A 57,671-nucleotide genomic window follows, 5' to 3' on the forward strand; every position below is an offset into this window, starting at 1 on the left:
TGGTACTCCAACGTGCCGGGCCTGAAGGTGATCGCCCCCTACACGGCGTCGGACGCCAAGGGCCTGCTCAAGGCCGCGATCCGCGACCCGAACCCGGTGATCTTCCTCGAGAACGAGATCCTGTACGGCCAGACCTTCCCGGTGCCGAAGCTCGACGACTTCGTGCTGCCGATCGGCAAGGCGCGGATCCACCGCACCGGCAAGGACGTGACCATCGTCTCCTTCGCCATCGGCATGACCTACGCCCTGAAGGCGGCGCAGATCCTGGCCGACCAGGGCATCGAGGCCGAGGTGATCGACCTGCGCACGATCCGGCCGATGGACACCGAGACCGTGCTCGCGTCGGTCAAGAAGACCGGCCGCTGCGTCACGGTGGAGGAGGGCTTCCCGCAATCGGGCATCGGCGCCGAGATCTCGGCCCGCCTGATGGTCGACGCGTTCGACTACCTCGACGCGCCGGTGCTGCGCGTCACCGGCAAGGACGTGCCGATGCCCTACGCCGCCAACCTCGAGAAGCTCGCCCTGCCCAACGTCGCCGAGGTCGTCGAGGCGGCCAAGGCCGTCTGCTACCGGTGAATGCGATCCGCCTTCGTGCCTGACCGGCGGGAACGGGGCCGATCGATGGGTCATGACGTCGTATGAGTGAATCCTTCCAAGCCCTCGAGATTCCCCCCGACGCCCTGGAGCAGGGCGGCATCGAGGTGCTGCGCGCGGCCGTGGTCGACGGGGCGGTGAGCGTGGCGTTGCGCCGGTCCTTCGACGACCCCGCCACGTGGGGCCGCCTGATGGTCGACCTCGCCCGGCAGGCCGCCCGCGCCTACGCCCTGGAGACCGACCTGTCGGAGGAGGAGGCGTTCGAGCGCATTCGCGCGGGGTGGGAGGCCGAGGGCCTCGATCCCGGCGGCCTGAACTGACGGGATTCTGGCCATGGCCGAACCCGCGCTCCGGCACGCCACCTACGCCGACCTTGAAGCGGTCCCCGACCACCTCGTCGCCGAGATTATCGACGGGGCGCTGGAGACGCATCCGCGACCGCGGCCGCGGCATGCGATGGCGGCGGCGGGATTGGCCGCGGAGCTGAACGCGCCCTTCGGACGCGGGCGCGGCGGACCGGGCGGCTGGATCTTCATGATTGAACCCGAGCTCCATCTCGGAGCGCAGGTCGTGGTGCCCGATCTCGCCGGCTGGCGCCGCGAGCGGCTGCCGGCCGAGCCGGAGACCGCCTTCGTCGAGACGCCGCCGGACTGGGTCTGCGAGATCCTGTCGCCGTCCACGGTGCGTCTCGACCGCGGCCCGAAGCGGCGCATCTACGCGGAGGCCGGCGTCGGGCACCTCTGGCTGCTCGATCCCGCCGACGGCGTGCTGGAGGCCTTCGCGCTGACCGCGTCCCGATGGCTGCTGCTCGGGACGGTGACGCGCCGCGAGACCGTGGCCCTGCCGCCTTTCGACGCCGTCCCGTTTCCGCTGGACGACCTGTTTCCCTTCGCCGATCCCCGCGCCGAACCCGACGCCCCCTCCCTGCCCTCGGACGAGACCTGAACCATGCCCGTCAACGTCCTGATGCCCGCCCTCTCGCCGACCATGGAGAAGGGCAACCTCGCCAAGTGGCTCAAGAAGGAGGGCGACGCGATCAAGTCCGGCGACGTGCTCGCCGAGATCGAGACCGACAAGGCGACCATGGAGGTCGAGGCGATCGACGAGGGCGTGCTCGCCCGGATCGTCGTGCCCGAGGGCACCGCCGACGTGCCGGTCAACGACCTGATCGCGGTGATCGCCGTGGACGGCGAGGATCCGGCCGGGGTCCAGGCGGGCGGCGCGGCGCCGGCGCCGGCCCAGGCGCCGAAGGCCGACGCGTCGTCGGCGAACGAGAACACCACGCCCGGCGGCGGCCACATGTCCTACGAGCGGGTCAACGAGGCCCCCGACGGGGCGCGGCCCGCTTCCGAGCCCAGTAGCGCCAAGTCCGAGGGCGCCGCCCATCCGCCGAGCGGGGCGGGCGAGCGCGTCTTCGCCTCGCCGCTGGCCCGCCGCATCGCGAAGCAGGAGGGCATCGACCTCTCGGCCGTGCAGGGGTCGGGCCCGCGCGGCCGGGTGATCGAGCGCGACGTCCGCGCCGCCAAGGGGGCCGGCACCGGCAAGGCCGCGCCCGCCCCCAAGGCGGCCCCGAAGGCGCCCGAGGCGGCACCGCCGGCGCAAGCCGCCGCGCCCGCCCCCGCGGCCAGGGCCGCCGGCCTCACCACCGATCAGGTCCGCGGCTTCTACGCCAAGGACAGCTACGAGGAGGTGCCGCTCGACGGCATGCGCAAGACCATCGCCAAGCGCCTCACCGAGGCGATGCAGGTTGCGCCGCACTTCTACCTGACCGTGGATTGCGAGATCGACGCGCTGATGGCGCTTCGCGAGCAGCTCAACCGGAGCGCCGGCAAGGACAAGGACGGCAAGCCGCTGTTCAAGCTCTCGGTCAACGACTTCGTCATCAAGGCGATGGGCCTCGCCCTGACCCGGGTGCCGATGGCCAACGCCGTCTGGGCCGAGGACCGGGTGCTGCGCTTCAGGAACGCCGAGGTCGGCGTCGCCGTGGCGATCGACGGCGGCCTGTTCACCCCGGTCATCCGCCGGGCCGACGAGAAGACGCTGTCCACCATCTCCAACGAGATGAAGGACTTCGCGGCCCGTGCGCGCGCCAAGAAGCTGAAGCCGGAGGAGTACCAGGGCGGCGTCACCTCGGTGTCGAACCTCGGCATGTTCGGGATCAAGCACTTCACCGCGGTGATCAACCCGCCGCAATCCTCGATCCTGGCGGTCGGCGCCGGCGAGAAGCGGGTCGTGGTCAAGGACGGCGCGCCCGCCGTCGCCCAGGTGATGACCGCGACCCTCTCCTGCGACCACCGCGTGCTCGACGGCGCGCTCGGCGCCGAGCTGATCGCGGCCTTCAAGGGCCTGATCGAGAGCCCGATGGCGATGCTGGTCTGACGACGGGCCGGTCGCGCGGCGCGGCGAGACCGCGTCGTGCCGAGCCGAGCCGAGCCGCCGGCCGCTTTCGCGATAAGTGCCGGAGCGGTCGGCGCGCAACACCTTCTGAATACATTATCTCTCGGCGTTGAGCCGGATTCGCCGCTCTGCTAGCACCGCCTCCAACGGCCCGCGGATCAACCCGGGCCATCGGAGGAATGCGCCCGTGGAACCCGTCCAAACCTGGAACCAGGTCTACGATCCGTTCGGCAACCCGTGGCTGTCGACGCTGGCCGCCTCCGTGCCGGTGATCGCGCTGCTCGCCATGATCGCCAGCGGCCGGGTCAAGGCCCACATCGCGGCCGTGCTCGCCCTGGTGCTGGCCTTCGCCCTCGCCGTCGGCGCCTTCGGCATGCCGCTCGGCCTCGCGACCCGCGCCTCGCTGCTCGGGATGGTGACCGGGTTCTTCCCGATCGGCTGGATCATCCTCAACGTCATCTTCCTCTACCGGCTGACGGTGGAGAAGGGGTGGTTCGCCATCCTCCAGCAATCGGTGGCCGGCATCACCACCGACCGGCGGCTGCAGCTGCTGCTCGTCGCCTTCGCCTTCGGCGCGTTCTTCGAGGGCGCGGGCGGGTTCGGCACGCCGGTGGCGGTCACCGGCGCGATCCTGATCGGGCTCGGCTTCTCGCCGCTGGCGGCCTCCGGCCTGTCGCTCATCGCCAACACCGCGCCGGTGGCCTTCGGCGCGCTCGGCGCGCCGATCCAGGGCCTCGCCTCGGTGACGGGCTACGACCCCTACGTGCTCGGCGCGATGATCGGCCGGCAGCTGCCGGTGTTCTCGCTGATCGTGCCGTTCTGGCTGATCTGGGTGTTCGCGGGCTTCCGCGGCATGGTCCAGGTCTGGCCGGCGATCCTGATCTGCGGCGGCGCCTTCGCCGCGGCCCAGTTCGGCATCTCGAACTACGTCAACCCGTGGATCGTCGACATCGGCGCCTCGATCGCGGCGATGGGCGCCCTGGTGCTGTTCCTGAAGGTCTGGAAGCCGGCCACGATCTGGACCTCGCCGGCGCTGCGCGGCAACGACCCGTCGATCGGCTACGGCGCGCCGCGGCCGGTGGCGCTCGGCGCGGGGGTTCCCTCCGACCTGCCCCGCGCCCCGGCCGCCACCGGCCGCACCGCCACCTCCTCCGAGATCGCGCTGGCCTGGCTGCCGTGGATCATCCTGTCGGTGATCGTGGCGATCTGGGGCACCGGCTGGTTCAAGGCCATCGTCAACCCGATCTTCACCTGGAAATACGAGGTGCCGGGCCTGCACAACGTGATCATGAAGGTGCCGCCGGTGGTGGCCAAGGCCCATCCCGAGGGCGCCGTCTTCCTGTTCACCTACATGTCCTACACCGGCACCGGCGTGCTGATCGCGGCACTGATCTCGGGCCTGATCATGCGGTTCTCGCCCGTCCGCCTCGTCACCGCCTACGTCGAGACGATCTGGGTGCTGCGCTACTCGCTGATCACCATCGCGGCGATGCTCGCGCTCGGCGTGCTCACCCGCTACGCCGGCGTCGACGCGACGCTGGGCCTGGCGTTCGCCGGAACCGGCATCCTCTACCCGTTCTTCGGCACGCTGCTCGGCTGGCTCGGCGTCGCGCTGACCGGCTCCGACACGGCCTCCAACGTGCTCTTCGGCGGCCTGCAGAAGATCACCTCGGAGCAGCTCGGCCTGTCGGGCGTGCTGATGGCCTCGGCCAACTCGTCGGGCGGCGTGATGGGCAAGATGATCGACGCCCAGTCGATCGTCGTCGCCTCCACCGCCACCGGCTATTTCGGCCAGGAGGGCAAGATCCTGCGCTTCGTGTTCTGGCACTCGATCGCGCTCGCCTGCCTGGTGGGCGGGCTGGTGATGCTCCAGGCCTACGTGCATCCCTTCACCGCGATGGTGATCCACGTTCCGTAGCCTCGCGCCCGAGATCGCCGGCGACACCAAAAAAGCCCGCCCCCTGCGGAGGGGGCGGGCTTTTCCTTTGGCGCAGTCTGGCGACGGGGGAGGGCGGCCTCAGGCCGCCCGCACGCCGGCCAGGAAGTGGTCGACCGCGCCGCGCAGGTCGCCGGCCTGGCTCGACAGCGCGCTCGCCGCGGCGAGCACCTGGGCCGAGCCGGAGCTCGCCGTCCCGGCCGCCTCGCTGACGCCCCCGATATGCTCCGACACCGCGCGGGTGCCCTGCGAGGTCTGGGCCGTGGTGCGGGCGATCTCGCCGGTCGCGGCCCCCTGCTCCTCGACCGCGGCGGCGATGTCGCCGCCGATCTGGGCCAAGCGCCGGATCACGTCGGTGATCCCGCTGATCGCCTGGACAGAGGCGTCGGTGGAGGCGCTGATCTCGACGACCTTGGCCGTGATCTCCTCGGTCGCCCGCGCGGTCTGGCCGGCCAGCGACTTCACCTCCTGCGCCACCACCGCGAAGCCGCGTCCCGCCTCGCCCGCGCGGGCTGCCTCGATGGTGGCGTTGAGGGCGAGCAGGTTGGTCTGGTCGGCGATCTGCGAGATCAGCCCGACGATCTGGGCGATGCTGCCGGCCGCCGTGGCGAGCCGCCGGACCTCGCCGGCCATGCCCTCGGCGTCTCGCTCGGCCGCCGCCGCGAGGTCGGCCGAGGCCGTGACCTGGGTGCCGATCTCGGCGACCGAGGCCGAGAGCTCCTCGGTCGCCGCCGCCACCGTGTCGGCCGAGAGCGCCGCCTCGTGCGACGCGCGGGCGACCTGAAGGCTCAGCGACGAGGCGTCCCCGGCCGCCCGCGTCATGCCGTGGGCCGCCGCCTCGAGCTGGATCGCCGCCGCCGAGACCGCCTCGACGATGCCGCCGACCCGATCCTCGAACCCGTCGGCGAGCTCGAGCGCCGCCGCGCGCCGGGCCAGCTCGGCGTCGGCCGACATCCGCTCCTGCGCCGCGCGGCTGCGGCGGCGCTCGGCGACGTTGTCGCGGAACTCGATCGCCGCGGCGGCGATGGCGCGGACCTCGATCGGGCCACCCTGGGGAATCGCCACGTCGTCGTCGCCGCGGCCGATGGCGGTGAGCGCCCGCGACATCCGGATCAGCGGCCGGGCCACCGCGGTGCCGAGGCCGAAGGCGAGGGCGCCCGACAGCAGGAAGATCGCGAGCGCCGCCCCCGACCAGATCGCGAGCGCCCGTTCGGCCGTCGCGCGAACGCCGCCGGCCTCCGCGGCGAGGTCGGCGGTGAGGTGGTCCTCGACCGCCTTGAGGCCGTCGATGCGCTGGGTCGCGAGGCGGAACCAGAGCGGGGCGTCGCGGAAGGCCAGGGCCTCGCCGGGCATGGTCTCGAGGGCGACCTTGCGCAGGCGCGCCACCTCCCGCGCCGGGGCGGTGGCCTCCGCGGCATCGAGCAGGGCTCCTTGCGCCGGCTCCGCCCGGGACCGGAACAGGCCCTCGTAGGTGGCCTGGTCGGCCTGGAGGGTGGCGAGGCGGCGGATCCCGGCGAGGTCGAGGCTGCCGGCGGCGAAGGCGGCGGAGGCGGCGGCACGCTCCTGGCCGGCATATTCCTTCATCGTCAGGAAGGCGGCGTAGGAGGCGGCGTGGTTGGCGATCCCGACGGGGCCGATCACGCCCGACAGGGCGCGGACCAGCCCGAGGCCTTCGCCGATCAGACCGGTATAGGCGGCGGCCGCCTGGGGCGCCGTCGGCTTCAGCGCGTCGACGGCGTTGCGCTGCGCGTCCAGGCCGTCGAGCGCCTGCGCGAAGGCGTCGGCCTTGCGGGTGAAGGCGGGGCCGTAGGCCGCCGCGCCGGCCGTGACGGCGGCGGCGAGGCCCTGGCGCGCGGCGTCGGTGCGGGCGCGCTGCGCGACCAGCTCCGCCTTGAACTGCGACCCCTTCGAGGCGAGGAACAGGCTGGAGGCGCCGCGCTCGCGCTGGCCCTCGTGCGCGAAGGCGCTGATCCGCGAGGCGAGGCCGACAAGGTCCTCGACCTGGATCATCTCGGCGCGCTGCGCCATCCGGTCGGAGATCGCGACACCGGCCACCGCAGCGAAGGCGAGGCAGGGCGCCAGCGCCACCGCCACGATGCGTCCCCGCAAGGACATCGGAACACCGGTCTTCATTCGCCCACGCATCCCAAGTCTTCGCACCGCGTCGATACGGACGACTGCGCTACAACCGGTAAAGACGCCGTTGCCATCACAGGTCGATGCGCTGTTCGATCGTCGCGGGCGCGATCTTCAACGGCGGGAGCACGTCGGCAGCGTATTCGCGGGCCCGGACACCAGGGCATCGGCGGGCGATGCGGACGCGTCGTCCGGGCGAGCCCCGGGCACGACTTCCGGACCTGCGCGAAAATCCGCGATCCCGCCGACGAATCGGGACGCGGCGGCATGCATTCCGGACGCCCGATCAAGACGCCGCGCCCGGCGCCGCCCTATCACGAGGCGCCGAGAGCGCGCGCGGCGGGTCGGCCGCGACGACGCCGGGCGTACCCTTGGGAGGCCATCATGATCCGTACCATCCTCGCCGCGAGCCTGCTGATCGCCGGCCTCGCCGCCGCCCGGGCCCAGACCGGCGACATGTCCTGCGCCGACTATCTCAAGGCCGACGCGCAGGCGCAGGCCTCGATGAGCGCCGCCGACAAGGCGATGATCGCCGCCGACCCGCAGGCGGCCGCGATGGACGCGAAGATGCGCGCCTACTGCAAGGCCAACCCGAAGGCCTCCTCGTCCGAGGCGGCGATGAAGGCGATGCAGTAATCCCGCCGGAGCCGCGCGCCCGGCACGGGCGCGCGATGATCCTGGTCGTCGGCCGCCCCCCGAACGGGGCCGGCGCAGCGAAAAGATGCGGGCGGCCGCAGGGCCGGACGCGTCGCGGAACAAGGGCCGAGTTGCCCACGTACGCGTTTCGTTCTAGCAGACACGCGAGCATGCCGGGCCTGCGTCCCGCCCGCGGCACCTTGCCGAAGGCTTCGGACGGACGACATGACCCGGCGCGGCGTTCGCTTTCGCGATCGCCGGATCCCGCCCGTGTCGACGCCTCGAAAGACCGCCCCCGCCATGGCCAAAGCCGTCGCCGCCAAGACGCCTGCTGGCAACAAGACGCCTGCTGCCGATAAGACGCCCGCCGCGAAAGCGCCGCCCGCCAGGAAGCCCGCGAAGGCGAGCCCGGTCGCGCGGGCGGTCGAGGCCGAGGCCGGTGTCGACGCGAAGCTCGAGCGCCTGTTCGACCGGGAGACGCCGGCGGAGCGCGACCGACGGGTGATCTCGGTGCGCGGCGCCCGCGAGCACAACCTGAAGAACGTCGACCTGACGATCCCGCGCGACAAGCTCGTGGTGTTCACCGGGCTCTCGGGCTCCGGCAAGTCGTCGCTCGCCTTCGACACGATCTACGCCGAGGGCCAGCGCCGCTACGTCGAGTCGCTCTCGGCCTATGCGCGCCAGTTCCTGGAGATGATGTCCAAGCCCGACGTCGACCAGATCGACGGGCTCTCGCCGGCGATCTCGATCGAGCAGAAGACCACCTCGAAGAACCCGCGCTCCACGGTGGGGACCGTCACTGAGATCTACGACTACATGCGCCTGCTCTGGGCCCGCGTCGGCATCCCGTACTCGCCGGCCACCGGCCTGCCGATCGAGAGCCAGACCGTGCAGCAGATGGTCGACCGCGTCCTGGCGCTACCCGAGAAGAGCCGGCTCTACCTGCTCGCGCCCGTGGTCCGCGGCCGCAAGGGCGAGTACCGCAAGGAGATCGCCGAGTTCCAGAAGAAAGGCTTCCAGCGCCTGCGGATCGACGGCGAGTACTACCCGATCGACGACGTGCCGAAGCTCGACAAGAAGCTCAAGCACGACATCGACGTGGTGGTGGACCGGATCGTGGTGCGGGCCGACATCGCGAGCCGGCTCGCCGATTCCTTCGAGACGGCGCTCGAGCTCGCCGACGGCATCGCCGACATCGAGTTCGCCGACGTGCCGGAGGGCGAGACCCGGGAGAAGATCACCCTCTCGTCGCGCTTCGCCTGCCCGGTCTCGGGGTTCACCATCGCGGAGATCGAGCCCAGGCTGTTCTCGTTCAACAACCCGTTCGGCGCCTGCCCGACCTGCGGCGGCATCGGCCACGAGATGCGGATCGACGCCGAGCTGGTGATCTCCGACGAGGCCCTGAGCCTCAAGCGCGGCGCCATCGGCCCGTGGGCGAAGTCGACCTCGCCCTATTACGGGCAGACGCTCGACGCGCTCGCCCGGCATTACGGCTTCAAGACCGACCTGGCCTGGTCGCGGCTTCCCGAGGCGGCGCGCGCGATCATCCTCTACGGCTCCGGCAAGCAGTCGATCCGCTTCGACTACGACGACGGCATGCGCAAGTACGCCGTCAACAAGCCGTTCGAGGGCGTGATCCCCAACCTCGAGCGCCGCTACAAGGAGACCGAGAGCGACGCCGCGCGCGACGAGATCTCGCGCTTCATGAGCGAGACCCCGTGCGCCGCCTGCGGCGGCAAGCGGCTGAAGATCGAGGCGCTCGCCGTCAAGGTCGCGATGGAGGATATCGGCGCGGTCACCGCGCTCTCGGTCAGCGAGGCGCACCGCTGGTTCTCGGCGCTGCCGAAGAAGCTGACGCAGAAGCAGAACGAGATCGCGGTGCGGATCCTGAAGGAGATCCGCGACCGGCTGTCGTTCCTGGTCGACGTCGGCCTCGAATACCTGACGCTGGCCCGCGGCTCGGGGACCTTGTCCGGCGGCGAGAGCCAGCGCATCCGCCTCGCCTCGCAGATCGGCTCGGGGCTCACCGGCGTGCTCTACGTGCTGGACGAGCCGTCGATCGGCCTGCACCAGCGCGACAACGAGCGCCTGCTCGGCACGCTGAAGCGCCTGCGCGACCTCGGAAACTCGGTGATCGTGGTCGAGCACGACGAGGACGCGATCCTCCAGGCCGACTACGTGGTCGACGTCGGGCCAGGCGCCGGCATCCACGGCGGCCGGATCATCGCGCAGGGCACGCCCGAGGAGGTGCTGGCCCATCCCGACTCGCTGACCGCCAAGTACCTGACCGGCGAGAAGTCGGTGCGGACCCCGGCCGCGCGGCGGAAGGGGCGCAAGGGCAAGCTCGGGGTGTTCGGCGCCCGCGGCAACAACCTCAAGAACGTCGACATCGAGATCCCGCTCGGCACCTTCACCTGCGTCACCGGCGTCTCGGGCGGCGGCAAGTCCACGCTGATCATCGACACGCTCTACAAGGCGGTGGCCAAGCGCCTGAACGGCGCGCTGGAGCATCCGGCGCCCTTCGACCGGCTCGAAGGGCTGGAGCACCTCGACAAGGTCATCGACATCGACCAGTCGCCGATCGGGCGGACCCCGCGCTCGAACCCGGCGACCTATACCGGCGCCTTCACCCCGATCCGCGACTGGTTCGCCGGCCTGCCCGAGGCCAAGGCCCGCGGCTACCAGCCGGGCCGGTTCTCGTTCAACGTCCGGGGCGGCCGCTGCGAGGCGTGCTCGGGCGACGGCGTCATCAAGATCGAGATGCACTTCCTGCCCGACGTCTACGTCACCTGCGACGTGTGCAAGGGCAAGCGCTACGACCGCGAGACGCTGGAGGTGAAGTACCGCGCCAAGTCCATCGCCGACGTGCTCGACATGACCGTCGAGGAGGCCGCCGACCTGTTCAAGGCGGTGCCGACGATCCGCGAGAAGATGGAGACGCTCAAGCGCGTCGGGCTCGACTACGTCAGCGTCGGGCAGCAGGCGACGACGCTGTCGGGCGGCGAGGCGCAGCGGGTCAAGCTCTCGAAGGAGCTGTCGAAGCGCTCGACCGGCCGCACCCTCTACATCCTCGACGAGCCGACCACCGGCCTGCACTTCCACGACGTCGCCAAGCTGATGGAGGTGCTCCACGAGCTCGTCGACCAGGGCAACACGGTGGTGGTGATCGAGCACAACCTCGAGGTCATCAAGACCGCCGACTGGGTGATCGACATGGGCCCGGAGGGCGGCGACGGCGGCGGCGTGGTCGTCGCCCAGGGGACGCCCGAGCAGATCGCCGCGTCGACGGCGAGCCATACCGGGCGCTTCCTGCGCGACGTGCTCGCCCGCCGCCCCGCGGCGAAGCCGGCCGCTTCGCGGGCGGCGGTGGCGCGGCCGGCCGCGGAGTAGGCGCGCCGCGCCCTTCCGCCTCCCGGCGATGGGGACATCCGCTCGGCAAGATCTGCCGAGCGGTCGCGCCGCATCGGCGTCCGATTCGGCCTGTCTTGCGGCCGATCCGCCCGTCCGGGCACGGCCCGACCGTCCGATCGCGACTTACGGAGCCCGCCGGCGCGGGCCGGGACGTCCCCCCGGGATGGCGATCGGTCCCGCCGGGCTTGCCGAATCCTCCCGCTACGCTTCCCCCGACAAGAGCCTGAAACGGATGCGCTATTCTGCCGAATCCGGCTTCTCCGAATGCAATTTCTGCGACCGTCGCTCGGCCGCCGCACCGCAGCAAGGTTGAGGCATTTGGGCAACGGTTCGGCTCTCGCTGTCCAGATCCGAGGCATTCCACTGTCTTTCCCAAGCGCTCTGTAGAATAGTTATCAGCGTTGAGACACGGGCCGGCTTCGTAGGGGGCGCTTGGCACATCTCGCACGGGAGCCGCGCAGACGGCAGACCGGCAAGGTAGTGCAGAGGCGGCGGGACGAAGTTCGGAAATCCTTGGGAAGGAACGAGAAAATGATGAAGACCTGGCTTGCCGCAGGTGCGGTCGCCCTCACCGTCGGCATGAACACCAGCGTTCAGGCGACGCCGTCCACGCAGCCCGGCGAGCAGGTCGGTCTCGCCTACGGCCCGCTGCCGGAAGGCGTCTACGCGATCAACACCTTCAGCACCGGCCGCGGCGACGCGCGCAACAGCCCGGACGTCGGCGTCAACGTGCCGATCCTGGTCTGGTCGACCGGCTTCAAGGTCCTCGGCGCGAGCATCATGCCGGTGATCGCGGTCCCGTCGGTGTTCGTGGGCACGAACAACGCGGCCGGCGTCCCGAACCAGGACCAGAGCTACTTCTACAACCCCTTCATCGGCAACATCTTCGCCTGGGATCTCGGCAACAAGATCAGCACAGCCTACCTCGTCGGCGCCTACATCGGCGTCGGCGACCGCGGCTCGCTCTGCAACGGCACGCTGACCGCCGGCTGCACCCCGGTGCTGCCGCAGAACGCCTCCACCTCGATCCGCAACACCGGCGCGATCTCGTACACCGGCGACGGCTACAACCTGACCGCGGCCCTGACGCACATCTTCTACGTCGACGACGCGGCCCGCTTCGGCGGTCAGTTTGCGGCGCTGGGCCCGATCGTGAACGCCGACGGCCTCTACCTCGACCTGACGGCGACCAAGACCTTCGGCAAGTTCGAGATCGGCGCCGTGGCCTACGGCTTCACCGACCTTCCGATCAACCGGAACCGCGGCGCAGCCTTTGCGGCCTATCAGCGTCAGGGCACGTTCGCGGCCGGTGGCCTCGTCGGTTACGACTTCGGCGCGTTCAAGGCTCAGGTGTTCGTGACGCGTACGGTCGCCGATCGCGGCGTCGGCGCCTTCGCCGACGAGACCCGCGGCTGGTTCCGCATCATCGCGCCGCTCTACACGGCGCAGGCCGCCGCCGCCGCGCCAGTGCCCCTGATGCGCAAGTACTGAGGCCGGGAGACGCGGCGGGTCCGGCAGGATCCGCCGCCGACCGAGGTCGAAGCAGAAACCGCCCGGTCCGCGAGGACCGGGCGGTTTTTCTACGTTTCGGACGGCGCCGCGCCCGATGCGCGACCGGAATCGATCCCGCCCGAAACCTTTCCGTGCGAGGCTCCGTAAGGCCGCCCGTAGCCCCGCGCACCGGGGCCCTACGAACGGTCAGGATACCCCATGACGCAGCATCACGCCTCCCGCTTCGCCACCTTCGCCCTCGCGCTCGCCCTCGGCGCCGCGCCGGTCGCGGCCTTCGCCAAGAACCCGATGGTCGGCGGCGCGCCGATGTATGCCAACAAGACGATCGTCGAGAACGCGGTCAACTCCAAGGATCACACCACGCTCGTGGCCGCGGTGAAGGCCGCCGGCCTCGTCGACACCCTGTCGGGCCCGGGCCCGTTCACCGTGTTCGCCCCGACCAACGCCGCCTTCGCCCGCCTCCCGGCCGGCACGGTCGAGACGCTGGTGAAGCCCGAGAACAAGGCCACGCTCACCAAGATCCTGACCTACCACGTCGTCCCGGGCGTCTACACCGCCAAGGAGCTGATGGCCGAGGTCAAGAAGGGCGGCGGCGAGGCCCAGCTCAAGACCGTCGAGGGCGATCCCCTGGTGGTCACGTCCAAGGGCAAGAAGGTCTACGTGACCGATGCCAAGGGCAACACCGCCACCGTCACCATCGCCAACGTGATGCAGTCGAACGGCGTCATCCACGTCATCAACGGCGTGCTGCAGCCCTGATCGCGGCCGCCGCGCTCCGGCCGAGGCGCCGGCGCGCGGCACGACGAGGAACACCCCGGGCCGCGAGGTCCGGGGTGTTCCTCGTTCCGACCTCGGTCATCGGGGTCGGGTCACGCGGATGCCCGCCTCACTCGCGGATCAGCGTGCCGGAATAGACCACCGGCCCCGTCGGGGCGCCGTTCGGCGATCCGCCCGGCGGCTCCACCGTCACGGCGATGAGCCCGCTCGCCGCGGTCTCCGCCGGCAGGGCGATCCGGGTCGCCGAGGCGCCGACGAGGCCGATCGCCTTGGGGGACGCCCCGGAGCCGATGTACCAGAGCTCGAGGCTCTTGCCGGACGGGGTCTCGGCGCCCACCGGGCGCACCTCGGCGGTGCCCGTCGCCGTGTCGATCCGCAGCACGAGGGCGGGCAGCGCGCCGCCGCTCTGCACCACGGCGAGGTAGCGCGTGCCCGGCGCCGGCTCGTCCCGCCGGCCGCCGACCGCGACGAACAGCGCGAGCCCCGCCGCGAGCAGCCCCGTCCCCGCCGCCACGAGGCGCCAGCGCCGCACCTGCCTGACGAGGCGGATCGCGCGGTCGTCGTTGGCGGCCGTCGGCGCGGGGGCAGGGGGCGCGGAAGCCAGGGGCGCGGGGGCCGGGATCGCGTCCGCCCCCGTCAGCGCGCCGGCGATCCTGGGCCAGACATGGTCGGGCGGCATCTCGGCCGGAACGGCGAGGGCCAGCGGCCCGAGCCGCCGCTCCCACGCCGCCACCGCGCGCGCGGTGGCGGGATCGACGACGCGCTCCAGCTCGAACGCCGCGCGCTCGTCGGGCGAGAGCGAGCCGAGGACGTACTCGGCGGCGCGCAGGTCGCGCTCGGTCTCGGGCCCGGCGCTCACGCCTGCTCCTCCAGGCAGCCCTTGAGGGCGCCGAGCGAGCGGTGCAGCCAGGTCTTGATGGTGTTGACGGGCCGGTCGTAGTGCTGGGCCAGCTCCTCGCGCGACCAGCCCTCGCAATAGGCGAGCACGACGCAGGCGCGCTGCGCCTCGTCGAGGCGCGCGAGGCAGGCCGCGAGCGCGCCGCGTCCGACGATCGCCGCCTCGGTGTCGTGCGGGTCGATGAGACGTTCCACCCAGTCCTCGCCGTCCTCGCGCACCGGTCCCTGGACCTCGCCCTTGCGGCGGATCCCGTCGATGGCCCGGTTGCGCGCGATGGCGCAGAGCCAAGTCATCGGCCGCCCGGATTCCGGAGCGTAGGAGCCTGCCGCCTGCCAGACGCGGAGATAGACGTCCTGAAGCACATCCTCGGCCACGCTCCGATCCCGCTGGATACGCAGGATCACCCCGTAAAGTTTCGGTGATGTCAGGTCGTAGAGCGAGCGCAGGGCGCCCTTGTCGCCACCGGCGATCGCGCGCAGGATCCGCTGCAGGGTCGCGTCGTCGCCCAAGGATCGGTCGCCCAAGGATCGTCCCCCGTCCCATCGGCAGGTCCTCGCGCCGGACAGGCGAACGATCAGGACCGTTGCGGCAAGGGTTAGCGCATTCTGCGGTGATGAGAAGACGCGGCGCCCCGATTGCCGCGGTTCTCCCTAGGGATGCATCGCGGGGGCGATGCGGGGCGACGATGGCTCGGACCGACCTTTCCCGCGGACGTTGCGGCTCGCCGGCACGGCCTCGCGCCGCGCCGCCCTCTCGCGCCGCGCCGCCGCGTCGCCCTGCCGGGGTGTCGCGACCGGTCGGCGCGTCCTATCTCCCGGATGGGGGCACGCGGCTCGCGCCCCTCGGACCACCGACCCTCCGGCACCTTACCGGAGCGCAGACATCTCGAAGGACCGACGCGGCATGGCCTCGCAGGGTGATTGGAAGATCCCGGCTTCGACGCAGCCGAAGCCCGGCGATTACGGCTACGACCTCGACCGCGCCCTCACGGCGATGGTCCAGCTCTCCGCCCGCGTGCCGGCCGAGGCCTTCACCGCCGAGACGCTCGGCACCGAGCGGGCGGGCAACGGCGTGGTCATCGGCGAGGACGGCCTCGTGCTCACCATCGGATACCTCGTCACCGAGGCGGAGAGCGTGTGGCTCACCACCAACGACGGCCGCTCCGTGCCCGGCCACGTCATGGGGTTCGATGCCGCCACCGGCTTCGGCCTCGTCCAGGCGCTCGGGCCGCTGGGCGTGCCGGCGCTCAAGCTCGGCACCTCCGGTAGCCTGAAGATCGGCGACCGGGCGGTGGTGGCCGGCGCCGGCGGGCGCCAGCGCTGCGTCGCCGCGCAGATCGTCGCCCGGCAGGAATTCGCCGGCTACTGGGAATACGTCCTCGACGAGGCGCTGTTCACCGCGCCCTCGCATCCGAACTGGGGCGGGACCGCGCTGATCGGCCCGGAGGGCGACCTCCTCGGGATCGGCTCGCTCCAGCTCCAGCAGGGCGGCACGTCGGGCCCGCGGGCGATCAACATGGTGGTGCCGATCGACCTGCTGCCGCCGATCCTCGACGACCTGACCTCGCGCGGGCGCGCCAACCGTCCGGCCCGCCCCTGGCTCGGCCTCTACGCCACCGAGAGCGAGGATGGCGTCGTGGTGATGGGGCTCGCCGACAACGGCCCGGCCGAGGCGGCGGACCTGCGCGCGGGCGACGTGATCGAGGCGGTGGCGGGCGAGCCGGTGGCGGATCTCGCCGACTTCTTCCGCAGCGTCTGGGCGCTGGGCGAAGCGGGCGTGCGGGTGCCGCTGACGATCCGCCGCGACGGCCGCGCCCTGAAGCCGACCCTGGTCTCGGGCGACCGCGAGCGCTTCCTCATGAGCCCGCCCCTGCACTGACCGTCCCTGTACCGCCCCTCTGCACTGACCGCCCCGCCCGGGCCGAAGCCTGGCTGTACGCAGCACAACACGGCCGTCAGTGGAAATTCATCCGGCACGCCGTAGTTTTCTCGCTGCCCGGCCATTCCCTCCCTGGCCGGACATCGAAGGAGATCGCGTCATGACGCACGTGAAGACTTTTGGTGGGGCCGGCCTGGCGACGGCAGCCGGCCTGGCGGGAGCCCTGCTCCTCGCACCCGCCGCCCAGGCCATGCCGCTGGCGCCGCTGCCCGGCGGCGCCCTGATCGAGACCGTCGCCGGCGGCTGCGGCCCCGGCTTCCATCCCAATCCGTGGGGCGTGTGCCGGCCGAACTGGGGCCCGCGCCCGTACTGGCGGCGGCCGGTCTACGGCCCCTACGCCTACGGCCCGCCGCGCCCGTTCTACGGCCGCCCGGCCTATTACGGGCCGCGCCCGTTCTACTGAGACCGGGCCCGGCGCATGGACAGCGCCGCATCGCGCCTTTCGGCCGATGCGGCGTTGTCGTATTCACGATGCCGCACGCGGATCCACAGTGTTCGGCGATCGGATCGATGCGCGACCGTGCCGGCGCGCAGACGACGCAAGGTCATCGCTTGCACGTTGCCCAAGCCGATCGGACGCCGTTGGCCTCCTGAACTGCGAACGCGATCCGGCGCGCGCGAAGGCCTCGAAAACAGGCTTTCCAAAACCTTGCCAAATCGTTGTGCGCCGCATGCCGGGCTCGCATGGCTGGCTAACGAATGTCGGCCTGCCGCTGCGGCGCAGCAAGCTTATATGTGCATTGCACCAACAAGAGGCAGACGGTGCCCAAGCGGTCGTCACCGCCTGCCTGAACAAAGGTCAATGTCATGTCCGCCGCCCGTAGCGTCCTCAACCGTTTCCGCGCCTATCTCCGTTACCGTGAGACCATCACCGAGCTGTCGCGCCTGTCCGACCGCGACCTCGCCGACCTCGGCATCAACCGCTTCGAGATCCAGGGCATCGCCCGCGGCTGAACCGCCATCGCCCGCGGCTGAACCCCCATCGCCCGCGGCTGAAGCTCCCGGACGTGCGCCGGCCCGTTGCCTCGGGCCGGCTCGTTCCGGTATCTGCAGGGGCATGTCCCAAGCAAGCGCGCCCATCCACATCGTCGGCGGCGGCCTCGCAGGCTCGGAAGCCGCCTGGCAGATCGCCGAAGCCGGCCACCACGCGGTGCTGCACGAGATGCGGCCGGTGCGCGGCACCGAGGCCCATCACGGCGAGGGCCTCGCCGAGCTCGTCTGCTCCAACTCCTTCCGCTCCGACGACCCGAACGGCAACGCCGTCGGCCTCCTGCACCAGGAGATGCGGACGCTCGGATCGCTGATCCTGCGGGCGGCCGACCGGCATCAGGTCCCGGCCGGCGGCGCGCTCGCGGTCGACCGCGAGGGGTTCTCCGCCGCCGTCACCGCCGCGCTCGAAGCGCACCCCAACGTCACCATCGTGCGGGAAGAGGTCGCCGGGCTGCCGCCGGAGAGCTGGGGGCCGTGCATCGTCGCCACCGGCCCGCTCACCGCCCCCGCCCTCGCCGAGGCGATCCGCACCATCACCGGTGCCGACGCGCTCGCCTTCTTCGACGCCATCGCCCCGATCGTCCACCGCGACTCGATCGACATGAGCAAGGCGTGGTTCCAGTCGCGCTACGACAAGGTCGGGCCCGGCGGCACGGGGGCCGACTACATCAACTGCCCGATGGACCGAACGCAGTACGACGCCTTCATCGCGGCGCTCGTCGGCGGCGAGAAGATCGGCTTCAAGGAGTGGGAGGCCTCGACGCCGTACTTCGACGGCTGCCTGCCGATCGAGGTGATGGCCGAGCGCGGCCCCGAGACCCTGCGCCACGGCCCGATGAAGCCCGTCGGCCTCACCAACCCGCACGATCCCCAGGTGAAGGCCTGCGCGATCGTGCAGCTGCGCCAGGACAACGCGCTCGGCACGCTCTACAACATGGTCGGCTTCCAGACGAAGCTGACCTATTCCGAGCAGGTCCGCGTCTTCCGCACCATCCCCGGCCTCGAGAACGCGGAGTTCGCCCGCCTCGGCGGCCTCCACCGCAACACCTACCTCGACAGCCCGCGCCTGCTCGACGCGACCCTGCGCCTGAAGGTGCGCCCGTCGCTGCGCTTCGCCGGCCAGATCACCGGCTGCGAAGGCTATGTCGAGAGCGCGGCGATCGGCCTGATGGCCGGGCGCTTCGCGGTGGCGGAGAGCCGGGGCGGGGCGCTCGAGCCCCTGCCGCAGACGACCGCGCTCGGCGCGCTGATCGCCCACATCACCGGCGGCCACATCCTCGACGACGCGCCCGAGGAGACGGCCAAGGAGCCGGGCAAGCCGCGCTCGTTCCAGCCGATGAACGTCAATTTCGGCCTGTTCCCGCCGCTCGCCGCGATGCCGCGCAACGAGACCGGCAAGCGCCTGCGCGGGCCGGAGAAGGCGATGCTCAAGCGCCAAGCCCTGACCGACCGGGCGCGCGCCGACCTGTCGGCCTGGATCGCCGGCACGACGCCCCAGGCCGCGGCGGCCGAGTAGCGCCCCCACGTTCAAGCGCGCGAAAAAGTCCCTCGATCGGCGACATCGCGACTTGAGCCCGCGCCCGTCCCGGCGAACAGTGGCGCGGACGGCGCAGGCCGGATCGCGGGACGAGGCGCAGCCGTGGCGGGACCTTACGAAAAATCCTCCGGGTCGACGGTCGGGGCGGTGCTCCGCGTCACCAGCGGCAACTTCCTGGAGATGTTCGACTTCTTCCTGTTCGGCTTCTACGCGACCCACATCGCGAAGGCGTTCTTCCCGGCCGGCGACGAGTTCGCCTCCCTGATGCTGACCTTCATGACGTTCGGTGCCGGCTTCCTGATGCGGCCGCTCGGCGCCGTGCTGCTCGGCGCCTACGTCGACCGGGTCGGGCGCCGCAAGGGGCTGATCACCACCCTGGCGATCATGGCCGCCGGCACGGTGCTGATCGCCTTCGTGCCGGCCTACGCCACCATCGGCCTGCTCGCCCCGGCCCTCGTCCTGATCGGCCGGCTGCTCCAGGGCTTCTCGGCGGGCGTCGAGCTCGGCGGCGTCTCGGTCTACCTGTCGGAGATGGCGACGCCCGGCCGCAAGGGCTTCTACGTGTCCTGGCAATCGGGGAGCCAGCAGGTGGCGATCATGGCCGCCGCCGCGATCGGCTACGGGCTGAGCCACGCGCTGGTGCCGGAGCAGATGTCGGAATGGGGCTGGCGGGTGCCGTTCCTCATCGGCTGCGCGCTGGTACCGTTCCTGTTCTACATCCGCAACTCGCTGGAGGAGACCAAGGCCTTCGCCGAGCGCAAGCACCGGCCGGAGGCGGCCGAGATCTTCCGGACGCTCGCGACGAACTGGCGGATCGTGCTGCTCGGCATGCTGATGGTCGCGATGACCACGATCGCGTTCTACACGATCACCGTCTACACGCCGACCTTCGGCAAGAGCGTCCTCAAGCTCACCGACACCGACAGCCTGCTCGTGACCTTCTGCGTCGCGGTCTCGAACCTGTTCTGGCTCCCGGTGATGGGGGCTCTGTCCGACCGGATCGGCCGCAAGCCGCTCCTGATCGCGTTCTCGGCGCTGACCCTGCTCACCGCCTACCCGGCGCTGACCTGGCTCGTGGGTCACATCAGCTTCGGGGCGATGCTCGCCGTGCTGCTGTGGTTCTCGTTCCTCTACGGCAGCTACAACGGCGCGATGGTGGTGGCGCTGACCGAGGTCGTTCCGGTCGAGGTCCGCACCGCCGGCTTCTCGCTCGCCTACTCGCTGGCGACCGCCCTGTTCGGCGGCATGACGCCGCTCGTCGCCACGTGGCTGATCGCGGCGACCGGCGACAAGGCCGCGCCCGGCCTGTGGATGTCGCTCGGCGGCGCCCTGGGACTGGTCGCGACGCTGGTGATCTATCGCGGGCGCGGGGCGATGCCGGCCGGGATGCCCGCCGCGGCCCGGTGAGCCGCGCGGCGATCCGCCGGTCGGAAGCTATTGCGGGGATGCCGTCCGGTACAGGACGGGCGTGGCCGGATGGCGCGGCGCGAGCCGGATCCAGGGAACCCGGTCCGGCTCGAAGCGGACGCGGGCCGCCCGGCGCCAGAGCGGCGGGGCATGATCGCCGACCAGGAGGATCTCCGTACCCGGATTGCGGATCGCGAGACGCGAGACCGCCGCGAACAGGTCCTCCCAGATCTCGGCCATCGCGCAGACCTCCGGATCGCCGAAGGGCCCACCGGTCTTGCAGTCGTGGCGCGGCGTCGCCTCCCCGGGCCTGACCGGGACATGGGAATTGAGCGTGACCCAGTACACGAACAGCGGCTGCGTCGCCTTCGACAGCCGGTCGTCGATGGTTTCGGCGATGTCGACGTCGCAGGGGCCGACGAACGCGCCGCCGCAGTGCCGCGTGTAGGCCGAGGTCGCGGTGTCCTGGAACACGCTTCGGACGAAGCCCGCCTTCGGGTACCAGGACGACCGATCGTAGAAGGCGCTCGTGAACCCGTGGACCGAGACGGTGCGGTAGCCTCGCGCGGCGAGCTGGGCCGGAAGGCAGGTCGGTCCGTGCCCGTCGAGGAGAACGGTGTAGGCCGAGCGCGAATGGCAGAGCTCGCGCATCTCCCCGTACGAGGTCGCCCCGAAGAAGCTCGTCGTGCCGGTCGTGATGCTGAAGGCCTCCCTCAAGGCCGCGTCGTCGAAGGCGGAGAACAGCACCTCCCTATGGCGCGGGTCGCGCAGGACGCCCAGGCTCTCGACGAGTACGAGAAGGACGTTCGGCTTCCGCGGCGACGGCTCCGTCAGGGCGGCGAAGCCCGACGCCTGGACCGCGGATTGGAAGGGCTGACCGATGGCGGCGGCCGGGCCGAGAGAAAGGCTGGCCGAGCTGTTGATCGCGATGTCGGCGAACAGGAATCCCGACACCGCCAGGGCGAGGACGATCCTGTTGCCTCGGACCATGCGCGCCCTGTAGCGCACGAGGAACCACAGGCCGGCCGCGACGAATGCCGTCAGGGCCGCCGTGAGCCCCGCATAGAGCGGCGAGCTCAGCAACCGGACATGCGTCAGGGCATCGAGGTTGTGATGGATGGATCCGATGTCGAGGAAAAAGATCTCGGTGACGATCATCAGCAGGTCGAAGGCCACCACCGTGAGGTAGAGCGGCACCACGGCAAGGGGCGGCAGCCGGATGCCGACCAGGATCACGACGACGTAGGCCGCGATCGGAGCGGATCGTGCCGGAATGCCGATCCAGAGGCTTGCCAGGATGGCCAGCGCGTTCGGCAGGAGCAGGGCGCCGACGACGAGAAGCAGGGTCGGCCCGGCCTGCGCGATGCGGCGGCGGACCGCCCAGCCGCCGACGCGTTCGCGCACGGTTTCGCGCGCGTCGACGAAGCCGTTTTCCGCGCTGTCCATGCCCGCGCCCCACCTCAAGTCCGTGGAGCATGTTCCTATGGATCGGTTATCACGGTCCTAATCTGCACGTTAACTCGGTAAATTTGCCCAGACGATCGAAATCGTTCCCGCCTTGCCGAGGTCTGGCGGGCGGGCGTCGGGACGCGCGAGCCCTCCTCAGATCGCCCGCCGCGCCATCAGCCGCCGGCCCGGGCGGTGCCCCTCCTCGCCGGTGTCGCGGAACCCGAGCTTGGTTAGGAGCCCCCAGGAGGCGACGTTGCCGGGACGGCACTCGGCAACGATCGTGCGGGCCGGAAAGCGCAGCGACAGCGATCCCAGGATGCCCGACACCGCTTCCGTGGCGAGACCGCGCCCCCGGGCGGCGCCGCCGACCCAGTAGCCGATCTCGACCGCCTCGGTTCCGCGCAGGTGCGTCCCGACCACCCCGACCAGGGTTCGGCCCTCGCGCGTCCGGGCGCCGAAGAACCGGTCCTCGCGGCGGCGTCCCGAGGCGATGAGCCTGCGGGCATCCTCGAGCGTGAAGGGCGCGGGCAGGAAATCGACGGCGCCGGTGATCGCCGGGTCGTCGGTGAGGCTCCGCAGCGCCTCCGCATCGCCCGGAATCAGCACGTCGATCGACAGTCGCGCGGTCTCAAGACCGGGCAGGTCGCACAAGCTGTCGCTTCGGGCGCGGCGGAAGAACATCTCGGAGGATGTGGGATCGGACGACGGATACCGTAAGAGACGCTTTGGCGGGGCGGTCTCATCCCGCGCCGACCCGGGCGCGGCCTACTCCACGGCCTGGAAGCCCGACAGCGGCGCCTCGACGCGGCAGACGACCCCGTCGGGCTCGTAGGCGAGGCCGACCGCGCCCCCGACCGCGCCCGCGAGCCCGCGCTCGATCAGCCGCGACCCGAAGCCCTTCCGCGTCGGCGGCGCGACCTTGGGACCGCCGCGCTCGGTCCACAGCATCCGCACCATGGCGTCGGCATCGAGCGACCACGTCACGGCCACGCGGCCGCCGGGCACCGAGAGCGCGCCGTACTTGGCCGCGTTGGTGGCGAGCTCGTGCATCATCAGCGCCAGCGACAGCGCCGCCTTCGGGCCGACCTCGATCTCCGGCCCGTCGAGGGCGAGGCGCCCGGCCTGGCCGTCGTCGTGGATCGCCAGCGCCCCGGCGATCACCGCGGCGATGCCGGCGCTCTCGCGCGCGCCCGTCAGGAGGATGTCGTGCGCCTTGCCCAGGGCGATCAGCCGGGCGGCGAGCGCCTCCTTGGCGCTCTCGAAATCGGGGGCGTTGCGCAGGGTCTGCGACGCGATGGCCTGGACCATCGCGAGGGTGTTCTTGAGGCGGTGGCTGAGCTCGCGGTTGCGGAGCGCCTGCTGGTCCTCGGCCTGGATGCGCCCGAGCGTGCCCCAGAGCCGCTCGGCGACCTCGCGCACGAAGGCGATCTCGCCGGCGGCCCAGGCGCGCGGCGCGCGGTCGTGGACGAACAGCACCCCGGCGAGCCGGCCGAGCCGCGTCAGCGGGACGTTGATCGCGGCCCGTGCTCCCATGCCGGCATAGGCCGCGGCATCGCCGGCCAGCGCCGGATCGGCGCTGTCGGGGATCGCCTGCGGCAGGCCCGAGGCCAGGCGCGCCAGGGTCTCGGGGAAGGCGGCGAGCGGGCAGGGCGGCGGCGGGCCGGCCGGGTCGGCGTCCGCCGCGGTCCAGGCGGCCTCGACCTGGAACACGCCGCCCGCGACATCGACGGCGCCGTAGCCCGCCCGCGTCGCCGGAAGCGTCGCGCCGAGGATCGCGGCGGCGGCACCGATCGCCTCGGTCCGGCCCGAGGCGTCGCGCAGCGCGTCGCCCAGCGCGATGAGCGCACGGTGGCGCGCCTCGGTGGTGCGCTCCAGCGTGATGTCCTCGATCATCGCGGTGGTCTGGAGCCGGTCGCCCAGCGCCTGCGACACGAGGTTGACCCGGGCCCAGATGATGCGGCCGTCGGCACGGCGGTAGCGCTTCTCCAGGGTCTCGCGCAGGACCTCGCCGGCGGCGAGGCGCCGGTGCAGGGTGTCGCGCTCGGCCGCATCCTCCTGCGGGGTCCACAGCGCCACCGACCGGCCGACGATGGCGGCGGCCGGCGCGCCCCAGATGGCGCAGAGCTTGGCGTTGACGCTCAGCACCTCCAGGCTGTGCGGATCGAGCTGGACGATGCCGACGTTGGCGCCCTCGAAGATCGCGCGGACATCGGCCTCGGCGCGGTTGCGCTCGCTCAGGTCGAGCATCGCGCCGACCATGCGCACCGGCGTGCCGTCCGCGCCGCGGATCACGTAGCCGCGGTCGAGCACGTCGGCGTGGCGTCCGTCGGCGCGCAGGAAGCGGTATTCGAGGCTCCAGGCGTCGCTCCCGCCCCGGATCGCGGTACCGAGCGCCGCCTCGACCCGGTCGCGGTCGGCCGGGTGGACCTGCGCCAGCCACCATGCCCCGGTGGCGGCCTCGCCGTCCGGAGCCCAGCCGTAGGCGGTCTGGAGCGCCTCGTTCCACGTGACCGTGTCGGCGACGAGATCCCAGTCGCGGATCGCGTCGCTGGTCGCTCGCGCGATCAGGCGGTAGCGCTCGCGGACGGCCTCCGAGGCGAGGTCTGCGACCTTGCGCGCGGTGACGTCCCGGACGCTCCCGACGACCCGGTTGGCCCGGCCGCCGGCGAGCACCGGACGGCCGCAGATCGCGACCCAGCAGGGCGCATCGTCGGGCCGCGCCAGCCGGTAGTCGCCGCCGAACCGCCCGTCGCCCTCCGGGTCGAGGGCGGTGCGCAGGTCGGCGGCGGCGCGCATCCGGTCGTCCGGGTGGATCGCCCGCAGGAAGGTCCGCGCCAGGTTCGCCGGCTGCGCCGCGTCGAGCCCGAGCAGCCGGCGGGCGTGGGCATCGCAATCGAGGCGGTCGGCGAGCGGGTCGTAGTCCCAGATCCCGATCTCGGTCGCCTCGATCGCCAGCCGCATCAGCAGCGCGCTCTCGCCGAGGCGGACGGTGGTGGCGGCGCGCGCCGCGAGGGCTTGGCGCTGCCGGGCGAGGCGCGCCTCCCGACGGTCGAGGGCGGCGCGGCTCTCCAGCAGGCCGACCGTGCGGCGCCCGAGCGCCCGGAAGGCCGCCTCCTGGCCGGGCGCGAGGCCGGCGCGCGGCAGGGTGTCGAGGACGCAGAGCGTCCCGAGCGGGACGCCGTCGCGCGAGACGAGGCGGAGCGCCGCGAGGAAGCCGAACGGGAGCGCGCCTCCACCGGGCCCCGCGCCCCGGTCGGCGAGGACGCGGAGGTCGGGCAGGACGCAGAGGTCGTCTCGGAAGATGTCGCCGTGGGGGAGGACTTGTCCCTGGCGGACGCCTCCGCCCCGATCGAGCCCCCCTCGCGAGAGCAGCCGTGCCAGCGCCCGCCCGTCGGGCGCGGCGATCCCGAGGCGTGCCGCCACCGCCAAGCCGTCGCCGTCGACGAGGCCGAGGAAGGAGGCCGGCGCACCGAGGAGCGCACGCGCGAGCAGCACGGTGTCGTCGAAGCCGGTCTTGGCCGGATGCGCTCCGGAATCTGCGCGGGGCGCGGCCCGCACCGGTCGGTCGGGAAGGGTGGACGGGGCGCTCACCGCGGCGTCCGCGGCGATCCGCACGCCGCGGCGGCCTCGGGCCGTGGGATGGGGAAGCGGGGTTCAGCGCGCCGCATCCCGCCTCCTTCCGCCCTCGTCGCGGTCGGTCGCCGCCGCGCGCTCCGACGCGCCGCCGACGGCGTGGATGCTGCCGAGCACGGTGTCGTAGTGGCGGCGGACGACGCCGTGGCACTCGCAGGCGGCGTCCACCATCGCGGTGCGGTCGAGGATCGTGATGCGGCCGCGCCCGACGCGCAGCAGGCCCTGCGCCTGCAGCGTGCTGAGGATGCGGGTGAGATAGGTGCGCTGGACCCCGAGCATCGCGGCGAGCTGCTCGTGGGTCACGGGCAGCACGTCGCCGTCGATCCGGTCCTGGAGGGTCAGCAGCCAGCGCAGGCAGCGCGCCTCGATCGGGTGCAGGGCGTTGCAGGCTACCGATTGCAGCACCTGCGCCAGCAGGCAGTCGGCGTAGCGGGTGAACAGGGCGCGCAGGCTCGCCGAGCGGCGCTTGGCCTCCTGCAGGCGCGCCGCATCCAGGCGCAGGGCCGGTCCGCCGACCTGCACGACCGCGCTGGTGGAGGCGGGAACCCGGCCGTCGCTGACCGCGCCGCCGACGGCGCCTTCGCAGCCGATCGTGGCGGTCTCGGCGCTGCGGCCGTCCTGCATCGCGATCAGCAGGGTCACGACCGTCTGCCGGCAGGGAAACGTGATCGCGCCGACCTCGGCGCCGGTGGCGAAGAGCACGTCGCCCTTCTCGTAGGCGGCCGGCTCGAGATGCGGCGCCAGCAGGGCGCGGTCGGCGCCGCGCAGGCTCTCGAGCAGGCGGTTGCCGTCGAACGGGGAGGAAGACGCGACCGACATGCGATTCGACGGTGGAGGGATCATCACAACCTACAGGAGCGACCCGGCCGCAGTCCGTCCATTAGTGGACAGAAGACGCGCGAATTCGATGATTTTTCGACATTTGCGCGCGGCTGCGCCGGCGCGATCGCGCGTCGGCGGGAAGCGCTTTCAGAGGGGTGCCGGCCGGCTTTCTACTTGCCGGTGCAGAGGCCCTGCTCGGAGAGGCGGCGGTGCTCGCGTGGGTCGCAATCGGTCGAGAGGAACGAGGCCCACTCGGCCGGCGTCCCGTAGAAGGCGTTGCGGTCGACGTCGCCGCGCACCCCCGGCACGCGGCCGGTCGAGGTGAACTGCCACAGCATCCACTTGCGGTTGGCGAAGCGCTGCTCGGGCTCGGCTGCGGTCGAGCGCAGCCAATGCGGGTAATCCGGCAGCTCGCCCTCGAGCACGTCCTTGTGGAAGGTGATGTCGGTGTAGATGATCGGCCGCTTGCCGGTGTACCGCTCCATCTCCTCGAGCATGTAGGTCGTCATCGCCAGGGCCTGCGCCTTCGGCAGCTTCTTCGGGCAGGTCTGCGAATGGCCGTTCCACTCCACGTCCAGCACCGGGGGCAGGGCGGTCGGGTCGTTGGGGACGTTCTTCTTGAACCAGTCCATCTGCTCCTTGGCCGAGCGGCACCAGAACACGAAGTGGTAGGCGCCGCGCGGCACGCCCGCCTGGCCGGCGGCGTCCCAGTTTGCGCGGAAGCGGTCGTCGACGTGGTCGCCGCCCTCTGTCGCCTTGATGAAGGCGAACTGGGTGCCGGCGGCGCGCACCGAGGCCCAGTCGACCGGTCCCTGCCACTTCGAGATGTCGATGCCCTGGATCGGATGGCTCTTGGCCCGCGCGACGCCCGGATGGGGCTTCGCGTCGCCGTTCGTCGGGTAGAAGTCGTTGTTGGAGGCGCAAGCCGCGAGGCTCGCCAGAAGCGTCGCCGCCAGGATGCGCTTGGCGACCGCGCGCAGGCCGGCCGAGGTCGAGGCGAGATCCACGGGACGAGCATTCCTCAGCGACATCGATGCCCGGCCCGCCATCTGGTGAAGCGCCACAACAGAGCTATTCGATGGCCCCGAGGCGGTTAACAGACTTTTGCCGTCAATGCGGCGGAATTCCGGAACCCGTGTCGGACGAGACACATGACCGCGTGGAGCGCGTCCGCGCCGGCCCGCGCGCCGCGGGTTAAGTCACGCTGCCGCCTCGCTTCTTCGGAGGGCTCGGGTTGGGTAAGGTTCTGTTCACCATAGGTTACGAAGGGCTCGATCCGGAGCGCCTGACCGCCGCCCTCCGCGAGGCCGGATGCGGCCTGCTCGCGGACGTGCGGGCGGTCGCCAACTCGCGCAAGCGCGGGTTCTCGAAGGGGGCGCTCAAGGCCGGGATCGAGGAGGCGGGCCTCGCCTACGCCCACCTGCGCAGCCTCGGCACGCCGAAGGCCGGGCGCGAGGCGGCCCGCGGCCACGACGCGGCGCTGATGCGCAGGATCTACTGCGAGGCCGTGCTCGACACCGCCGACGGCGGCCTCGCCCTCGATGCGCTCGCCGGGATGGCCGAGGCCGCGCCGACCTGCCTGCTCTGCTTCGAGCGCGCCCCCGAGCGCTGCCACCGGCGCGTGCTCGCCGAGCGCCTGGAAGCCCGCGGCTTCACCACCGTCGACCTGTTCGGGTGAGATCCGCCTTCGGAGGCGACGAGGCTCGGCCGCAGGCGCGAACGTGGGCCGCCGCTGCGGCGGATGCCTCCGACCCGGGTCGAAGGCGCCGAGCGTCACGCGTCGGGCCGGCCTTCGCAGAAGCGCCGGAACGCCTCCAGGGTCTCGCCGCTGACATGGTGCTCGATGCCCTCGGCGTCGCGCCGCGCGGTCTCGGGGCTGACCCCGAGGGCGCACAGGAAGCGCTCGACGATGCGGTGGCGCTCGCGCGCCTGGCTCGCGAGCGCCCGTCCGGCCTCGGTGAGGAACACGCCGCGATAGGGGCGCTGCTGCACGAGGCCGTCCTCGGCCAGCCGCTTCAGCATCTTGGCGACGGTCGGCTGCGCCACGCCGAGGCGGGCGGCGATGTCGACCTGGCGCGCCTCGCCGCCGTCGCCGATCAGGTCGGCGATCAGCTCGACGTAGTCCTCGACGAGCTCGGAGCGCCGGGCCTCGCGGGCCTGCCGGAAGCTCTCGACATGGACCTCCGGGTCGATGAGCGCGGGCTCGGATCGTGGCGGATCCTGCATGGTGCCGGCTCTCTCCCCCCTTGGGCAGGTCGCGCGGAAACGCTTTGCGGTTTCGCGCCCGAAGCCTGCGATCACACCCATAGGCCGGGCGGCTGCGGCGCAGGCAGCCTGTTTAGCAAAAGCGGCGCGGAAGGGGAGCCCCGGGCGCGCGCAAGATTCGATCTTGACCTTGAGCCCGAGCACATCTTTATAGCTCATGCTATAAAGCGCGCGGCACGGGGCCGGGCAGGATCGCGGCGACGTTCATGGACCAACCCATCGCGGACACGCCGGCCGGCGGCCGGACCGCACCGCAGCGCGACAGCCTGAGCCTGCGCACGGAGCGGCGCATCCGCGACGTGCTCGACGGGCGGGCCGTCGGGCGCGGCCGCTTCCTGCTGTTCACCGGGCCGGCCGTGATGGCGTCGATCGCCTACATGGACCCCGGCAACTTCGCGACGAACATCCAGGCCGGCGCCAAGTACGGCTACGGCCTGCTCTGGGTGGTGCTCGCCGCCAACCTCGTGGCGATGCTGTTCCAGGCGCTCTCGGCCAAGCTCGGCATCGTCACCGGCCGCAACCTCGCCGAGCTCTGCCGCGACGAGTTCCCGAGGCCGGTGCGGCTCGCGATGTGGGCGGTGAGCGAGCTCGCCGCGATGGCCACCGACCTCGCGGAATTCCTCGGCGGCGCGATCGGCCTGGCCCTGCTCACCGGGATGCCGCTGTTCGCCGGCATGGTGGTCACGGCCGTCGTCACCTACGCGATCCTGCTGCTCGAGCGCGGAGGATTCCGCTGGATGGAGATCGTCATCGGCGCGATGGTGGCGACCATCGGCCTCTGCTACGCGATCGAGCTGTTCATCGCGCCGATCGCCTGGGCCGACGCGGCCAGGGGGCTGACGACGCCGCGGATCCCGGACGCCGAGGCGCTGACCATCGCGGTCGGCATCATCGGCGCCACGGTGATGCCGCACGCGCTGTTCCTGCATTCGGGGCTGACGCAGGGACGCGGCGGGGTCCGCGACGACGCCGACCGGCGCCTGCTCCTGCGCTACTCGAACCGCGAGGTGGTGGTGGCGCTGGCGCTCGCCGGCCTGGTCAACATCGCCATGGTGATCATGGCGGCGGCCGCCTTCCACCTCGGCCACAGCGAGGTCGCCGAGATCGACCAGGCCTACAGGACGCTGACGCCGCTGCTCGGCCCGGCGGCCGCGGGCGCGTTCCTGGTCTCGCTGATCGCGTCCGGCGTCTCGTCCTCGGTGGTCGGCACGATGGCCGGGCAGATGGTGATGCAGGGCTTCCTGGGCTGGCGCGTGCCGCTGATCGTGCGGCGGCTGGCGACGATGGTGCCGGCCTTCGTGGTGATCGGGATCGGCGTCGACCCGACCCGCGCGCTGGTGCTCTCGCAGGTAGTGCTGTCGCTGGCGCTGCCGGTGCCGATGATCGCGCTGGTGCTGTTCACCCGCCGCCCGGACCTGATGGGCGCCTTCGCCAACCGGCGGGCGACGCAGGTCGCGGCGGTGGCGGGCGCGGCCCTCGTGCTCTGCCTCAACGCGGTCCTGCTGGCGCAGGCGTTCGGCGTGCCGGTCCCGGGGCTGGCGGCCGGCTGAGGCCTCCGGCCCGCGCGCACCCCGGTTACAGTCGGCCCGATCCGGCACGACGGACGGCTGACAGGCGGCCGCCTTTCGCGCTCAATGGCGTCCGGACGCGAAGGCCGAGCGGCGATGAACGCTGCCGGCGGCGTCCCTCGGGAGAGACGCCATGATCCGCCACCTCGTCACCGCGGCCGCCTGCCTCGTCGGCGCGCACGCGGCGCTCGCACAGGAGAAGACCGCCCCGACGGACCTCGCGACCGTCAAGATCGGCGTGCTCAACGACCGCTCGGGGGTCTATTCCGACTCCACCGGCGAGGGCGCGGTGATCGCCGCGCGCCTGGCGCTCGAGGATTTCAAGCCGGCCGAGCACGGGCTGACCGTCGAGATCGTCTCCGCCGACCACCAGAACAAGCCCGACATCGGCGCCGCGCTGACCCGGCAATGGTACGACCGCGACGGGGTCGACGCGGTGTTCGACGTGCCGACCTCCTCGGTGGCGCTGGCCGTCAACGCGATCACCCGCGAGAAGAACAAGGTCTTCGTGAATTCCGGCGGCGGCACGCCGGACCTCACCGGCGCGCAATGCACGCCCAACACCGTGCACTGGACCTACGACACGGTGGCGCTCGCGACCAGCAACGGCAAGGCGATGCTGAAGCGCGGCGGCGACACTTGGTTCTTTCTCGCCGCCGACTACGCCTTCGGCCTCGCGCTCGAGCGCGACACCCGCGCGGTGGTGCTCAAGAACGGCGGCACGGTGCTCGGCACCGTCAAGACGCCGTTCCCGACCGCCGACTTCTCGTCGTTCCTGATCCAGGCGCAGGGGTCGGGGGCCAAGGTGATCGGGCTCGCCAATGCCGGGGGCGATGCCGCCAACGCGATCAAGCAGGCGCACGAGTTCGGCATCCGCGAGAGCGGGCAGGCGCTGGCCGCGCTGCTGATCTCCTCGACCGACATCCACGCCCTCGGGACCACGATCGCCCAGGGGCTGACGCTCACCGAGGCGTTCTACTGGGACCTGAACGACCAGACCCGCGCCTTCTCCGAGCGCTTCGCGAAGCGCGACGGCGGCCGCAAGCCCACCGCCTACCAGGCCGGCGTCTACGGCGGCTTCCTGCACTACTTGAAGGCGGTGGCCGCGCTCCATTCGGCCAAGGACGGCGCCGCCGTCGTCGCCAAGATGAAGGAGATGCCGACCGACGACCCGCTCTTCGGCAAGGGCACGATCCGCGCCGACGGGCGCAAGATCCACGACATGTACCTGTTCGAGGTCAAGAAGCCCGCCGAGTCGAAGGGCGAGTGGGACCTCTACAACGTCCTGGCGGTCAACCCCGGCAACGAGGTGTTCCGCCCGCTGGCCGAGGGGGGCTGCCCGCTGGTGAAGGGGTGAGCCCGGGGCAGCGCTCCGTGGCGCCTTCTCCCAGGGGGAGAAGGGTGGGATGAGGGGCGTGACCTCTCCGTAGGGGTCCCATGCCTCGACCCGCAAGCGCTCGGGGTGGGAAGCTTTGCCCCGTCCGCTCATCGGTGCGGAAGGGGCGAATCCGACAGACTGGAACGCGAGAACCGGCGTGAGAGGTGCAGCCTCTCCGGACGACGCACGCCCCTCATCGTGTCCTTCTCCCCCTGGGAGAAGGGACCCGCGGGCGATCCGGCGACGATCGCGTCCGTCACCCGATCACCCGCACCGGCGCGCCGTCGAGAAACCCTTGGATGTCGGCCACCGCCTCGGTGAAGTAGGTGCGGTAGTTGGCCTCGCTGACGTAGCCGAGATGGGGCAGGGCCAGCAGGTTCGGCAGGCTGCGCCAGGGCGAGTCCGCCGGCAGCGGCTCGGTCTCGAACACGTCGAGGCCGGCTCCGCCGATCCGCCCGTCCCGGAGCGCGGCCTGCAGCGCCGGCCCGTCGACGAGGCCCGCCCGCGCGGTGTTGATCAACAGGGCGTGGGGTTGCATCAGCGCCAGCGCCGCGGCGTCGACGAGCCCGCGGGTGCGCTCGCCCAGCACCAGGTGGATCGAGACCACGTCGCTCCTGGCCAGCAGGTCCGCCTTGGACGGCGCAAGCGCGACGCCGGCCTCCGCCGCCCGCTCCGCCGTGAGGTTCGGGCTCCAGGCCGAGACCGCCATGCCGAACGCCTGGCCGATGCGGGCGACGCGGGTTCCGATCTTGCCGAGCCCCAGGATGCCGAGGCGGCGGCCGGCGAGATCCGCGCCCACGCTCGTCTGCCAGCCGCCGGCCCGGAGCGCGTTCGCCTCCGGCACGACGCGGCGGGCGAGGCCCAGGATCAGCGCCCAGGTCAGCTCCACCGGCGGCTCGGAACCGCTCGCCGTGCCGCAGACGGTGATGCCGCGTGCCTTGGCCGCCGCGAGGTCGATGCTCGCGTTGCGCATGCCGGACGTGACCAGGAGCTTCAGCTTCGGCAGGCGCGCGAGCAGGGCGGCCGGGAACGGCGTGCGCTCGCGCATCATCACCACGATTTCGCACTCGGCGATGGCCTCGACCAGCGCGTCCTGCGTCGCGAAGCCCGCGCGGAAGGTCCGCAGCGCGACCCGGTCCCGGACGGCAGACCAGTCCGCCAGCGTGGTGGCGACGCCCTGGTAGTCGTCGAGGATCGCGCAGTTGAGCATGGTTGGCATCCGATCTCAGGCCCGGGCGGGCGCCGGCGGGGGGCCCGTCACCGGGTCGGCGAGCCGCGTCGGCAGGGTGTTGATGCGCAACGCCGTCCGCAGCGCCCGCGACGCGGCGTCGACCGCGACCGTCATCGCGGCGGTGGCGGCGATCAGCACCACGGCGACGTCGAGGCGCAATTCCGAGATCGCGGCGTCGACGTAGTAGCCGAGCGTCGCGACGCCGAGGATGCCGAAGATCGCGCTCTCGCGCAGGATCAGCTCCCAGCGGTAGAGCAGGTAGGCGAGGAACTGCCCGTAGAGCCGCGGCACGGTCTCGTAGGCGTAGAGGTTCAGGCCGCGCGGCGCGTCCGCCCGGTAGGGCAGCGCGTCGGCGTGGCGGCCCATCAGATAGCCGATGATGCCGGCGTTGTGGATCGACAGCGCGAGGATCGCCGGCAGCATCGAGGGGCCGAGCATCTGCAGCAGCACGTAGGCGAGCATGTATTCCGGCGTCGAGCGCAGCACCACGAGGAGCACGCGCCCCGCGGGCGACCCGAACCGGCCGGAGAACCGGCGCGACACCAGCGGGAACAGCACGAGCGCACCGAGGGCGGTGGCGACGAGGGCGATCTGCGCCAGCACCAGCGTCTGCACCGCGCCGGGGAGGATCTGCCCGGTGAGGATCGGCACGAACCAGGCCCAGAGGCGGGGCAGGGTTTCGGGATCGAGAAGGCTGGCGCCGCGCAGGGGCGCGGGGACGACGTCGTGGGTGAGGAAGCGGAGGAGGCTGGCGCCGACGTTCGTGGTGCCGATCGTGGCCGGCAGCGCCAGCGCGCTCGCCGCGATCAGCACCGGCACGGACCCCACCCGCACCCAGAGCCGGCGCGAGCCGATCAGCGCGTAGAACACCAGGAGCAGCGCGCCGGCCTCGGCGTAGCGCCCCTGCCGGAAGGCGGATTCGAGATAGAACCCCATGGTCGGCAGGCCGATGAAGCCGAGCACCAGGGTCGAGCGCATGGCGCATTCGAAGCGGTAGAGCGTGTAGTGCCGGAAGGACCCGGCGACCTCCGGCAGGCGGGCGTAGAGGAAGGCGGAGACGCTGCCCGTGCCCTCGGGCAGCACCCGCAGGGCCGAGAGGTCGGCCTCCTCGATGATCTCCGAATAGACCTTCGCGCAGATGCCCGCGTAGGGCAGGGCGATGGCGAGGATGCCGGTGGTGGCCGAGAGCCCGAACACCTGCATCAGCAGCAGCGCCCAGAACAGCTCGTGCACGGCGCGGAGCCCGGCGCAGAGGAGGCGGATGCTGCGGAACCGCGCGAAGGGAATCGCCAGCAGGAACCCGGTGCCGGCCCCACACGTCACGCCGAGCACCGCGAAGGCGACGGTGTAGACGACGCTCCAGCCCTCCACCGAGAGCAGGTCCGGCCGGATCAGCCCGGCCAGCAGGCGCTGGAGATCGGCCCAGGGGTTCAGGCTGGTGACGTGCAGGTCGGCGAGAAACAGCGCGGCGAGCGCCGCCGCCGCGAACCAGCGGCTGACGGCGGCGTAGCCCGGGGTGGAGCGCTGCCGCCCGATCACGCCGCCGCCTGGTAGAAGGGGCTCAGCGCGGCGGCGTCGAGGGTGCGGGCCGGCGCGTCCAAGACGATGCGGCCGGCATCCAGCACCACGATCCGGTCGGTGTGGGCGAGCGCCAGCGCGACGTCGTGGAGGGCCACCACCAGGGTCTCGTGGCTGCGGGCCATCTCGGCGAGCACCGCGGCGCCCTGCATCCGGTCCAGCGCCGAGACCGGCTCGTCGCCGACCAGGATCGGCCGGCCGTTGTAGAGCGCGCGGGCGACCGAGACGCGCTGCTGCTGCCCGCCCGACAGCGCGCCGGCCTTGTCGCGGATCTTCTCCGCCAGCCCGACGCGGGCCAGCACCGCGCGGATCTCGGCGAGGTCGGCGGCGGCGGGGAAGGCCAGGGTGCGCAGGTTGTGCAGGGTCGAGCGGCGGTCGAGCCGGCCCATGTAGACGTTGTGGAACACCGACAGCGTCCGCACGAGCGCGGCCGCCTGCGGCACCAGGGCGACCCGCTCCGGGGCCTGCGCCTGGATCAGGCCGATCAGCGTCGACTTGCCGGCGCCGGAACGCCCCATCAGCGCGACCCGCTCGCCCGCGCGGACCGTCAGGTCGATGCCGGAGAGCACCGCGCGCCCGTCGTAGGCGGCGCTCGCGTTCGTCAGCCGGATCGCAGGTTCGGCCATCGTCGGGTCAGTCGAGCAGGCCGGTCGACCGGCCCACCGCGATCAGCGGCGCATAGGCCGCGTTGTCGACGGGGATGAACTTCGAGCGGCCGAACGGCGCGAGGATCGCCGGATCGGTGATGCCGACGAGCGCCGCCTTCAGCCCCGCGGTGAAGCCTTCGCCGTAGATCGCGTCGACGTCGCCGCGGACCGTCCACTGGTAGTCGGGGAAGGTCGGGCTCTCCCAGATCACCGAGACCGCCTTGGGGTCGACCTTGCCGGCCTTGGTGTCGAGATCCCAGACCGAGTAGTCGACCGCGCCGACGGCGAAGGCCCCCGACTGGACGAGCTGGATCGTCCGGCTGTGATCGCCCGAGAAGCCCACCGTCGGGAAGACCTGCTCGGGGGTCTTGCCGGGAAAGGCCTGCCGGATGAAGTATTCCGGCATCAGCCGCCCCGAGGTCGAGGCGCGCGAGCCGAAGGTGAAGCTCTTGCCGGCGATGGCCTTCGGGAAGTCGGCCGCCTTCGCAAGGCCGGTCTTCGCGTTGGCGATGAGGTAGGTCTTGAAGGCGGCATCCTCGGCCCCTTGCGCGATCGCCTGCGAGCCCGGCACGGCCTTGCGGGCCTGCACGCCGGTGAAGCCGCCAAACCAGGCGAGCTGCACCTGCCCGTTGGTGAAGGCGGTGACGGCCGCCGGATAGTTCTTCACCGGGATGTAGGTCACCGGCACGCCGAGCTTGCCTTCGAGGTAGGCCGCAACCTTGCCGAAGCGCTCGACCAGGCGGCTCTCGTCCTGGTCGGGGATGCCGGTGAACACGAAGGCGGGCTTGGCGCCCTGCGCCGTGGCCGGCCCCGCGACGGCGACGCCGGCGAGCGCCGCCAGGACCAGAATCCGCACCCCGTCGATCATAGCGTCCCTCTCGCCCGTCCCGAAGACGCCTGACCTAGCAGAGCACCGCCCCCCGACGCCATGGCCGCAGGTGCATCGCCGCCGCGGGACTTCGTGGGCGAGGCGCCCGCCTCGGATCTCCCCCGGTGCCGTCGGTCACGATGCCTTGAGCGGATGGATACCCGCCTGTCCGAAGCCCGTTCGGGCACGACGATCGCATCCTCGAGAAAGCCATCCCGACATGAAGACCCTCCTCCTCGGCGCGACGCTGGCCCTCGGCCTCCTGGCAGGATCGAGCCTGCCGGGCCACGCCGCCGCCGGCGACGGCCTCGACCGCAACGCGGCGGCGACCGGCAACAGCACCTTCGCCGGCCAGCATCGGACCGCGCGCATGGGCAGCATGACGGCACGCAGGCCGATGATGCGTCGTCACCGCCGCCATCGCTGAGCCGATCCCCGCGGGCCGCCGGTCAGGGGCCGGCTGCGGCCCGCGGGGGCGATCCCGTCACGCGGCCGCGGCCGCATCGAGCAGCCAGGCGATCCGGCCCTGGCTCGTCACCCGCCCGGCCGGGAGATCCTCGCCCGCGGCGAGCCGCCGGAGCGCCGCGCGCTTGCTCTCGCCGCTCACCAGGAACAGGACCAGGGCGGAGGACGCGAGCGCCGGATAGGTCAGCGTCACGCGGGGCACGAAGGGCGCGAGCCCGGCCTCGGGCACGGGGGCGACGAGCCTGGCCGTCTCGGACAGGGCCGGCTTGCCCGGGAACAGCGAGGCGGTGTGTCCGTCCTCGCCGAGCCCGAGCAGGACGCAGTCGAACAGCGGGCGGGCCGGATCGAGCCGGTCGGCGCCGTAGAATTCCAGGAGCGTGCGCGCGTAGGTCTCGGCCGCGGCCTCGGGCCCCGCGTCGGTCGGGATGAAGTGCAGGTGCGCCGCCGGCACCGCCGTGCCGTGGCCGAAGGCCTCGCGGACCATGCGGACGTTGCTGTCGGCGTGGTCCCACGGCACCGCCCGGTCGTCGCCGAAGAACCAGTGGACCCGGTCCCACGGCACGCGGCCGACATGGTCCGGGCCGGCCAGCAGCGCATAGAGCCGCTTCGGCGTCGAGCCGCCGGACAGGGCGATCGCGATCCGCTCGGATCGGGAGGCCTCGCAGGCGGCGATCAGGCGCTCCGCCGCCTCGTGGGCCACGGCGTCGGCATCGGGCAGGACCACGGCATCGGGCGGCAGCGCGGCCGTCATGACTTCTTGGGCTCCTGGTGCCCGCCGAAGCCCTTGCGCATCGCCGACAGCATCTTGTCGGCGTAGGAGGCGTCCTCGCGCGAGCGGAAGCGGCGGTAGAGGGCATTCGAGAGCACGGTGGCCGGGACGGATTCCTCGATCGCCGCATTGATCGTCCAGCGCCCCTCGCCGGAATCCTCGACGTAGCCGGAATAGTCGTCGAGCTTCTCGTCGGTCGCCAGCGCGTTCGCCGTCAGGTCGAGGAGCCAGGACGAAACCACGCTGCCGCGGCGCCAGACCTCGGCGATGTCGCCGAGGTTGAGGTCGAAGCGGCGCTCGGGCGGCAGGTTCTCGCTGTCGGCGTGCTTGAGGATGTCGAAGCCCTCGGCATAGGCCTGCATCAGCCCGTACTCGATGCCGTTGTGGATCATCTTGACGAAGTGGCCCGCCCCGCTCGGGCCGGCATGGATGTAGCCCTGCTCGGCGCGGGGGTCGCGCCCCTCGCGGCCCGGCGTCCGCGGGATGTCGCCGATGCCGGGCGCCAGCGTCGCGAAGATCGGATCGAGCCTGCCGACGGCGGCGGTGTCGCCGCCGATCATCATGCAGTAGCCGCGCTCCAGCCCCCAGACGCCGCCCGAGGTGCCGACGTCGACGTAGTGGATGCCCTTGCCCTTGAGCTCGCCGGCGCGGCGCACGTCGTCGCCGTAGAACGAGTTGCCGCCGTCGATGATCACGTCGTCGGCCTGCATCAGGCCGGACAGGGTCTTGACGGTTCCCTCCGTGATGGCGCCGGCCGGCAGCATCACCCAGGCGGCCCGCGGAACGTCGAGCTTGCCGACGAAGTCCTCCAGGCTGTCGGCGCCGACCGCGCCGGCCTCGACCAAAGCCTTCACCGCCTCCGGGTTCTGGTCGAAGACCACCGCGGTGTGCCCGTCGCGGAGGAGGCGCCGGACGATGTTGCCACCCATCCGGCCGAGGCCGATCATGCCGAGCTGCATTGGTTTGGCACTCCGTTTGAGACTCTATCGGGGTCGGGCCCCTCATGCCCGGCGGCGCCCGCGTGGCGGAGCCGGGCGCGATCGTGCGTCGGGTCGCTCAGCCCGCGGCGGCGGTCAGGGCCGCGGCGATCCGCTTGAGGCCCGCCGGGACGTCGCCGCCCTTGATGTGGATCCGCAAGGCGCGGCGCCCGCGCTCGGACAGCACCGACAGGTCGCCGCGCGCCTGCGCCGCGACCACCGTGCCGAAGCCGAGCTTGCGCCCCGGAATCGCGAGATCCTCGGTCGGATCGGCGGTGATCTGCACGAACACGCCGCTGTCGGGGCCGCCCTTGTAGGCCTGCCCCGTCGAGTGCAGGAAGCGCGGCCCGAACTCGAGGCAGGTCGCGACGTGCTTCGCGTCGCGGATCGCGAGGCGGGCCTGCTGCAGCGTGGCGTGGTTCGCCGCGTTGCGGGGCACGTAGGCGAGCAGCGCCAGGTAGTCGCCGGCCTTGAGCCGGGCGACCTGCGCCTTGAGCCCGGCCTCGAGGCCGTCCGTCGCCGCCGGCAGCGCGCCGGCATTGGCCGGGTCGGCGTAGAGGGCGATGGTCTCGTCCTCGAACACCGGCGTCTCGGGCGGCAGCGCGCCGCTCGCCTCGGCGGCCTCGAACAGCTTCTTCGTCTCGATCTTGCTCGCCTCGACGTCGGGCTGGTCGAACGGGTTGATGCCGAGCAGGGCACCAGCCACCGCGGTCGCCATCTCGAAGCGGAAGAACTCCTGCGGCAGCTGCTCCACCGTGTCGAGGGTGATGCGCACCACCGGATGACCGTCGCGCTCCAGGCCGCGCAGGGTCTCGTCCTGGCGCTCGTCGGCATGGCCGTCGAGGCGCAGGTAGACGAAGACGCGGTCGTGGCCGTAGGCGGCCGGCACGTCGACGGGCTCGCCGTCGATCGGGATCAGGCCCTTGCCCTGCTTGCCCGTCGATTCCGCGATGAGCTGCTCGGCCCAGCCGCCGAAGCTCGCGATCGCCGGCGAGGCGACGATCGTCACCTTGTCGCGGCCGGCCAGCCCCGCGGTGCCCATCGCGGCGCCGAGGAGCACCCCGGGGTTCTCGGTCGGCGGCACGGCCGGGCCGCAGGAGCGCACCATGATCCGCGCCCGCTCCAGGAAATCCTTCACGTCGATGCCGATGCAGGCCGCCGGCACCAGCCCGAAGGCCGAGAGCACGGAGTAGCGCCCGCCGATCTGCGGCACGCCGTGGAAGATCTGCCGGAAGCCGTCGGCCTCGGCCGCCTTCTCCATGGCCGAGCCGGGATCGGTGACCGCGAGGAAATGCGCGCCGGCCCGGTCGCCGACGACCGCCTTCATCCGCGCCAGGAAGTAGTCGCGGAAGACGTTCGGCTCCAGCGTCGAGCCGGATTTGGAGGCGACGATGAACAGCGTGCGCGGCAGGTCGAGGGTGGCCTCGAGCGCACGGACCTCGTCGGGATGGGTCGAGTCGAGGATCGAGAGCTTGGGGAAGCCGTCGCGGTTGCCGTAGGTCAGGCCGAGCACTTCCGGGCCGAGGCTCGACCCGCCCATGCCGAGCACCACGACGTCGCTGAACGCCCGGCTCCGCACCCAGGCCGAGAGCGCGGCGTAGGCGTCGGCGCGCTCCAGCTCGTCCTCGACGATGCGGAGCCAGCCGAGCCACTTGTCCTCGTCGGCGCCCGACCAGACCGTCGTGTCGTGCGCCCAGAGCCGGCGGATCGCGCCGCTCGCGCGCCAGGCCTCGACCGCCTTGCCGGTCTCGGTCGCGAGCGCGTCGCCGAGCTTGAGGCTCTGGCCGTCGAGCCGGTGGCCGAGCAGCGCCACGCGCTTGCCGGCGACCGCGCCGAGCAGCTTGTCGGCGGCGTCGATGAACAGCTGCACGCCCTCCTCGACCAGCTGCCGGGCCACCGCGTCGATGTCGATGCCGGCCTCGGAAAGGCGCGCCATCACGGCCTCCGCCCCGGCCACGTCCTCCTCGATCGCGTTGCGGACCTCGCCGTGGTCGCGGAACGCGTCCATGGTCGCCGGCGGCATGGTGTTGACGGTGTTCGGGCCGATCAGCTCCTCGACGTAGAGCACGTCGCGGTAGGCCTTGTTCTTGGTGCCGGTCGAGGCCCAGAGCAGCCGCTGCGCCTTGGCGCCCTTCTCGGCGAGCCCCGTCCACGCGGCCTCCCCGAACACCGCCTTGTAGCGCTGGTAGGCGAGCTTGGCGTTGGCGATCGCGACCTTGCCCTTGAGGTGCTCCAGGGCGGCCTTCTGGTCGGGGTCGTTGGCCGCCGCGATCTTCTCGTCCAGCAGCTTGTCGACGAGCACGTCGATGCGGCTGATGAAGAAGCTCGCGACGCTGGCGATCCGCGAGACGTCGCCGCCGTTGCGGGCACGCTCCGCGAGCCCTTCGACGAAGGCGCGGGCGACCTTCTCGTACTCGCCCTGCGAGAACAGCAGGGTGACGTTGATCGAGATGCCCTCCGCCGTGAGCTGGCGGATCGCCGGGATGCCCTCCGGCGTCGCCGGCACCTTCACCATCAGGTTGTCGCGGCCGACCGCCTTGTGGAGCCTGCGGGCCTCCTCCAGCGTCTCCTCGGTCTGCAGGGCGAGGTAGGGCGACACCTCGAGGCTGACGTAGCCGTCGGCGCCGTCGGACGCCTCGTAGACCGGGCGCAGCACGTCGGCCGCCGCCTGGATGTCGGCGATGGCCAGGCCCTCGTAGAGGTCGATGACGCGGCTGTCGCCCTGCTCCATCACGCCCTTGAGGCTGGCATCGTACTCGTCGGAATGGCCAATGGCCTTCTCGAAGATCGACGGGTTGGAGGTGACGCCGCGCAGGCCGTCGTTCTCGACCAGCGCCTTGAGCTCGCCCTTGGCGATGAAGCCGCGGGCGACGAAGTCGAGCCAGACCGCCTGATCCTGTTCGGTGTGCAGGGCCTTGAGCGCGTTCATGTCGATGCCTCGCAGATCGTCGGTCTTCACGTCGTCGATGCCGGCCGGGCCTGGTCGGCCGGCCTCGGCGGGTCTGTCTTGGTCGGTATGTCTTGGTCGATATGTTCTGGGGATCAAACACACGACCCGGGTCTTGGCTCCGGCACGGAACGCAGACCCGGGTCGCGGCCGCTAGGGCTTGCGCGCGCCCCGGTGCTTGGCGATCTGGTCGCGGGCGGCCAGCAGCACCTTCTCCGGGGTGAAGCCGAACTTGGCCTGCAGGTCCTTGATCGGCGCCGAGGAGCCGAAGGTGTGCATGCCGATGATCGTGCCGGCCGAGCCCGCGTAGCGGTCCCAGCCGATCGCCGAGCCCTGCTCCACGGCGACGCGGGCCAGCACGGCCGGCGGCAGCACGCTCTCGCGATAGGCCTCGTCCTGGCGCTCGAACAGGTCCCAGGACGGCATCGAGACGACGCGCGCCGTCACCCCCTCCGCGACTAGGCTCTCGTAGGCCTGCATGCAGAGCTGCACCTCGGAGCCCGAGCCGATCAGGATCACCTCCGGCGTGGCGTCGCCGCCCGCGAGCACGTAGCCGCCCTTGGCGACGCCCGACGCGCTGGCGAACTTGGTGCGGTCGATCGTCGGCAGCGGCTGGCGCGAGAGGGCCAGCACCGCCGGCTGGTCCTTCAGCGAGAAGATCACGCGGTAGGCTTCGGCCACCTCGTTGGCGTCGGCCGGGCGCAGCGTCACGAGCCCGGGGATGCAGCGCAGGCTCAGGAGCTGCTCCACCGGCTGGTGGGTCGGCCCGTCCTCGCCCACGCCGATCGAGTCGTGGGTGAAGATGTGGAAGACCGGCAGCTCCATCAGCGAGGCGAGCCGCACCGCCGGGCGCATGTAGTCGACGAAGACCAGGAAGGTCGCGCCGTAGGCCCGGAGGCCGGAGAGCCCGAGCCCGTTCACGATCGAGCCCATGGCGTGCTCGCGCACGCCGAAGTGGATGTTGCGGCCGCCCGGCTCGAACGGGGTGAGCGAGCCCGCCCCCTCGAAGGTGAGGTTCGACTTGTTCGACGGCGCGAGGTCGGCCGAGCCGCCGAGCATGAACGGCACGTGCTGGGCGATGGCGTTCAGCACCTTGCCGGAGGATTCGCGGGTCGCGAGCCCCTTGGCATCGGGCTCGAAGACCGGGATGTCCCGGTCCCAGCCCTCGGGCAGGCGGCCCTCGAAGAAGGCGTCGAGCGATTCCGCGTGCTCGGCGTCGGCGTCCTTGGCCGCCGTTAGGAAGCCCTGCCACTGGTCGTAGAGCTCGGCCCCGCGCTTGCCGATGTTGTCGGCGAAGTTCTGCTGCACCCCGTCCGGCACCAGGAACTGCGCGTCCTCCGGCCAGCCGTAGGCGCGCTTGGCGCCCTTGACCTCGTCCTCGCCGAGCGCGTCCGAGTGGGCCTTCGCGGTGTTCTGCTTCTTGGGCGCGCCGAAGCCGATGATCGAGTTGACGACGATGATGGTCGGCCGGTCGCTCGACTGCAGGAAGGTCTCGATCGCGGCCGAGATCGCGTGCACGTCGTTGGCGTCGGCGACCCGCAGCACCTGCCAGCCGTAGGCGAGGAACCGGGTGGCGACCTCCTCGCCGAAGGCCAGCTCGGTGTGGCCCTCGATGGTGATGGTGTTGTTGTCGTAGATCCAGCACAGGTTCGACAGGCGCAGGTGCCCGGCGATCGAGGCGGCCTCGGAGGCGACGCCCTCCATCAGGTCGCCGTCCGAGCAGATCGCGTAGACGTTGTAGTCGAACAGCGGCAGGTCGGGCTTGTTCAGGTGCTCGCCGAGGTAGCGGCCGCCCATCGCCATGCCGACGGAGTTCGCCACGCCCTGGCCGAGCGGCCCGGTGGTGGTCTCGACGCCGGTGGTGAAGTGGTATTCCGGGTGGCCGGGGGTGCGGCTGTCGAGCTGGCGGAAGGACTTGATGTCGTCGAGCGTCACGGCCGGCGCGTTGCCGCCGTCGGTCTCGGCCACGTTGGCGAGGTGCAGCAGCGAATAGAGCAGCATCGAGGCGTGTCCGCAGGACAGCACGAAGCGGTCGCGGTTCGGCCAGTGCGGATGCGCCGGATCGTAGCGCAGGTAGCGGTTCCACAGGGTGTAGGCGACCGGCGCCAGCGCCATCGGTGCGCCGGCGTGTCCCGAATTCGCCTTCTGCACCGCATCGATCGCCAGCGTGCGGATCGTGTCGATCGAGAGCTTGTCGATCTCGGAAAGCGCCGTCTTGGGCGCGGTGTCTGCTCCGCTCATGGTGTCGTCTTTCCCGTTGTCGTCACTGCGGCGCGAGACTGCTCGCGACCGCGCGTGGATCGTGCTCACGCGAAACTTGCGCGCCCGGCCCGCGGCCGGCGGGCGCATCCGAATCGTCGGCGCCGCCCCGCTCCTTCGCAGGCCCTTCGGCCCGGCTGTAATTGAGGATGGTGTTCACGAGCGCAACATGCGTGAACGCCTGGGGGAAGTTGCCCACCAGCCGCTGGGCCTTCCCGTCGTACTCCTCGGACACGAGCCCGAGGTCGTTGCAGATGCCGATCAGGCGCTCGATCAGCGCGCGGGCTTCCGCGCGGCGGCCGAGGCCGATCAGGTTGTCGGCGTACCAGAACGTGCAGGGCAGGAACGCGCCCTCGTTGCCGGGCAGCCCGTCCGTGGTCTGCCCTTGCGTGTCGTAGCGCAGGATGAAGCCGTCGCGCATCAGGTCCCGGCCGATCGCCTCGACGGTGCCGACCACGCGCGGGTCGTCCTGGGGCAAGAAGCCCATATGGGCGATCAGCAGCAGGCTCGCATCGAGCTGCTTCGAGCCGTAATACTGCACGAAGCTGTTGAGCTCCGGGTCGAACCCCTTCTCACACACCTCCGCGTGGATCCGGTCGCGGATCGCCTTCCAGCGCGCGACCGGTGCGTCGGGGGCGCCGGGCTGGCCGGCGTGGCTGCGGATCGCGCGGTCGAAGGCGACCCAGGCCATGACCTTCGAATGGACGAAGTGCTTGCGGCCGCCGCGCACCTCCCAGATGCCCTCGTCCGGCTCGCTCCAGACCTTCTCCAGATGTGCGATGATCGCCAGGCCCACGCGCCAGCCGTCCTTGTCGGTCGGCATGCCGCGCATCCGCGCCTGGTAGAGCGCGTCGAACAGCTCGCCGTAGACGTCGAGCTGGAACTGCGACATCGCGGCGTTGCCGACCCGGACAGGCTTCGAGCCCTCGTAGCCGGGCAGCCAGTCGAGCTCAATCTCGGGCAGCAGCCGCTCGCCGGCGATGCCGTAGAGGATGTGCGCCTGCTCCGGATTCCCGGCCACCGCGCGCTGCAGCCAGTCGCGCCACGCCCGCGCCTCCTCGAGGAAGCCGCCATCCATCAGCGCCATCAGGGTGAAGGTCGAGTCGCGCAGCCAGCAGAACCGGTAGTCCCAGTTGCGGACGCCGCCGAGCGACTCCGGCAGAGAGGTCGTGGGCGCGGCCACGATGCCGCCGGTCGGCATGTAGATCAGCGCCTTCAGCGTCAGGAGCGAGCGCTTCAGCATCGCGTCCCAGGGCGTGCCCTTCGCGCAGCGGTCGGACCAGTCCCGCCAGAACTGGTCGGTGGCGGCCAGCACCTTGCGCGGCTCGATCGGGGGCGGGTCGTCCTCGTGGCTGGCGCCGTAGCTCAGGGTGAAGGCGACCGACTCGCCGGCATGGACCGTGAACTCCGAGACCGTGGTCTGCCCATGGCCCCTGAGATGCGCCTTGGTGCGCAGGACCGCCTTGTGCGGGCCCGAGATCGCCCGGAGGTCGCCGAGCTCGTTGTGCGACACCCACGGCACGGCCGAGCCGTAATCGAAGCGCATCGCGAGATCCATGCGCATCGCGACGCGGCCGTGCAGCCCCTCGACGAGGCGGATCAGGTGCGATCCGTCGCCGGCGGGCATGTAGTCGATGACCCGGACCTCGCCCTCGCGGGTCTTGTGGTGGGTCTCCAGAACGAGGCTGCCTTCGCGGTAGGCCCAGGTGGTCTCGACATGCCCGGCCTGCGGCGCGAGGCGCCAGAATCCGTGCTCCTCGGTGCCGAGGAGGGAGGCGAACAGGGCGGAGGCATCGAAGCGCGGCCAGCACAGCCAGTCGACGCTGCCCTGCCGGCTGATCAGCGCGGCGGTGCGGCCGTCGCCGATGAGCGCGTAATCCTCGATGCGTGCGGCCATGAAGCGGATCCGTCGCGGCCGGCGACAGCAGCCGTCCGATGCACTGCACCTAGGTCGACGACGCGATGCGGTCCAGGGCGCGCCCGGGAAATCCGATGGTGGGGGCGGTGCGGGTCGGATCGCGGCCCCGGTCGGGCGGCCGCACTGCAGCATCACGCGGAATTCCGGGCCGCCTCAGTTCAGGCGGTCGACCAGGAGCGCGACCGAGCTGCCGAGCGACGAGGCCCCGCTGCGCAGGTAGGCGGCGGCATCCCCGACGACGCGCGCGGCCGGGGCGAAGGGGAGGGCGAGGTCCGGCAGCAGGCCGTCGCGGGCCTGCGCCTGCGCCTCGACGGGCGCGGGCCGGACGATCTCGGAGAACGGGTCGGGCCGGCGCGGCGGCCCCTCCGCGCAGCGCGGGGCGGTGCAGGCGCGCCGGAGCGGCGCGGCGGTCGCCACCCGGGCGACCGGATGCGGCGCGGCCGCGGTGCGGATCTCCGGCAGGACGAAGCTCGGCGGCACCTGCGCGAAGGCGATGGCGGCCGGCAACCGGGGCAGGGCGGCCTCGACCGGAGCCGCCGCATGGAAGGCGTGGGGCGCGACCGAGGCCGCCGGAACCGGAGCGGGCGGCGTCGGAGCCGGCTCGCGGCAGATCAGCGAGCCCGCGCCGAGGACGAGCGCCGTCACCAGGGTCGGGAGGAAGGGGAGGGAGAGGCGGCCGGAACCGCCACCGTCGAGGGCCGCGAAGGGGTCTGGCTTCGACATCCGATCCTTCGAACCTCCGCACCGTCGCGACGGCCACAGAGGTGCCCTGCATTTGCGGCGGAAGCTGGACCGTTTCCTTTCCGCTCGGTTGCGCGGCGCGATCAGGGCCGCGGGGCGAGCGCCTCGGCGCGGCGCTTCCGCCGGAACGGGGCACGCCGCTTGCCTTGCGACACGGCCGGCGGCATGCGTCGCGGCCACGCTCCGACTTGCTGCCCCGACTTGCTGCCCCGTTTGCCGCCCAACGCCGGGCCCCGATGACCGAAACCAGCCTCACCGTCGCCGTGATCGATCCGAGCCGGGCGCGTGCCGCGATCCTGGAGGAGGGCCTGCGCGCCGCCGGGATCGGCCGCGTCGTGGTGATGGCCGACACCGCCGACCTGATGGAGCGCGTCGCCGCGCTCGCCCCCGACGTGGTGGTGATCCACCTGGAGAGCCCGAGCCGCGACATCCTGGAGCAGATGTCGGGGGTCGCGCGCCACGTCGAGCGGCCGGTGGCGATGTTCGTCGACCGCTCGGACGCCACGATGATGCAGGCGGCGGTCGATGCCGGGATCTCGGCCTACGTCGTCGACGGCCTGCGGCCCGAGCGGATCAAGCCGATCCTCGACATCGCGATCCTGCGCTTCAACGCGTTCTCGCGGCTGCAGCGGGAGCTGTCGGAGGCGCGGGGCGAGCTCGCCGACCGCAAGCTGATCGAGCGCGCCAAGGGCATCCTCATGAGCATGAAGGGCCTGTCCGAGGACGAGGCCTACAAGCAGCTGCGCAAGAAGGCGATGAACGAGAAGCGGAAGATTGCCGACATCGCGCGGGCGATCGTCACCGCGGCCGACCTGCTCGGATGAGGGCGCGATGAGACTTCGCAGATGAGACTTCACCTGGGCTACGTGCCCCTCTGCGACGCGGCCCCCGTGATCGCCGCCCACGAGATGGGCTTCGCCCGCGCCGAAGGGCTCGATCTCGACCTCACCGCCGAGCCGTCCTGGGCGACGCTGCGCGACCGGCTGGCGCTCGGCTACCTCGACGCCGCACACATCCTGGCGCCGCTGGCGCTGGCGAGCGCGCTCGGGCTGTCGGGGCCGCCCTCCGACCTGATCGTGCCGCTGTCGCTCAGCCTGAACGGCAACGCGATCACCCTGTCCGGCAGCCTCTGGGCGGCGATGGCGCCCGAGAGCGAGCGCCTCGCCGACGTCGCCCGCGCCTTCGCCCGGATCGCGCGCGCGCGGAGGCAGGCCGGCAAGCCGCTGACGCTCGGCACCGTCCACCCGTTCTCCTCGCACACCTATCAGCTCCGGCTGTTCGCCGAGGCCGGCAGCCTCGACCCGGCCGCCGTCCGGCTGGTGGCGGTGCCGCCCCAGCACAGCGTCGAGGCGCTGGCGCGCGGGATCGTCGACGGCTTCTGCGCCGGCGCGCCCTGGAACGCGGTCGCGGTCGCGGCCGGCCTCGGGCGCATCGCCGCGCTCGGCTGCGAGGTGGCGCCGGACGCGCCCGAGAAGGTCCTCGCGGTCGCGCCGCGGCTCGACGGCGCGATCCCGCCCCTGGTGCGGGCCGTCGCCAGGGCAGGGCGCTGGTGCGCGGACCCGGCGAACCGCTCCGAGCTCGCCCACCGGCTCGCGCGGCGGGCCTATCTCAACCTCGATCCCGCCCTGATCGCCCGCACCCTCGAGGGCACGATCGTCCTCGACGGGACGGGTCTGCAGCGCGAGGCCCCCGACTACCTGCGCCTCGACGCGGCGGCGCAGGAGCCGCGCGCCGCGCATGCCGGCTGGGTTCTGGCGCAGATGAAGGCGGCCGGGCAGGGGCCGCTCGACGACCTCCTGCCCGCCGCGGAGGCGGTCTACCGCCCGGATCTCTACGCGGCGGCCGGACTATCCCCCGCCTGAGACCTGCGGGACGCCCGCATCCGACGGAATCGCCTGCGAGGAAACGGAACGCGGAGGCCGCGACGTCGTTATCGTCATGCCATGCCAGGTTGCCGCAAGCTCGACACCGCCTCGTCCATTCCCGCCTCGCGCGGACGCGTGGACCTCTCGGCCTATGTCCGGCACCGGGGCCGCGCGCCCCGGGCGATGAACGACAACCGGCGGGCGCGGGCAGCGCACCCCTGGCGGTGGGCCCTCCTCATCGGCGCCGTCCCCGTCGTCGGCTTGATGGCAGCCCTCTCGACCCTCATCTAGCCGACCCGCCGGGCACAAGCCTCCTGGACGCTCGCGCACCCCCGCCGAGCGTCCTCTCCGTTCGACGGGCCCGCGACGCTGCGCGGTCAAGTCGAGGGTGCATCGTGGGCCCCTGCCCGATCGGGCTTCATTCGCCTCATCTTTGTGCAGCGCACACCCTCCGCGCGAAACCGGGCACCGACCGCTCGGCCGTGCCCGGCAGAGCGCGCGAGCCTCGTCCCGCCGAACTGGCACGGAACCTGCTGAGGTGATCCGACCCGTCAACGACGACGGGCAGCACCGTCAGCGAGGCCGCTGAACCGATGTCTCCTCGCGGGCGGCGACGCTTGCCGGGAGGTCGATCGGCGGCGGCTTTTTTCGTGGCGGACGTGCCCGGCGCAATCGAGGACGAGACCCTTCCACCGATGCTCACAGCCCAGACGGATCAGGTTCCAGCCGCGGAGATCCCGCGCGAGAGGCTCGTTGTGGTCGGCAACGGCATGGCCTCTCTGCGGTTTCTCGAGCGGCTGACCGAAGGGTCGCCCGGCCGCTACGACGTCACCGTGGTCGGCGCCGAGCCGGTGGCCGCCTACAACCGGGTGCTGCTGTCCTCGCTCCTCGGCGGCGAGGTCGACGAGGCGGCCTGCGCCTTCCGCGGGCTCGACTGGTACGAGAGCCACGGCATCCGCCTGATCACCGGCGCCCCCGCCACGCAGGTCGACCGAGAGAACGCGCTGGTCGTGGTCGGCGAGACCCACGTCCTGCCGTTCGACAAGCTGGTGCTCGCGGTCGGCTCCGTGCCGATCCGTCTGCCCAAGCCCGGGATGGACCTGCCCGGCATCATCACGTTCCGCGACCTGGCGGACGTGTCGGCGATCCGGAAGGCGGCGGTCCAGCACGCCAAGGCCATCGTCATCGGCGGCGGCCTGCTTGGGCTGGAGGCGGCGGTCGGGCTGGCGCGGCTCGGCGTCGACACCACCCTGCTCCACGTCATGGACCGGCTGATGGAGCGGCAGCTCGATCATTCCGCGGCCGCCCTGGTCCGCCGGGCGATGGAGGCGCGCGGCGTCAAGGTCCTGCTCAACGCCGACACCGACCGCGTCGAGGGCGACGGCCGCGTCGAGCGCCTGATCCTGGCCGACGGCACGGTGCTGCCGGCCGATCTCGTCGTCATGTCGGTGGGCGTGCGCCCGAACCTCGCCCTGGCGCAGGGCGCGGGGATCGAGACCGGGCGCGGCATCAAGGTCGACGACCGGATGACCACCTCGGACCCGCGGATCTTCGCGCTCGGCGAATGCGCCGAGCATCGCGGCATGGTCTACGGCCTCGTCGAGCCGGCCTACGAGCATGCCGAGACCCTGAGCCGCCACCTCTCCGGGCTCGAGGCCCAGTATTCCGGCACGGCGCTCTCGACGAGCCTCAAGGTCTCGGGGCTGCCGGTGTTCTCCGCGGGCGTGGTCGACACGCCCGACACCGCGGAGGCGATCGTGATGAGCGATCCGGGCGCCGGCCTCTACCGCAAGCTCCTGGTCGAGCGCGACCGCCTGATCGGCGCGGTCTTCGTCGGCGACATCGGCGAGCAGGGCCTGTGCAAGACCCTGATCCGCACCGGCGCGCCGGTCGGGGATCAGATCGACGACCTGATGTTCGGGCGCCCCGCGGCGCCCCCGGCCGAACCCCTCGCCAAGAATCTGGCAGCGTGAAGGAGGCAGACCATGGCTGAAGACTTCAACGCCGAACAGCAACGCTACCTCGAAGGCTTCGCCTCGGGCGTCGCCGCCGCCCGCCTCACCGGCGGCCTCGCCCTCGGCCAGGGCGGTCCGCCGCCCGAGCCGACCGGGCCGGACGCGATCCACATCAAGGCGCAGGACCGCACGGTGAAGGCCGGCGGCAAGCTCTGCGAGCAGGAGAAGTGGAAGCGCGCGGAGAACCCGTTCGAGGGCCACAACCGGCTGAAGGTGGAGGCCGCCACCGGCAAGGCCCCGAAGCCGGAGGACAACTTCCGCTGGCGCTACCACGGACTGTTCTGGGTTGCCCCGAACCAGACCTCGTTCATGGCGCGCCTGCGCATCCCCAACGGCATCCTGCACCATTGGCAGTTTTCCGGCGTCGCCGACCTCGCCGACGCGCATGGCGGCGGCTACGTCCACGTCACCACGCGGGCGAACCTCCAGGTGCGCCACATCGCGCCCGAGCACGCCCAGCCCTTCCTCGACGGGCTCGTCGACATCGGGCTGACGGCGCGCGGCGCGGGCGCCGACAACATCCGCAACGTCACCGGCTCGCCCACCGCCGGGATCGACGCCCAGGAGCTCCTCGACACGCGTCCGCTCGCCAAGTCCTGGAACAACTGGATCATCAACGACCAGTCGCTCTACGGCCTGCCGCGCAAGTTCAACGTCGCCTTCGACGGCGGCGGCATCGTCGCGGTGCTGGAGGAGACCAACGACATCGGCTTCCAGGCGATCGAGGTGCTGGAGGGCGCGAGCGTCGCGCCGGGCGTGTGGATGCGCCTGGTGCTCGGCGGCATCTCCGGCCATCGGGACCTCGCCCGCGACACCGGCATCGTGCTGAGGCCGGAGGATTGCAACGCGGTCTCGGATGCGATCATCCGGGTGTTCATCGAGAACGGCGACCGGACCAACCGCAACAAGGCGCGGATGAAGTACGTCCTCGACGCCTGGGGCTTCGACAAGTACCTCGCCGCCGTCGAGGAGAAGCTCGGGCGCAAGCTCGACCGGGTCGACCCCGCCCACGTCGCGCCGCGCCGCACCACCGACCGGTTCGCCCATGTCGGCGTGCATGCGCAGGTCCAGCCCGGGCTGAACTGGGTCGGCGTGATCCTGCCGGTCGGCAAGATCATGAGCGACCAGGTCCGCGCGCTCGCGCGGATCGCGCAGGAATGCGGCGACGGGCAGATCCGCATGACGGTCTGGCAGAACTTCCTGTTCTCCGGCGTGCCCGACGCCAAGGTCGCCGAGGTGGAGGCGCGGGTGCAGGCGCTCGGGCTCACCACGAAGGCCGCCGGCATCCGTGCGGGGCTCGTCGCCTGCACCGGCTCGAACGGCTGCAAGTTCGCCGCCGCCGACACCAAGGGCGACGCGATGATCATCGCCGACCACGTCGAGGCCGCGCTGCCGGAGCTCGACGTGCCGGTCAACGTGCACGTCACCGGCTGCCACCACAGCTGCGCCCAGCACTACATCGGCGACATCGGCCTGATCGGCGCCAAGGTGGTGGTCTCGGAGGAGGGCGACACCGTTCCGGGCTACGACGTCGTGGTCGGCGGCGGCTTCGCCGAGAACCCGAAGATCGGCACCGAGATCTGGACCGCGATCAAGGCGGAGGACGCGCCGTCCCGCGTCGAGGCGCTGCTGCGCACCTACCTCGCCCGCCGCACCGGGCCGGACGAGAGCTTCCAGACCTTCACGGCGCGCACCGGGCCGGAAGCCCTGCGCGACCTTGCCGAAGACCAGCCAGCCCTCAAGGCAGCCGCATGAGCGAGCACGTCTCTCCCCCCCTCGTCCTCGTCCCCGAGAACGCCCCGTTCTCCGCCGACCAGCGCTCGTGGCTGTCGGGCTACTTCGCCGCCCTCCTCGGCCCGGCGGTCGAGGGCGCCACCGCCCTGGCCCCCGGCGACATGGCCGGCGGCCCCAAGCTCGCCGACAACGACGACGCGCCCTGGCACGACCCGTCGCTGCCGATCACCGAGCGCATGGAGATGGCCAAGGCCCGGCCCGAGCCGCAGAAGCTCATGGCGGCGATGGCGCAGCAGGATTGCGGCCAGTGCGGCTACAATTGCGCCGACTACGCCAACGCCATCTTCCTCAAGAGCGAGGCGCGTCTGAACCTCTGCCAGCCCGGCGGCAAGGAGACGCTCCGGATGCTGAAGAAGCTCGACGAGGAGTTCGGCACGGGCGACGCCGCCGCGCCGGCCGCGGCCGCAGGCGAGGCGGCGGCGGACAAGGCCGCCGACCTCGGCCCCCTCGGCTTCTGCCGCGAGAACCCGGTGGAGGCGATCTTCCTCAGCCGTCGCCGGCTCAACGAGCCGGGCGGCGAGAAGGAGACGTGGCACGTCGAGTTCGACCTCAGGGACACGCCGATCAGCTACGAGGCCGGCGATTCGCTCGGCCTGTTCCCGGCCAACGCGCCGGCGCTCGCCGACGCGGTGATCGCCGAGCTCGGCGCCCGCCCCGAGCGGGTGATCGGCGGCAAGACCCTGCGCGACCGGCTGATCGCCGACTACTCGCTCGGCGCCGCCCCCGACGGGCTCTACCAGCTGCTCTCGCTGCTGACCTCCGGCGAGGCCCGGCGGAAGGCCAAGGCGCTCTCGGCCGGCGAGGACCCGGACGGCGACGCCGCCTATCTCGACGTGCTCGGCGCCCTGCACAAGTTTCCCGGCGCGCGCCCGGACGCCGAGGTCTTCCTCGAATCCCTCGACGAGCTGCAGCCGCGGCTCTACTCGATCTCGTCCTCGCCGAAGATGGATGCGGGCAAGGTCTCGCTGACGGTGGACGCGGTGCGCTACAACCACCGCTCGCGCCTCCGGCTCGGCGTCGCCTCGACGCATCTCGGCGAGCGCATGCCCGAGCAGACCCGGGCGAAGATCTACCTGCAGAAGGCGCACGGCTTCGGGCTGCCGAAGGACCTCGCCACCGACGTGATCATGTGCGGCCCCGGCACCGGCATCGCGCCGTTCCGGGCCTTTCTGCGCGAGCGCGCCGCGACGCAGGCGCCTGGGCGCAACTGGCTGTTCTACGGCCACCAGCGCCAGGCCAGCGACTTCTTCTACAAGGACGAGCTCACCCGGATGCGCGACGACAAGGTGCTGACGCGCCTGTCGCTGGCCTGGTCGCGCGACGGCACCGAGAAGACCTACGTCCAGGACCGCATGCGCGAGAACGGCGCCGATTTGTGGAAGTGGCTGGAGGGCGGCGCCCACTTCTACGTCTGCGGCGACGCCAAGCGGATGGCCAAGGACGTGGAGCGCGCGATCATCGACGTCGCCGCCCAGCACGGCGGCAAATCCCCCGACGAGGCGGTGGCCTATCTCGGCGCGCTGAAGAAGGCCGGGCGCTACCAGGCCGACGTGTACTGAGCCGACAGGGCCGCCCTCCCGCTCGCGCGGGAAGGGCAGCCCTGGCAGAGCCCGGCCCGACTCTTGCTGCCTCCGCCGGCGCCGGCCGACGTCGTGAATTCGAGGACCCTGCCATGACCGTGCACGTGCCGGAGCCCCAGGTCTCGAACCAGCAGGGCGCGAACCAGGCTGCGGCGGTTCGGACCACCTGCCCCTATTGCGGCGTCGGGTGCGGGGTGATCGCGACGCCGGACGGCAAGGGCGGCGCCGGGATCGCCGGGGACACCGCGCACCCGGCCAATTTCGGCCGCCTGTGCTCGAAGGGCTCGGCGCTCGGCGAGACGCTGGGCCTGGAGAACCGCCTGCTGCACCCGCACGTCGACGGCGCGCGGGTGTCGTGGGAATCGGCGCTCGGCACCGTCGCCGGCGCCTTCCGCCGCACGGCCGAGACCCACGGGCCGGACGCGATCGCGTTCTACCTGTCCGGGCAGCTGCTCACCGAGGATTACTACGTCGCCAACAAGCTCGCGAAGGGCTTCCTCGGCACGCCGCACGTCGACACCAACTCGCGCCTGTGCATGTCGAGCGCGGTCGCCGCCCACCGCCGGGCCTTCGGCTCCGACACCGTGCCGGGCTGCTACGAGGACCTCGACGAGGCCGACGTCATCGTGCTCGTCGGCTCGAACACCGCCTGGTGCCACCCGATCCTGTTCCGCCGGATGGTGGACGCGCGCACGACGCGCGGCACCAAGCTCGTGGTGGTCGACCCGCGCCGGACCGAGACCGCGGAGGAGGCCGACCTGTTCCTCGGCCTCAGGCCCGGGACCGACAGCGCGCTGTTCTCGGGCCTGCTGGTGCATCTCGACCGCATCGGCGCGTGCGACGCCCGCTTCGTGACCGACCACACCTCCGGCTACGAGGGCGCGCTCGAGCGGGCGCAGTCGATCGCGCCGACGCTGGCCGCCACCGCGGCGGCGACCGGCCTGTCGGAGGCGGACGTCTCCGCCTTCTTCGACCTGTTCGCCGCCACGCAGCGCGTTGTCACCGCCTTCTCGCAGGGCGCGAACCAGTCGGCGCAGGGGACCGACAAGGGCAACGCGATCATAAACTGCCACCTCGCCACCGGGCGCATCGGGCAGCCGGGCGCGGGGCCGTTCTCGCTGACCGGCCAGCCCAACGCCATGGGCGGGCGCGAGGTCGGGGGGCTGGCCAACATGCTGGCCGCCCACATGCACTTCGCGCCGGAGGAGGTCGACAAGGTCCGCCGCTTCTGGAACGCGCCGAACCTCATCACCGGCGAGGGGATGAAGGCGGTGGCGCTGTTCGACGCGGTCGCCCGCGGCAAGATCAAGGCGCTCTGGGTGATGGGGACCAACCCGCTGGTCTCGATGCCGCAGGCCGACATGATCAAGGAGGCCCTGAAGGGCCTCGACCTGCTCGTCGTCTCCGAGGTGATGGCCGATTCCGACACCGCCCGCGCCACGGCCCGGAAGACCGTGCTGCTGCCGGCCCTGGCCTGGGGCGAGAAGGACGGCACGGTCACCAATTCCGAGCGCCGGATCACGCGCCAGCGCCGCTTCCTCAAGGCGCCGGGCGAGGCGCGGCCGGACTGGGCGGTGCTCGCCGACGTCGGGCGCCGCCTCGGCCACGGCGCCGCCTTCGGCTTCACCTCGGCGGCGGCGGTGTTCCGCCAGCACGCCGCGCTGTCGGCGTTCGAGAACAACGGCACCCGCGATTTCGACATCGGCGCGCTCGCCGACATCGGGGACGCCGCCTACGAGACGAACCTGCCGGTGCAGTGGCCGCTGACGAAGCGCAGCGGCACGAAGGCGCGGCTCTTTTCCGACGGCCGCTTCTTCACCTTCGACAAGCGCGCCCGCTTCGTCGCGGTGCAGGCGCCGGCCCTGGCGCAGGCGACGAGCGCGGCGATGCCCTTCGTGCTCAACACCGGCCGGGTGCGCGACCACTGGCACACGATGACGCGGACGGGGAAGAGCCAGCGGCTCTCGGCCCATCGCCCGGTGCCCTTCGTCCAGGTGCATCCGCGCGACGCCGCCGCCGCGGGCCTGACCGAGGGCGGCCTCGCCCGGGTCTCGACCGCGCACGGGGCCGCCGAGCTGGAGGTGATCGTCACCGAGGCGGTGGCGCCCGGCAACCTGTTCATGCCGATGCACTGGAACGATTCGAACGCCTCGATGGCCCGCGTCGGGGCGCTGGTCCGCGGCGTGCCCGACCCGCTTTCGGGCCAGCCCGAGCTGAAGGCGACGCCGGCGGCGATCCAGGCTGCCGCCTACCGCTCGCGGGGCTTCCTGCTCAGCCGCGACCCGGTCGCGGCGCCCGCCGGATGGTGGTGGGCGCGCGCCACGATCGCCGGCGGCGCGGGCCTGCAATTCGCCACGCAGGACGGGTCGCGCGAGGCCATGCTGCTGATGCGCGGCTTGTTCCAGGGGCTGGAGCTCGCCGAGTACGCCGACCACGCCCGCGGCCGCTACCGCTGCGCGGTCTACGACGGCGAGCGCCTCCTCGCCTGCCTCGCGTTCGGTCCCGACGCGGGCCGGCCCGACTGGGAGGCGGCCAAGGCCCTGTTCGCGGAGGCGGTGCCCGGCGCGGCCGAGCGCCGCGCCCTGCTCTCGGGCCGCGCCGCCACCGCCGGGGCGGGGCCGGTGGTCTGCGCCTGCCACGGGGTCGGGCTCGACGTCATCACGGCGACCATCGCGGGCGGAGCGGGCTCCGTCGAGGCGGTGGGCGCGGCCTGCAAGGCCGGCACGAATTGCGGCTCGTGCATCCCTGAGATCCGCAAGCTGCTGCCGGAGGCGCTTGCGCGCGACGCCGCGTAGCATCAGGTTCGTCCGTGACCCTGCCGAGATCCAAGCCGACCCTCATGAGCACGCCCCGCCAGCCGCGCGAGACCCGCGCCGGCCTCGAGCCCCTCGCCGTCCTACCCGTCTTCGTGCCGCTGCAGGGGAAGCGCGCGGTGCTGGCCGGCTCGAACGGCGGCGCGCCCTGGAAGGTGAAGCTGCTCGCCGCCGCCGGCGCCCACGTCGACGTCTACGCCGCCGAGCCGAGCGAGGAGATGCGCAACGTTCCGGGCGAGATCGTCGCCGGCAGCGTGACCCTGCACGAGCGGGCCTGGACGCCGGACGACCTGTGGGGCTCGGCCTTCTGCATCGGCGCGATGGAGGACGAGGCCGAGTGCGTCGCCTTCGTCGCGGCCGCGCGCGGCACCGGCGCCATCGTCAACGCCGTCGACCGGCCGCATCTCTGCGACGTGAAGTTCGGCGCCATCGTCAACCGCTCGCCGCTGGTGGTGGGCATCTCGACGGAAGGCGCGGTGCCGGTCTTCGGGCAGACCGTGCGGGCGCGCATCGAGGCGATGCTGCCGCGCGGGTTTTCGCGTTGGGTCGCGGCGGCGCGGGACTGGCGCGAGGGCGTCACCGCCCGCTTCCACGGGTTCAGCGAGCGCCGCGGGTTCTGGGAGCGCTTCTCGGACCTGGCCTTCGCCGAGCCCGACCGGGCCCCGACGCAGGCCGACCTCGACAGGCTGCTCGCGCAGACCGAGGCCGCGCCGAAGGGCGGGGCGGTGACGCTGGTCGGCGCCGGGCCGGGCGATGCCGAGCTGCTGACGCTGAAGGCGCTGCGGGCCCTGCGCAACGCCGACGTCATCCTCTACGACGACCTCGTCGCCCCCGAGATCCTGGACTACGCCCGCCGCGAGGCGCGCACGATGCTGGTCGGCAAGACCGGCCACGGCCCTTCCTGCCGCCAGGACGACATCAACGCGCTGATGGTCTCGCTCGCCAAGTCCGGCAAGCAGGTGGTGCGCCTCAAGTCCGGCGACCCGCTGATCTTCGGCCGCGCCGGCGAGGAGATCGAGGCCTGCCGGCAGGCCGGCATCCCCGTCGCCATGGTGCCCGGGATCAGCGCGGCGCAGGGCGCGGCCGCCTCCCTCGGCGTCTCGCTCACCCACCGCGACGCGGCGCGCCGCCTGCAATACGTCACCGGCCACGACCGCCGCGGCGCGCTGCCGGACGACCTGAACTGGGGGGCGCTCGCCGACCCTTCGGTCACCACCGTGGTCTACATGCCCAAGCGCACCCTGCGGGTGCTGCTGGACCGCGCGGTCGCCGAAGGCTTGGCACCGGCGACGCCGGCTCTGGTGGTGTTCAACGCGACGCGGCCCAACCAGGCGGCGCTGCGGGGCACGGCGGCCGATCTCGCGGAGCGGGTCGAGGCTTCGCTGCTCGAAGGACCGGCGATCCTGATGGTGGGCGACGCGCTCAAGGAACAGAGTGTCGCGGACCGCGTCGAGCAGGCGCAGATCGCGATCTAGACCCGGCCGCTTCCCGTCTGCGGCCAGCCCGATCGTGACGCCGGACGCATCGTGAGGGCGTCGCGCGGGCACCTGCCGAACCGGGTTCCAGGCCAGGGAGGCGCACGACGGAACGCGGGCCTGAGGCAAAGCGCCGGGGGCCTCCGAGGTGCCCCGACCTTGCCTCCCGCGGCCGCCCATGCTGTTCCAGCGGCCGTCGCGAGAAGGTCACCTCCATGCGCCGCGCCCTCCTGCCCATCATCGCCTTCGTGCTCGGTTTCGTCGGGCTCACGGCGGCGGCCGTCTTCACGCTGATGCCGGAGCGGACGGAGGTGGCGGCCTCGAGCGTCGGCGGGCCGTTCGCGCTGGTCGACCAGGACGGCAAGGCGGTCACCGAAGCCGACTTCGCGGGCACCACGCACCTCGTGTTCTTCGGCTTCACCCACTGCCCCGACATCTGCCCGAC

The 57,671-nt window shown here is 72.0% G+C and carries 46 protein-coding genes (2 of these 46 running past the window's edge); 27 read left to right on the forward strand and 19 right to left on the reverse strand.

All coding sequences use genetic code 11. The features are described from left to right. The 5 genes from MKK70_RS15815 to MKK70_RS15835 all read left to right on the forward strand — a co-directional run. Positions 1–576, forward strand: partial view of a pyruvate dehydrogenase complex E1 component subunit beta gene (locus MKK70_RS15815; protein ID WP_243948819.1) — the 3' end only. The gene continues 876 nt to the left of window position 1, outside the view; the window shows 576 of its 1,452 coding nt (coding positions 877–1,452); its start codon lies off the left edge, out of view; its stop codon occupies positions 574–576. 62 nt (positions 577–638) lie between these two features. Next, positions 639–914, forward strand: coding sequence for a DUF5076 domain-containing protein (locus MKK70_RS15820; RefSeq protein ID WP_147728755.1), 276 nt, complete (start codon positions 639–641; stop codon positions 912–914). Positions 915–927: 13 nt separating this feature from the next. Continuing rightward, positions 928–1,539: a Uma2 family endonuclease gene (locus MKK70_RS15825; RefSeq protein WP_243948821.1), complete on the forward strand. Its 612-nt coding sequence runs from the start codon at positions 928–930 to the stop codon at positions 1,537–1,539. Between the two features lie 3 nt (positions 1,540–1,542). Continuing rightward, on the forward strand, positions 1,543–2,973 hold the full coding sequence (locus MKK70_RS15830; protein ID WP_243948823.1) for a pyruvate dehydrogenase complex dihydrolipoamide acetyltransferase: 1,431 nt from the start codon (positions 1,543–1,545) through the stop codon (positions 2,971–2,973). Between the two features lie 205 nt (positions 2,974–3,178). Continuing rightward, positions 3,179–4,909 carry an L-lactate permease gene (locus MKK70_RS15835; RefSeq protein WP_147729239.1) on the forward strand — a complete coding sequence of 577 codons (1,731 nt, stop codon included), beginning with the start codon at positions 3,179–3,181 and terminating at the stop codon, positions 4,907–4,909. Positions 4,910–5,008: 99 nt separating this feature from the next. On the opposite strand, the gene MKK70_RS15840 is transcribed toward MKK70_RS15835, so the two are convergent. After that, entirely contained in the window at positions 5,009–7,060 is a 2,052-nt protein-coding gene (locus MKK70_RS15840; RefSeq protein WP_243948824.1) for a methyl-accepting chemotaxis protein, read from the reverse strand. A 387-nt stretch (positions 7,061–7,447) separates the two neighbouring features. On the opposite strand from MKK70_RS15840, the gene MKK70_RS15845 reads away from it, so the two are divergent. The 5 genes from MKK70_RS15845 (at position 7,448) to MKK70_RS15865 (ending at position 13,381) form a co-directional block, all read left to right on the forward strand. After that, complete coding sequence (locus MKK70_RS15845) at positions 7,448–7,699, forward strand: hypothetical protein (protein ID WP_147728850.1); 252 nt, start codon at positions 7,448–7,450, stop codon at positions 7,697–7,699. A gap of 300 nt (positions 7,700–7,999) precedes the next feature. Beyond that, complete coding sequence (uvrA, locus tag MKK70_RS15850) at positions 8,000–11,089, forward strand: excinuclease ABC subunit UvrA (RefSeq protein WP_243948878.1); 3,090 nt, start codon at positions 8,000–8,002, stop codon at positions 11,087–11,089. A 184-nt stretch (positions 11,090–11,273) separates the two neighbouring features. Then, positions 11,274–11,423 (forward strand): hypothetical protein, encoded by a 150-nt coding sequence (locus MKK70_RS15855; RefSeq protein WP_243948827.1) that lies wholly within the window; start codon positions 11,274–11,276, stop codon positions 11,421–11,423. Positions 11,424–11,641: 218 nt separating this feature from the next. Next, entirely contained in the window at positions 11,642–12,601 is a 960-nt protein-coding gene (locus MKK70_RS15860) for a transporter (protein WP_147729404.1), read from the forward strand. Between the two features lie 219 nt (positions 12,602–12,820). Beyond that, a complete protein-coding gene (locus tag MKK70_RS15865) occupies positions 12,821–13,381 on the forward strand; it encodes a fasciclin domain-containing protein (protein ID WP_147729405.1) in 561 nt (186 codons plus the stop codon). 127 nt (positions 13,382–13,508) lie between these two features. On the opposite strand, the gene MKK70_RS15870 is transcribed toward MKK70_RS15865, so the two are convergent. Both MKK70_RS15870 and MKK70_RS15875 read right to left on the reverse strand, forming a co-directional pair. Further along, on the reverse strand, positions 13,509–14,258 hold the full coding sequence (locus tag MKK70_RS15870; RefSeq protein WP_405043022.1) for an anti-sigma factor domain-containing protein: 750 nt from the start codon (positions 14,256–14,258) through the stop codon (positions 13,509–13,511). Then, on the reverse strand, positions 14,255–14,806 hold the full coding sequence (locus MKK70_RS15875) for a sigma-70 family RNA polymerase sigma factor (RefSeq protein ID WP_147729996.1): 552 nt from the start codon (positions 14,804–14,806) through the stop codon (positions 14,255–14,257). The genes MKK70_RS15870 and MKK70_RS15875 overlap by 4 nt, the downstream gene beginning before the upstream one ends. A 394-nt stretch (positions 14,807–15,200) precedes the next feature. Between MKK70_RS15875 and MKK70_RS15880 the strand changes: the two genes are divergently transcribed. From MKK70_RS15880 to MKK70_RS15900, 5 genes are all read left to right on the forward strand, one after another. Beyond that, positions 15,201–16,175 (forward strand): S1C family serine protease, encoded by a 975-nt coding sequence (locus tag MKK70_RS15880; RefSeq protein ID WP_147727653.1) that lies wholly within the window; start codon positions 15,201–15,203, stop codon positions 16,173–16,175. Between the two features lie 160 nt (positions 16,176–16,335). Continuing rightward, a complete protein-coding gene (locus MKK70_RS15885; RefSeq protein ID WP_243933182.1) occupies positions 16,336–16,638 on the forward strand; it encodes a GCG_CRPN prefix-to-repeats domain-containing protein in 303 nt (100 codons plus the stop codon). A gap of 404 nt (positions 16,639–17,042) precedes the next feature. Then, complete coding sequence (locus MKK70_RS15890; RefSeq protein ID WP_147727651.1) at positions 17,043–17,189, forward strand: DUF1127 domain-containing protein; 147 nt, start codon at positions 17,043–17,045, stop codon at positions 17,187–17,189. A gap of 103 nt (positions 17,190–17,292) precedes the next feature. Continuing rightward, positions 17,293–18,741, forward strand: coding sequence for a methylenetetrahydrofolate--tRNA-(uracil(54)-C(5))-methyltransferase (FADH(2)-oxidizing) TrmFO (gene trmFO / locus MKK70_RS15895; protein ID WP_147860005.1), 1,449 nt, complete (start codon positions 17,293–17,295; stop codon positions 18,739–18,741). A 123-nt stretch (positions 18,742–18,864) separates the two neighbouring features. Beyond that, entirely contained in the window at positions 18,865–20,169 is a 1,305-nt protein-coding gene (locus MKK70_RS15900) for an MFS transporter (RefSeq protein WP_147727649.1), read from the forward strand. A 27-nt stretch (positions 20,170–20,196) separates the two neighbouring features. On the opposite strand, the gene MKK70_RS15905 is transcribed toward MKK70_RS15900, so the two are convergent. The 5 genes from MKK70_RS15905 to MKK70_RS15925 all read right to left on the reverse strand — a co-directional run bounded on the left by MKK70_RS15905 (position 20,197) and on the right by MKK70_RS15925 (position 27,104). Continuing rightward, positions 20,197–21,615: a sulfatase-like hydrolase/transferase gene (locus MKK70_RS15905; protein WP_243948829.1), complete on the reverse strand. Its 1,419-nt coding sequence runs from the start codon at positions 21,613–21,615 to the stop codon at positions 20,197–20,199. 156 nt (positions 21,616–21,771) lie between these two features. Continuing rightward, complete coding sequence (locus MKK70_RS15910; protein ID WP_147727647.1) at positions 21,772–22,299, reverse strand: GNAT family N-acetyltransferase; 528 nt, start codon at positions 22,297–22,299, stop codon at positions 21,772–21,774. Between the two features lie 84 nt (positions 22,300–22,383). After that, the gene (locus tag MKK70_RS15915) at positions 22,384–25,209 is read right to left on the reverse strand and encodes a PAS domain-containing protein (RefSeq protein ID WP_243948831.1); all 2,826 of its coding nucleotides are present in this window, start codon (positions 25,207–25,209) and stop codon (positions 22,384–22,386) included. Positions 25,210–25,272: 63 nt separating this feature from the next. Next, positions 25,273–26,070, reverse strand: a complete 798-nt coding sequence (locus MKK70_RS15920; protein WP_243948832.1) for a Crp/Fnr family transcriptional regulator — start codon at positions 26,068–26,070, stop codon at positions 25,273–25,275. Between the two features lie 173 nt (positions 26,071–26,243). Further along, the gene (locus tag MKK70_RS15925; RefSeq protein WP_243933174.1) at positions 26,244–27,104 is read right to left on the reverse strand and encodes a glycoside hydrolase family 25 protein; all 861 of its coding nucleotides are present in this window, start codon (positions 27,102–27,104) and stop codon (positions 26,244–26,246) included. A 203-nt stretch (positions 27,105–27,307) separates the two neighbouring features. Between MKK70_RS15925 and MKK70_RS15930 the strand changes: the two genes are divergently transcribed. After that, positions 27,308–27,751 carry a DUF488 family protein gene (locus MKK70_RS15930; RefSeq protein WP_147727184.1) on the forward strand — a complete coding sequence of 148 codons (444 nt, stop codon included), beginning with the start codon at positions 27,308–27,310 and terminating at the stop codon, positions 27,749–27,751. Between the two features lie 95 nt (positions 27,752–27,846). On the opposite strand, the gene mntR is transcribed toward MKK70_RS15930, so the two are convergent. Continuing rightward, the gene (gene mntR / locus MKK70_RS15935; RefSeq protein WP_147727183.1) at positions 27,847–28,299 is read right to left on the reverse strand and encodes a manganese-binding transcriptional regulator MntR; all 453 of its coding nucleotides are present in this window, start codon (positions 28,297–28,299) and stop codon (positions 27,847–27,849) included. A 245-nt stretch (positions 28,300–28,544) separates the two neighbouring features. Between mntR and MKK70_RS15940 the strand changes: the two genes are divergently transcribed. Both MKK70_RS15940 and MKK70_RS15945 read left to right on the forward strand, forming a co-directional pair. Continuing rightward, positions 28,545–29,888 (forward strand): Nramp family divalent metal transporter, encoded by a 1,344-nt coding sequence (locus tag MKK70_RS15940; protein ID WP_243948833.1) that lies wholly within the window; start codon positions 28,545–28,547, stop codon positions 29,886–29,888. 151 nt (positions 29,889–30,039) lie between these two features. Next, positions 30,040–31,263, forward strand: a complete 1,224-nt coding sequence (locus MKK70_RS15945) for an ABC transporter substrate-binding protein (RefSeq protein ID WP_243948834.1) — start codon at positions 30,040–30,042, stop codon at positions 31,261–31,263. Positions 31,264–31,540: 277 nt separating this feature from the next. Here MKK70_RS15945 and MKK70_RS15950 read toward each other — a convergent pair whose 3' ends face one another. The 4 genes from MKK70_RS15950 to MKK70_RS15965 are packed head-to-tail and all read right to left on the reverse strand — an operon-like array spanning position 31,541 to position 35,596. Continuing rightward, positions 31,541–32,494 carry a D-2-hydroxyacid dehydrogenase family protein gene (locus tag MKK70_RS15950; RefSeq protein WP_243948835.1) on the reverse strand — a complete coding sequence of 318 codons (954 nt, stop codon included), beginning with the start codon at positions 32,492–32,494 and terminating at the stop codon, positions 31,541–31,543. Between the two features lie 15 nt (positions 32,495–32,509). Next, positions 32,510–34,054 (reverse strand): PhnE/PtxC family ABC transporter permease, encoded by a 1,545-nt coding sequence (locus MKK70_RS15955; protein ID WP_243948836.1) that lies wholly within the window; start codon positions 34,052–34,054, stop codon positions 32,510–32,512. Then, complete coding sequence (locus MKK70_RS15960; protein ID WP_243933172.1) at positions 34,051–34,719, reverse strand: ATP-binding cassette domain-containing protein; 669 nt, start codon at positions 34,717–34,719, stop codon at positions 34,051–34,053. The genes MKK70_RS15955 and MKK70_RS15960 overlap by 4 nt, the downstream gene beginning before the upstream one ends. Before the next feature lie 7 nt (positions 34,720–34,726). Next, positions 34,727–35,596: a putative selenate ABC transporter substrate-binding protein gene (locus tag MKK70_RS15965; RefSeq protein WP_243948837.1), complete on the reverse strand. Its 870-nt coding sequence runs from the start codon at positions 35,594–35,596 to the stop codon at positions 34,727–34,729. A gap of 232 nt (positions 35,597–35,828) precedes the next feature. On the opposite strand from MKK70_RS15965, the gene MKK70_RS15970 reads away from it, so the two are divergent. Further along, on the forward strand, positions 35,829–36,035 hold the full coding sequence (locus MKK70_RS15970; RefSeq protein WP_147841738.1) for a hypothetical protein: 207 nt from the start codon (positions 35,829–35,831) through the stop codon (positions 36,033–36,035). A 57-nt stretch (positions 36,036–36,092) separates the two neighbouring features. On the opposite strand, the gene pgl is transcribed toward MKK70_RS15970, so the two are convergent. The 6 genes from pgl to MKK70_RS16000 all read right to left on the reverse strand — a co-directional run bounded on the left by pgl (position 36,093) and on the right by MKK70_RS16000 (position 45,666). Continuing rightward, a complete protein-coding gene (gene pgl, locus MKK70_RS15975; RefSeq protein WP_147841739.1) occupies positions 36,093–36,824 on the reverse strand; it encodes a 6-phosphogluconolactonase in 732 nt (243 codons plus the stop codon). Then, the gene (gene gnd, locus MKK70_RS15980) at positions 36,821–37,801 is read right to left on the reverse strand and encodes a phosphogluconate dehydrogenase (NAD(+)-dependent, decarboxylating) (protein ID WP_243933167.1); all 981 of its coding nucleotides are present in this window, start codon (positions 37,799–37,801) and stop codon (positions 36,821–36,823) included. Before gnd ends, pgl begins: the two co-directional genes overlap by 4 nt. Before the next feature lie 97 nt (positions 37,802–37,898). Beyond that, the gene (locus MKK70_RS15985; protein ID WP_243948838.1) at positions 37,899–40,748 is read right to left on the reverse strand and encodes a bifunctional transaldolase/phosoglucose isomerase; all 2,850 of its coding nucleotides are present in this window, start codon (positions 40,746–40,748) and stop codon (positions 37,899–37,901) included. A 171-nt stretch (positions 40,749–40,919) separates the two neighbouring features. Beyond that, positions 40,920–43,007 (reverse strand): transketolase, encoded by a 2,088-nt coding sequence (tkt, locus tag MKK70_RS15990; RefSeq protein ID WP_243948840.1) that lies wholly within the window; start codon positions 43,005–43,007, stop codon positions 40,920–40,922. Positions 43,008–43,029: 22 nt separating this feature from the next. Beyond that, complete coding sequence (locus tag MKK70_RS15995) at positions 43,030–44,922, reverse strand: glycoside hydrolase family 15 protein (protein ID WP_243948841.1); 1,893 nt, start codon at positions 44,920–44,922, stop codon at positions 43,030–43,032. 174 nt (positions 44,923–45,096) lie between these two features. Then, positions 45,097–45,666, reverse strand: coding sequence for a hypothetical protein (locus MKK70_RS16000; RefSeq protein WP_243948842.1), 570 nt, complete (start codon positions 45,664–45,666; stop codon positions 45,097–45,099). Between the two features lie 254 nt (positions 45,667–45,920). Between MKK70_RS16000 and MKK70_RS16005 the strand changes: the two genes are divergently transcribed. From MKK70_RS16005 to MKK70_RS16040, 8 genes are all read left to right on the forward strand, one after another. Then, positions 45,921–46,508 carry an ANTAR domain-containing response regulator gene (locus MKK70_RS16005; protein ID WP_147729847.1) on the forward strand — a complete coding sequence of 196 codons (588 nt, stop codon included), beginning with the start codon at positions 45,921–45,923 and terminating at the stop codon, positions 46,506–46,508. A gap of 21 nt (positions 46,509–46,529) precedes the next feature. Further along, on the forward strand, positions 46,530–47,546 hold the full coding sequence (locus MKK70_RS16010) for a CmpA/NrtA family ABC transporter substrate-binding protein (RefSeq protein ID WP_243948843.1): 1,017 nt from the start codon (positions 46,530–46,532) through the stop codon (positions 47,544–47,546). A 698-nt stretch (positions 47,547–48,244) separates the two neighbouring features. Beyond that, a complete protein-coding gene (locus MKK70_RS16015) occupies positions 48,245–49,522 on the forward strand; it encodes an NAD(P)/FAD-dependent oxidoreductase (protein WP_147727642.1) in 1,278 nt (425 codons plus the stop codon). Between the two features lie 12 nt (positions 49,523–49,534). Continuing rightward, entirely contained in the window at positions 49,535–51,319 is a 1,785-nt protein-coding gene (locus MKK70_RS16020) for a NirA family protein (protein WP_147844307.1), read from the forward strand. Further along, the gene (locus MKK70_RS16025) at positions 51,316–52,917 is read left to right on the forward strand and encodes a sulfite reductase subunit alpha (protein WP_243948844.1); all 1,602 of its coding nucleotides are present in this window, start codon (positions 51,316–51,318) and stop codon (positions 52,915–52,917) included. Before MKK70_RS16020 ends, MKK70_RS16025 begins: the two co-directional genes overlap by 4 nt. 113 nt (positions 52,918–53,030) lie before the next feature. Continuing rightward, positions 53,031–55,733, forward strand: coding sequence for a nitrate reductase (locus MKK70_RS16030; RefSeq protein ID WP_243948845.1), 2,703 nt, complete (start codon positions 53,031–53,033; stop codon positions 55,731–55,733). Between the two features lie 44 nt (positions 55,734–55,777). Beyond that, positions 55,778–57,226 (forward strand): siroheme synthase CysG, encoded by a 1,449-nt coding sequence (gene cysG / locus MKK70_RS16035; protein WP_243948846.1) that lies wholly within the window; start codon positions 55,778–55,780, stop codon positions 57,224–57,226. A gap of 215 nt (positions 57,227–57,441) precedes the next feature. Beyond that, positions 57,442–57,671, forward strand: partial view of an SCO family protein gene (locus MKK70_RS16040; RefSeq protein ID WP_243948847.1) — the 5' end (the start) only. 352 nt of this gene lie beyond the right edge of the window; only the first 230 of its 582 coding nucleotides appear in the window; it begins with the start codon at positions 57,442–57,444; the stop codon falls past the right edge of the window.

It is taken from the genome of Methylobacterium sp. E-041 (assembly GCF_022829665.1).
In the GTDB taxonomy this organism is placed as follows: domain Bacteria; phylum Pseudomonadota; class Alphaproteobacteria; order Rhizobiales; family Beijerinckiaceae; genus Methylobacterium.

Excerpts from the sequence above, each read along its gene's own strand:
- MKK70_RS15820 (WP_147728755.1), top strand. The coding sequence starts at position 639 with ATGAGTGAATCCTTCCAAGCCCTCGAGATTCCCCCCGACGCCCTGGAG.
- MKK70_RS15825 (WP_243948821.1), top strand. The coding sequence starts at position 928 with ATGGCCGAACCCGCGCTCCGGCACGCCACCTACGCCGACCTTGAAGCG.
- MKK70_RS15830 (WP_243948823.1), top strand. The coding sequence starts at position 1,543 with ATGCCCGTCAACGTCCTGATGCCCGCCCTCTCGCCGACCATGGAGAAG.
- MKK70_RS15840 (WP_243948824.1), bottom strand. The coding sequence starts at position 7,060 with ATGAAGACCGGTGTTCCGATGTCCTTGCGGGGACGCATCGTGGCGGTG.
- MKK70_RS15845 (WP_147728850.1), top strand. The coding sequence starts at position 7,448 with ATGATCCGTACCATCCTCGCCGCGAGCCTGCTGATCGCCGGCCTCGCC.
- uvrA (WP_243948878.1), top strand. The coding sequence starts at position 8,000 with ATGGCCAAAGCCGTCGCCGCCAAGACGCCTGCTGGCAACAAGACGCCT.
- MKK70_RS15855 (WP_243948827.1), top strand. The coding sequence starts at position 11,274 with ATGGCGATCGGTCCCGCCGGGCTTGCCGAATCCTCCCGCTACGCTTCC.
- MKK70_RS15860 (WP_147729404.1), top strand. The coding sequence starts at position 11,642 with ATGATGAAGACCTGGCTTGCCGCAGGTGCGGTCGCCCTCACCGTCGGC.
- MKK70_RS15865 (WP_147729405.1), top strand. The coding sequence starts at position 12,821 with ATGACGCAGCATCACGCCTCCCGCTTCGCCACCTTCGCCCTCGCGCTC.
- MKK70_RS15880 (WP_147727653.1), top strand. The coding sequence starts at position 15,201 with ATGGCCTCGCAGGGTGATTGGAAGATCCCGGCTTCGACGCAGCCGAAG.
- MKK70_RS15885 (WP_243933182.1), top strand. The coding sequence starts at position 16,336 with ATGACGCACGTGAAGACTTTTGGTGGGGCCGGCCTGGCGACGGCAGCC.
- MKK70_RS15890 (WP_147727651.1), top strand. The coding sequence starts at position 17,043 with ATGTCCGCCGCCCGTAGCGTCCTCAACCGTTTCCGCGCCTATCTCCGT.
- trmFO (WP_147860005.1), top strand. The coding sequence starts at position 17,293 with ATGTCCCAAGCAAGCGCGCCCATCCACATCGTCGGCGGCGGCCTCGCA.
- MKK70_RS15905 (WP_243948829.1), bottom strand. The coding sequence starts at position 21,615 with ATGGACAGCGCGGAAAACGGCTTCGTCGACGCGCGCGAAACCGTGCGC.
- MKK70_RS15910 (WP_147727647.1), bottom strand. The coding sequence starts at position 22,299 with ATGTTCTTCCGCCGCGCCCGAAGCGACAGCTTGTGCGACCTGCCCGGT.
- MKK70_RS15920 (WP_243948832.1), bottom strand. The coding sequence starts at position 26,070 with ATGTCGGTCGCGTCTTCCTCCCCGTTCGACGGCAACCGCCTGCTCGAG.
- MKK70_RS15925 (WP_243933174.1), bottom strand. The coding sequence starts at position 27,104 with ATGTCGCTGAGGAATGCTCGTCCCGTGGATCTCGCCTCGACCTCGGCC.
- mntR (WP_147727183.1), bottom strand. The coding sequence starts at position 28,299 with ATGCAGGATCCGCCACGATCCGAGCCCGCGCTCATCGACCCGGAGGTC.
- MKK70_RS15940 (WP_243948833.1), top strand. The coding sequence starts at position 28,545 with ATGGACCAACCCATCGCGGACACGCCGGCCGGCGGCCGGACCGCACCG.
- MKK70_RS15945 (WP_243948834.1), top strand. The coding sequence starts at position 30,040 with ATGATCCGCCACCTCGTCACCGCGGCCGCCTGCCTCGTCGGCGCGCAC.
- MKK70_RS15950 (WP_243948835.1), bottom strand. The coding sequence starts at position 32,494 with ATGCTCAACTGCGCGATCCTCGACGACTACCAGGGCGTCGCCACCACG.
- MKK70_RS15960 (WP_243933172.1), bottom strand. The coding sequence starts at position 34,719 with ATGGCCGAACCTGCGATCCGGCTGACGAACGCGAGCGCCGCCTACGAC.
- MKK70_RS15970 (WP_147841738.1), top strand. The coding sequence starts at position 35,829 with ATGAAGACCCTCCTCCTCGGCGCGACGCTGGCCCTCGGCCTCCTGGCA.
- pgl (WP_147841739.1), bottom strand. The coding sequence starts at position 36,824 with ATGACGGCCGCGCTGCCGCCCGATGCCGTGGTCCTGCCCGATGCCGAC.
- gnd (WP_243933167.1), bottom strand. The coding sequence starts at position 37,801 with ATGCAGCTCGGCATGATCGGCCTCGGCCGGATGGGTGGCAACATCGTC.
- MKK70_RS15985 (WP_243948838.1), bottom strand. The coding sequence starts at position 40,748 with ATGAACGCGCTCAAGGCCCTGCACACCGAACAGGATCAGGCGGTCTGG.
- tkt (WP_243948840.1), bottom strand. The coding sequence starts at position 43,007 with ATGAGCGGAGCAGACACCGCGCCCAAGACGGCGCTTTCCGAGATCGAC.
- MKK70_RS15995 (WP_243948841.1), bottom strand. The coding sequence starts at position 44,922 with ATGGCCGCACGCATCGAGGATTACGCGCTCATCGGCGACGGCCGCACC.
- MKK70_RS16000 (WP_243948842.1), bottom strand. The coding sequence starts at position 45,666 with ATGTCGAAGCCAGACCCCTTCGCGGCCCTCGACGGTGGCGGTTCCGGC.
- MKK70_RS16005 (WP_147729847.1), top strand. The coding sequence starts at position 45,921 with ATGACCGAAACCAGCCTCACCGTCGCCGTGATCGATCCGAGCCGGGCG.
- MKK70_RS16010 (WP_243948843.1), top strand. The coding sequence starts at position 46,530 with ATGAGACTTCACCTGGGCTACGTGCCCCTCTGCGACGCGGCCCCCGTG.
- MKK70_RS16015 (WP_147727642.1), top strand. The coding sequence starts at position 48,245 with ATGCTCACAGCCCAGACGGATCAGGTTCCAGCCGCGGAGATCCCGCGC.
- MKK70_RS16020 (WP_147844307.1), top strand. The coding sequence starts at position 49,535 with ATGGCTGAAGACTTCAACGCCGAACAGCAACGCTACCTCGAAGGCTTC.
- MKK70_RS16025 (WP_243948844.1), top strand. The coding sequence starts at position 51,316 with ATGAGCGAGCACGTCTCTCCCCCCCTCGTCCTCGTCCCCGAGAACGCC.
- MKK70_RS16030 (WP_243948845.1), top strand. The coding sequence starts at position 53,031 with ATGACCGTGCACGTGCCGGAGCCCCAGGTCTCGAACCAGCAGGGCGCG.
- cysG (WP_243948846.1), top strand. The coding sequence starts at position 55,778 with ATGAGCACGCCCCGCCAGCCGCGCGAGACCCGCGCCGGCCTCGAGCCC.